The sequence below is a fragment of the Oryzibacter oryziterrae genome (assembly GCF_021864535.1).
In the GTDB taxonomy this organism is placed as follows: Bacteria; Pseudomonadota; Alphaproteobacteria; order Rhizobiales; family Pleomorphomonadaceae; genus Pleomorphomonas; species Pleomorphomonas oryziterrae.
This window is the reverse complement of the sequence record NZ_JAKJIC010000028.1, coordinates 1-43,816: the sequence shown is the minus strand read 5'-3', so window position 1 is coordinate 43,816 and position 43,816 is coordinate 1. Positions and strand designations below refer to the sequence as shown.

Annotated in this window: 39 protein-coding genes; 12 read left to right on the top strand and 27 right to left on the bottom strand. The window is 64.9% G+C overall.

What is annotated here, in order from left to right:
- A partial coding sequence (locus L2I41_RS19970) for a 50S ribosomal protein L11 methyltransferase (RefSeq protein WP_237155373.1) occupies nt 1-302 on the top strand: 302 nt, incomplete at its 5' end.
- A 92-nt stretch (nt 303-394) separates the two neighbouring features.
- Here the strand turns inward: L2I41_RS19970 and L2I41_RS19965 are convergent.
- Nucleotides 395-586, bottom strand: a complete 192-nt coding sequence (locus L2I41_RS19965) for a hypothetical protein (RefSeq protein ID WP_237155371.1) — start codon at nt 584-586, stop codon at nt 395-397.
- Between the two features lie 364 nt (nt 587-950).
- On the opposite strand from L2I41_RS19965, the gene L2I41_RS19960 reads away from it, so the two are divergent.
- The 4 genes from L2I41_RS19960 to recN all read left to right on the top strand — a co-directional run bounded on the left by L2I41_RS19960 (nt 951) and on the right by recN (nt 6,758).
- Nucleotides 951-2,759 carry an aminopeptidase P family protein gene (locus tag L2I41_RS19960; protein WP_237155370.1) on the top strand — a complete coding sequence of 603 codons (1,809 nt, stop codon included), beginning with the start codon at nt 951-953 and terminating at the stop codon, nt 2,757-2,759.
- A 215-nt stretch (nt 2,760-2,974) separates the two neighbouring features.
- Nucleotides 2,975-3,907 (top strand): UDP-3-O-acyl-N-acetylglucosamine deacetylase, encoded by a 933-nt coding sequence (gene lpxC, locus L2I41_RS19955; protein ID WP_237155369.1) that lies wholly within the window; start codon nt 2,975-2,977, stop codon nt 3,905-3,907.
- A gap of 349 nt (nt 3,908-4,256) precedes the next feature.
- Nucleotides 4,257-5,084: an outer membrane protein assembly factor BamD gene (locus L2I41_RS19950; protein WP_237155368.1), complete on the top strand. Its 828-nt coding sequence runs from the start codon at nt 4,257-4,259 to the stop codon at nt 5,082-5,084.
- Between the two features lie 9 nt (nt 5,085-5,093).
- Nucleotides 5,094-6,758, top strand: a complete 1,665-nt coding sequence (recN, locus tag L2I41_RS19945) for a DNA repair protein RecN (protein ID WP_237155367.1) — start codon at nt 5,094-5,096, stop codon at nt 6,756-6,758.
- A gap of 16 nt (nt 6,759-6,774) precedes the next feature.
- On the opposite strand, the gene L2I41_RS19940 is transcribed toward recN, so the two are convergent.
- Nucleotides 6,775-7,839 (bottom strand): ligand-gated ion channel, encoded by a 1,065-nt coding sequence (locus tag L2I41_RS19940; RefSeq protein WP_237155366.1) that lies wholly within the window; start codon nt 7,837-7,839, stop codon nt 6,775-6,777.
- Nucleotides 7,836-8,924: a cache domain-containing protein gene (locus L2I41_RS19935; RefSeq protein WP_237155365.1), complete on the bottom strand. Its 1,089-nt coding sequence runs from the start codon at nt 8,922-8,924 to the stop codon at nt 7,836-7,838. Before L2I41_RS19935 ends, L2I41_RS19940 begins: the two co-directional genes overlap by 4 nt.
- A 256-nt stretch (nt 8,925-9,180) precedes the next feature.
- Here L2I41_RS19935 and pncA point away from each other — a divergent pair, with 256 nt between their 5' ends.
- Nucleotides 9,181-9,786: a bifunctional nicotinamidase/pyrazinamidase gene (gene pncA / locus L2I41_RS19930; protein ID WP_237155364.1), complete on the top strand. Its 606-nt coding sequence runs from the start codon at nt 9,181-9,183 to the stop codon at nt 9,784-9,786.
- 44 nt (nt 9,787-9,830) lie between these two features.
- Here the strand turns inward: pncA and L2I41_RS19925 are convergent, their stop codons facing one another.
- Nucleotides 9,831-11,231 carry a PepSY-associated TM helix domain-containing protein gene (locus L2I41_RS19925; protein ID WP_237155363.1) on the bottom strand — a complete coding sequence of 467 codons (1,401 nt, stop codon included), beginning with the start codon at nt 11,229-11,231 and terminating at the stop codon, nt 9,831-9,833.
- Nucleotides 11,232-11,348: 117 nt separating this feature from the next.
- Nucleotides 11,349-11,732 (bottom strand): hypothetical protein, encoded by a 384-nt coding sequence (locus L2I41_RS19920; protein WP_237155362.1) that lies wholly within the window; start codon nt 11,730-11,732, stop codon nt 11,349-11,351.
- A gap of 132 nt (nt 11,733-11,864) precedes the next feature.
- Between L2I41_RS19920 and L2I41_RS19915 the strand changes: the two genes are divergently transcribed.
- The 3 genes from L2I41_RS19915 to L2I41_RS19905 all read left to right on the top strand — a co-directional run bounded on the left by L2I41_RS19915 (nt 11,865) and on the right by L2I41_RS19905 (nt 13,794).
- A complete protein-coding gene (locus L2I41_RS19915; protein ID WP_237155360.1) occupies nt 11,865-12,587 on the top strand; it encodes an AzlC family ABC transporter permease in 723 nt (240 codons plus the stop codon).
- Nucleotides 12,584-12,886 (top strand): AzlD family protein, encoded by a 303-nt coding sequence (locus L2I41_RS19910; RefSeq protein WP_237155359.1) that lies wholly within the window; start codon nt 12,584-12,586, stop codon nt 12,884-12,886. The genes L2I41_RS19915 and L2I41_RS19910 overlap by 4 nt, the downstream gene beginning before the upstream one ends.
- Nucleotides 12,887-12,963: 77 nt before the next feature.
- A complete protein-coding gene (locus L2I41_RS19905; RefSeq protein WP_237155357.1) occupies nt 12,964-13,794 on the top strand; it encodes an AraC family transcriptional regulator in 831 nt (276 codons plus the stop codon).
- Nucleotides 13,795-13,869: 75 nt separating this feature from the next.
- Here the strand turns inward: L2I41_RS19905 and ftsZ are convergent, their stop codons facing one another.
- The 15 genes from ftsZ to mraZ form a co-directional block, all read right to left on the bottom strand.
- Nucleotides 13,870-15,672: a cell division protein FtsZ gene (ftsZ, locus tag L2I41_RS19900; RefSeq protein ID WP_237155356.1), complete on the bottom strand. Its 1,803-nt coding sequence runs from the start codon at nt 15,670-15,672 to the stop codon at nt 13,870-13,872.
- 115 nt (nt 15,673-15,787) lie between these two features.
- A complete protein-coding gene (ftsA, locus tag L2I41_RS19895; RefSeq protein ID WP_390634529.1) occupies nt 15,788-17,071 on the bottom strand; it encodes a cell division protein FtsA in 1,284 nt (427 codons plus the stop codon).
- A 29-nt stretch (nt 17,072-17,100) separates the two neighbouring features.
- Complete coding sequence (locus L2I41_RS19890) at nt 17,101-18,000, bottom strand: cell division protein FtsQ/DivIB (protein WP_237155352.1); 900 nt, start codon at nt 17,998-18,000, stop codon at nt 17,101-17,103.
- Between the two features lie 8 nt (nt 18,001-18,008).
- Nucleotides 18,009-18,935 (bottom strand): D-alanine--D-alanine ligase, encoded by a 927-nt coding sequence (locus L2I41_RS19885; RefSeq protein WP_237155374.1) that lies wholly within the window; start codon nt 18,933-18,935, stop codon nt 18,009-18,011.
- Nucleotides 18,936-19,035: 100 nt separating this feature from the next.
- Nucleotides 19,036-19,986: a UDP-N-acetylmuramate dehydrogenase gene (murB, locus tag L2I41_RS19880; RefSeq protein WP_237155351.1), complete on the bottom strand. Its 951-nt coding sequence runs from the start codon at nt 19,984-19,986 to the stop codon at nt 19,036-19,038.
- Nucleotides 19,987-20,161: 175 nt separating this feature from the next.
- Nucleotides 20,162-21,577 carry a UDP-N-acetylmuramate--L-alanine ligase gene (gene murC, locus L2I41_RS19875; protein WP_237155349.1) on the bottom strand — a complete coding sequence of 472 codons (1,416 nt, stop codon included), beginning with the start codon at nt 21,575-21,577 and terminating at the stop codon, nt 20,162-20,164.
- Between the two features lie 5 nt (nt 21,578-21,582).
- Nucleotides 21,583-22,698 carry an undecaprenyldiphospho-muramoylpentapeptide beta-N-acetylglucosaminyltransferase gene (gene murG / locus L2I41_RS19870; protein ID WP_237155348.1) on the bottom strand — a complete coding sequence of 372 codons (1,116 nt, stop codon included), beginning with the start codon at nt 22,696-22,698 and terminating at the stop codon, nt 21,583-21,585.
- Between the two features lie 6 nt (nt 22,699-22,704).
- A complete protein-coding gene (ftsW, locus tag L2I41_RS19865) occupies nt 22,705-23,868 on the bottom strand; it encodes a putative lipid II flippase FtsW (RefSeq protein WP_237155347.1) in 1,164 nt (387 codons plus the stop codon).
- On the bottom strand, nt 23,868-25,265 hold the full coding sequence (gene murD, locus L2I41_RS19860) for a UDP-N-acetylmuramoyl-L-alanine--D-glutamate ligase (protein ID WP_237155345.1): 1,398 nt from the start codon (nt 25,263-25,265) through the stop codon (nt 23,868-23,870). Before murD ends, ftsW begins: the two co-directional genes overlap by 1 nt.
- A gap of 13 nt (nt 25,266-25,278) precedes the next feature.
- Nucleotides 25,279-26,382 (bottom strand): phospho-N-acetylmuramoyl-pentapeptide-transferase, encoded by a 1,104-nt coding sequence (gene mraY, locus L2I41_RS19855; protein WP_237155344.1) that lies wholly within the window; start codon nt 26,380-26,382, stop codon nt 25,279-25,281.
- 172 nt (nt 26,383-26,554) lie between these two features.
- The gene (locus L2I41_RS19850) at nt 26,555-29,431 is read right to left on the bottom strand and encodes a UDP-N-acetylmuramoyl-L-alanyl-D-glutamate--2,6-diaminopimelate ligase (RefSeq protein ID WP_237155343.1); all 2,877 of its coding nucleotides are present in this window, start codon (nt 29,429-29,431) and stop codon (nt 26,555-26,557) included.
- A 239-nt stretch (nt 29,432-29,670) separates the two neighbouring features.
- Nucleotides 29,671-31,401, bottom strand: coding sequence for a peptidoglycan D,D-transpeptidase FtsI family protein (locus L2I41_RS19845; protein ID WP_237155342.1), 1,731 nt, complete (start codon nt 31,399-31,401; stop codon nt 29,671-29,673).
- Nucleotides 31,402-31,416: 15 nt separating this feature from the next.
- The gene (gene ftsL, locus L2I41_RS19840; protein WP_237155341.1) at nt 31,417-31,830 is read right to left on the bottom strand and encodes a cell division protein FtsL; all 414 of its coding nucleotides are present in this window, start codon (nt 31,828-31,830) and stop codon (nt 31,417-31,419) included.
- Nucleotides 31,831-31,833: 3 nt separating this feature from the next.
- Entirely contained in the window at nt 31,834-32,835 is a 1,002-nt protein-coding gene (rsmH, locus tag L2I41_RS19835; RefSeq protein ID WP_237155340.1) for a 16S rRNA (cytosine(1402)-N(4))-methyltransferase RsmH, read from the bottom strand.
- The gene (mraZ, locus tag L2I41_RS19830) at nt 32,832-33,311 is read right to left on the bottom strand and encodes a division/cell wall cluster transcriptional repressor MraZ (RefSeq protein ID WP_237155339.1); all 480 of its coding nucleotides are present in this window, start codon (nt 33,309-33,311) and stop codon (nt 32,832-32,834) included. Before mraZ ends, rsmH begins: the two co-directional genes overlap by 4 nt.
- Before the next feature lie 614 nt (nt 33,312-33,925).
- On the opposite strand from mraZ, the gene L2I41_RS19825 reads away from it, so the two are divergent.
- Together L2I41_RS19825 and L2I41_RS19820 are read left to right on the top strand one after the other, a co-directional pair.
- On the top strand, nt 33,926-34,339 hold the full coding sequence (locus L2I41_RS19825; protein WP_237155337.1) for a MaoC/PaaZ C-terminal domain-containing protein: 414 nt from the start codon (nt 33,926-33,928) through the stop codon (nt 34,337-34,339).
- 3 nt (nt 34,340-34,342) lie between these two features.
- Complete coding sequence (locus tag L2I41_RS19820) at nt 34,343-34,783, top strand: MaoC family dehydratase (RefSeq protein WP_237155336.1); 441 nt, start codon at nt 34,343-34,345, stop codon at nt 34,781-34,783.
- 71 nt (nt 34,784-34,854) lie between these two features.
- On the opposite strand, the gene efp is transcribed toward L2I41_RS19820, so the two are convergent.
- Nucleotides 34,855-35,424, bottom strand: coding sequence for an elongation factor P (gene efp, locus L2I41_RS19815; RefSeq protein WP_237155335.1), 570 nt, complete (start codon nt 35,422-35,424; stop codon nt 34,855-34,857).
- Nucleotides 35,425-35,530: 106 nt separating this feature from the next.
- On the opposite strand from efp, the gene epmA reads away from it, so the two are divergent.
- On the top strand, nt 35,531-36,583 hold the full coding sequence (epmA, locus tag L2I41_RS19810) for an EF-P lysine aminoacylase EpmA (RefSeq protein ID WP_237155333.1): 1,053 nt from the start codon (nt 35,531-35,533) through the stop codon (nt 36,581-36,583).
- An 18-nt stretch (nt 36,584-36,601) separates the two neighbouring features.
- Here the strand turns inward: epmA and L2I41_RS19805 are convergent, their stop codons facing one another.
- The 6 genes from L2I41_RS19805 to L2I41_RS19780 all read right to left on the bottom strand — a co-directional run bounded on the left by L2I41_RS19805 (nt 36,602) and on the right by L2I41_RS19780 (nt 43,594).
- A complete protein-coding gene (locus L2I41_RS19805) occupies nt 36,602-37,129 on the bottom strand; it encodes an adenine phosphoribosyltransferase (RefSeq protein WP_237155332.1) in 528 nt (175 codons plus the stop codon).
- 132 nt (nt 37,130-37,261) lie between these two features.
- On the bottom strand, nt 37,262-38,491 hold the full coding sequence (locus L2I41_RS19800) for a hypothetical protein (protein ID WP_237155331.1): 1,230 nt from the start codon (nt 38,489-38,491) through the stop codon (nt 37,262-37,264).
- Nucleotides 38,492-38,659: 168 nt separating this feature from the next.
- Entirely contained in the window at nt 38,660-39,529 is an 870-nt protein-coding gene (locus tag L2I41_RS19795) for a cytochrome c1 (RefSeq protein WP_237155330.1), read from the bottom strand.
- Between the two features lie 24 nt (nt 39,530-39,553).
- Nucleotides 39,554-40,804 (bottom strand): cytochrome b, encoded by a 1,251-nt coding sequence (locus tag L2I41_RS19790; RefSeq protein ID WP_237155329.1) that lies wholly within the window; start codon nt 40,802-40,804, stop codon nt 39,554-39,556.
- 26 nt (nt 40,805-40,830) lie between these two features.
- The gene (petA, locus tag L2I41_RS19785; protein WP_237155328.1) at nt 40,831-41,394 is read right to left on the bottom strand and encodes a ubiquinol-cytochrome c reductase iron-sulfur subunit; all 564 of its coding nucleotides are present in this window, start codon (nt 41,392-41,394) and stop codon (nt 40,831-40,833) included.
- A gap of 274 nt (nt 41,395-41,668) precedes the next feature.
- Nucleotides 41,669-43,594 carry an ABC transporter ATP-binding protein gene (locus tag L2I41_RS19780; RefSeq protein ID WP_237155327.1) on the bottom strand — a complete coding sequence of 642 codons (1,926 nt, stop codon included), beginning with the start codon at nt 43,592-43,594 and terminating at the stop codon, nt 41,669-41,671.
- Nucleotides 43,595-43,816: the final 222 nt, after the last annotated feature.

Here is a 43,816-nt window from a genome sequence, read left to right as displayed (position 1 = left end):
ATGCCGAGATCAACGGCGTCAAGGGCCTGATCGACGCCATCGTCGCGGAAGGTTTCGAGCATGCGGACTTGAAGGCGGCGCCCTTCGACCTGATCGTCGCCAACATCCTCGCCGATCCGTTGAAGATGCTCGCCCCCGATTTCGCCGCCAATACCGAAGCCGGCGCCCGCGTGGTGCTCTCGGGCATCCTGGATACGCAGGCCGACGGCGTCCTGGCAGCCTATGCGGCCGAGAAATTCGCCTGCACCAAGCGCATCCAGAAGGACGGCTGGAGCACGCTGATGCTCGAGCGCCTCGCCTGAGACGGACAAAACGAAACGGGCGAGGATCAGTGACCCTCGCCCGCATCGAAACTCATTGAAGAGGCCGTCCCCGCAGGACCGGCCAAAGTCCGTCAGATCCCCGCGCGGGCAACCCGGCAGGCAGCGTCGCGATTGTAGCTGAGCGACGTCGGCGCATGGGAGTCGAAGGCAAGATGCGACTGACGCAGACCATGGCGGTCGCGCAGGCTGCTATGGATATCGTTCGAACGACGGGCGAAACTTCCCTGGATGGAAGCGGCGGTCGCAGTGGCAAAGCGGTTCATGTCTGCACCCTTATGAAGGCGGTCGGCTTTCGCCGGCTGTTTTCAAAAAGCGCCATGATCTCCAACTGACGCAACGAATCTCCTCTACGGTCTGATTATCGGCGAACTCATACTTTTGGCCTAGGGGGTATGACGCATCAGCGATATGCGCAATCAGCATGGCTGAGCGAGTAATCTTCACAAATTTTACACATTCCGCATATCAAGCCACAGTCTGACCACAGGTATTTCCAACTTGTGAACGGCCTGTTCGCCCATGGGATCTGGCCCGCCTTCTCGCGTCATCGTGACGGCCACCCAAGATGTCCTGCCTTGACGCCTCCGGCCCCGCTTGCCACAACAGCCCATCTGTCCGGAGGCTGACATGTTCCAATCATTTGACGAAATCAACGACCCGAGCCTGGGCAAAAGCCGCATCGCGGCGCTGCGTGCCGAGCTCGCCCGCCGGCAGATCGACGGCTTCCTGGTGCCGCTCGCCGACGAACACCAGGGCGAATACATCCCCGCCTGCGCCGCGCGACTGCGCTGGCTGACCGGCTTCGGTGGCTCGGCAGGGCTGTGCATCGTGCTGAAGGACAAGGCCGCCATCTTCGTGGACGGCCGCTACACGCTGCAGGTGCGCGAACAGGTCGACACCGAGGTGATCGAGCCGCATCACCTCATCGAAGAGCCGCCGCATCTGTGGCTGAAGGGTGAGGTCAAGGCCGGTGCGCGCATCGGCTTCGACCCCTGGCTGACCACGGTGACGGAAGTCGAGCGCTTCAAGAAGCATCTCGCCGACGTGGGCGCCGAGTTCGTGCCGACCACGGGCAATCCCGTCGACGTGCTGTGGACCGACCGCCCGGCCCCGCCGAAGGGCGCGGTCGCCCTGTTCCCTGAAGAGGTCGCCGGCAAGTCGGCAGCCGCCAAGATTGCCGAGGTCAACGCCGCCCTCAAGGCGACCGGCGCCGACCACACGGTGCTGACGCGCCCCGATTCCATTGCCTGGCTGTTCAACATCCGCGGCGCCGACGTGACGCATATCCCGCAGGCGCTGTCCTTCGCCATCCTGTCGGCAGCGGGACGCCCGAATCTGTTCATCGACAGCGCAAAGCTCAGCAACGCCATTCGCGATCATCTGGAACAGGCCCTCGACGTGCGCACGCCCGGTGAGTTCCTCACCACCCTCAGTGCGCTCACCGGCAAGGTGGCGATCGAGAAGTCGGCCGCCGCCTTCGCCATTGCCGAGGCCATCGGCCAGGGCAAGGCGGACCTGGTGGAAGGCGCCGACCCGGTGGTGTTGCCCAAGGCACGCAAGAACCCGGCGGAACTGTCGGCGACCCGCTCCGCACATCTGCGCGACGGTGCCGCCATGGTGCGCTTCCTTGCCTGGTTCGACCGCGAGGCGCCGAAGGGCCAGTTGACCGAGATCGACGCTGCCAAGGCGCTCGAAGGCTTCCGCCAGGAAACCGGAAGCCTCAAGGACATCTCCTTCGACACCATCTCCGGCGCCGGCCCCAATGCGGCCATCCCTCACTATAGGGTCAACACCCAGTCGAACCGGCCGATCCGCATGGACGAGATCTTCCTGATCGATTCGGGCGCCCAATATGAGGACGGCACCACCGACATCACCCGCACGATGATCGTTGGCACCCCGACCGCGGAGATGAAGGATCGCTTCACCCGTGTGCTCAAGGGTCACATCCGCCTGTCGCTGGCCCGCTTCCCCAAGGGAACGACCGGCGCGCATCTCGACATCCTCGCGCGCCAGCCGCTGTGGGAAGCCGGTCTCGACTTCGACCACGGCACAGGCCATGGCGTCGGCGTCTATCTGTCGGTGCATGAGGGCCCGGCCCGCATCGCCAAGACCGGTCACACACCGCTGGAACCGGGCATGCTGCTTTCCAACGAACCCGGCTTCTACAAGGCCGGCGCCTGGGGCATCCGTATCGAGAACCTGGTGATCGTGACCGAGCCGCAGGAGATTGCCGGCGGCGAACGCCCCATGCTCGGCTTCGAAACCGTGACCTGGTGCCCGATCGACCGCCGCCTGATCGACGGGGCGCTGCTGGCCGCCGACGAGCGCGCCTGGCTCAACGCCTATCACGCAGATGTGCGCGCCAAACTGGCGCCGCTGCTCGAAGATTCGAGCGATCTTGCATGGCTTGAGGCTGCGACCGCGGCAATCTAACGCAAATGCGCATGGCGGCGACGGCTCAACCGTCGCCGCAACCCATTGATTTCGCATTACTTTCAAATCATTTCAAATCGTAACAATCAGTAAGAAAGAGTGATTTTCTCTGGTTGCGGCTCTGTGTTTTATGGGATGCGACAAATGTTGTTTCCCTCAATCGGGCGCACGGCGACACGGTTGCCATCGTCCGGTCCGGCCAAAGAAAACCGTCCATGCGTAATATTCTCGGCAAGCAGACCACGATCGCGCGCACCACACGCTATTCCGGCATCGGTGTGCATTCGGGCAAGCCTGCAACGATCGTGCTCCATCCTGCCGAGGCCGATCGCGGGGTCGTCTTCGTGCGCACGCTGGACAACGGCAAGGACATCGAGATCCCCGCTCTGCACACCCATGTGGTCGCTACCGAGCTCTGCACGGTGATCGGCGCCGAGGGACAGTCGGTGGCCACCATCGAGCATCTGATGGCCGCCTTTGCCGCTGTCGGCCTGGACAATGTGGTGGTGGAGATCGACGGCCCGGAAATGCCGATCGCCGACGGCTGCTCGGCCGCCTTCATCGCCATGCTGGCCGATGTGGGCCTGCGCACGCTGTCCGACGCGCGCGAGGTGATCCGCGTCGTCAAGCCCGTGCGCCTCGAAGCCGGTGACGCTCTCCTCGAGTTCCTGCCCTTCGACGGGACGCGCTATGACGTGACCATCGACTTCAAGTCGCCGCTGATCGGCCGCCAGTCCTATGTGCTGGATCTGAGCCCCGACAGCTTCACCAATGACATCGCCCGCGCCCGCACCTTCGGTTTCATGGCCGACGTTGAGAAGCTCTGGAAGATGGGCTTTGCGCTCGGCTCGTCGCTGGACAATTCCGTCGCCATCGGCGAGGACCGCATTCTCAATCCGGAAGGCCTGCGCTGGGCGGACGAGTTCGTGCGCCACAAGACGCTGGATGCCGTGGGCGATCTGTCGCTCCTGGGCAAGCCCTTTATCGGCCACTTCCGCTCCTACAAGGGCGGCCACAAGCTGAACTGGATGGCTGTGAAGGCGCTTCTGGCCGATACGTCGGCTTACGAGATCGTCCGTCAGCCGGCTGCCCGTCGCGGTGCGACCAGCAGCCTGGTGGCGGCGACGATGGCCCCGGTTCGCGACTGATCCTGAACTCAGCGCTTTGGTGAGAATCGCAAAGGCCGCGCCTGTTGAGCGTGGCCTTTTGCTTTGGGGCTGGTCTCATTGAAGAGCCTGGATGCGGAAGCTGTCGTCGTGAGGCGCGTGGCCATAATCTGGCCGAATAGCGCGCTCATCTGGGATTATCGTGACGCGGACGTGGATTCGCCCTTGGCGGCAGTAGCATCGCACAGCGAGTTGAGCTACAAGAACCCGGATCGTTCACGCTATTTGTCCTGCTGATCCGGGGCTTTGCTTCGATCCGGGGCGCCGTATGGTTGCCGCAAGGCGTTTTGAGTTGATTTGCCGGGAGCGGCTTCGCCGCGATGGGGTGTTCATGAGGCAGAGTATCGTTCGTTCCGCCGCCATTCTCGGAGTTCTGGCCGGCGTCGCTATTCTCGGCGGATGTTCGTCCGATGAGCCCCTGGCGCCTTTCGTCGATACACCGGCGGAAGTGAACTACAACGCCGGCATCGCCTATCTGCAGCAGGGCGACTACAAGGGCGCGACCAAGAAATTCGAGGAAGTCGATCAGCAGCACCCCTATTCGGAGTGGGCGCGCAAGTCACTGATCATGACGACCTACACCAACTACACGCGCGGCGACTTCACCAGCGCCATCACCTCGGGCAAGCGCTATCTGGCGCTCTATCCCGGCTCCGAGGATGCTGCCTACGCGCAGTGGATGATCGCCCAGTCCTATTTCAACCAGATCCCGGACGTCACGCGCGACCAGAAGCAGACGCAGCAGGCCCTGGACTCCATGAGCGAGCTGGTTCAGCGCTATCCCGACAGCCCCTATGCGGCCGAGGGCAAGAAGCGCATGGACATCGCCCGCGACCAGCTCGCCGGCAAGGAAATGGAAGTCGGCCGCTACTATCTGAACCGCAACCAGTACATTGGCGCCATCAACCGCTTCAAGACCGTGATCACCCAGTATCAGACCACGCGTCATGTGGAAGAAGCGCTGGAACGCCTGACCGAAGCCTATTTCGCCTTGGGCGTGGTGGACGAAGCGCAGACCGCTGCCGCCGTGCTTGGCCACAATTATCCGGACAGCCGCTGGTACAAGGATGCCTACACGCTCCTGCAGACCAAGGGTCTTGAGCCGCGTGAAAACGGCCAGTCCTGGATTTCCAAGGCCTTCAAGGCGATCGTTCTCTGACGAGGCGACATGCTTGAGACGCTCACGATCCGCGACATCGTCCTGATCGAGCGGCTTGAGATCGGCTTCTCCCGCGGGCTGACCGTACTGACGGGCGAAACCGGTGCCGGCAAATCGATCCTGCTCGACGCCCTGTCGCTCGCCCTTGGCGGGCGCGGCGATGCTGGTCTGGTGCGCCACGGCGCCGACCAGGGTCAGGTGACGGCTGTCTTCAACCTCGGCAGCGGCCACCCGGCCCGCGCGGTTCTCAAGGCCAACGACATCGACGACAGCGGCGACGTGATCGTGCGCCGCGTGCAGACCGCGGACGGACGCACGCGCGCCTTCGTCAACGACCAGGCGGTCAGCGCCAATCTCCTGAAGCAGCTGGGCGTGGCGCTGGTGGAAATCCATGGCCAGCATGACGACCGCGCCCTGATCGACCCGGCGATCCACCGCGGACTGATCGACGCCTTCGGCGGGCTCGACGCCGAGGTCAAGGCCGTGGCCGACGCCCACAAGGCCTGGCGGAGCGCCGAAAGGGCACTCAACGACCTTGAACGCCGCATCGCCGACGCCCGCCGCGAGGGCGACTACCTGCGGTCTGCCGTCGACGAGCTGAGCAAGCTCAATCCGCAGCCGGGCGAGGAAACCACCCTCGCCGAGCGGCGGCAGGTGATGATGCGCGCCGAAAAGGTCGCCGTCGATCTGCGCGAAGCCTATGAGCATCTCAACGGCTCCGCCTCGCCGGTACCGGAGCTGTCGTCGCTGTTGCGGCGCCTCGAACGCAAGGCGGAAGTGGCCGCGCTGGCAACACCCGCGCTGACGGCGCTGTCGACGGCTCTCGACGCGCTGGAAGACGCGCGCGGCACCTTCGAAATCGCCCTGCGCGAGGCCGACTTCGATCCGGCCGAACTGGAGCGCACCGAGGAGCGCCTGTTCGCCATTCGCGGCGCGGCGCGCAAATACTCCGTCACACCCGACGAGCTGGGCGCGCTGGCCGCCCGCATGGCCGCCGATCTGGCCGACCTCGACGCCGGCGAGGATCGCCTGGCCGCGCTCACCAAGCAAGCCGCCGCCACGCGCAACGCCTATGACGCGGCGGCGCGCAAGCTGTCGGCCGCCCGGGAGAAGGCTGCGCGCCTCCTCGAAGAGGCGGTTCTGGTGGAACTGCCGGCGCTGAAGCTGGAACGCGCCCGCTTCATCGTCAACCAGCTGGCCGACCCGGAAACCCGCACCGCCGACGGCATCGACACGCTGGAATTCTGGGTGCAGACCAACCCCGGCACCCGCCCTGGGCCGATGATGAAAGTGGCCTCCGGCGGCGAACTCAGCCGCTTCCTGCTGGCGCTGAAGGTCTGCCTCGCCGAGAAGGGCTCGGCCTCCACGCTGGTATTCGACGAGATAGATACCGGCGTCGGTGGCGCCGTTGCCGAAGCGATCGGCACGCGCCTCGCCCGCCTGTCCGCCAAGGTGCAGGTGCTGTCGGTGACCCACGCACCGCAAGTCGCCGCACGCGCCAACCATCATTTCCTGATCGCCAAGGACGCGGTGGACGGCGGTTCGCGCGTTGCCACCTCCGTCTCGCCGCTGGAGAGCCAGCGCCGCCGCGAGGAAATCGCCCGCATGCTCGCCGGCAGTCGCATCACCGAAGAAGCCCGCGCCGCCGCCGACCGCCTGCTGCGCGGGGAGTGATCCTGACCGCCAGCCGTCACACCAGCATGGCGACGACGGACGACAGGCAGATCACGAAGAAGATGCCCGGCAACGTGTATTTCATGTTGGCGAGGATTTCGTCATCCAGATAGGGATAGCGCGTCTTGCCCGGATAGGGCGCGTATTTGACCGCGAGCTTCAGCACCAGCGTCAGGATCAGGTAGAAATAGCCGATCGAGATCATGAAGGCGATCGGCGAATTGACCGACATGCTGCCGGGATAGCTCGACTCGAAGGTGAAGCTGATGGCAGCCAGCGCCAGGAGTGCCGAATAGGTGATGCCCGCCATGTCGCGCTGCACTTCATCGGGTGCCCACAGCAGAAACAGCGACACCGACACCACCGCAAAGAAGGGCACGAAGATCTGCAGGAGATAGCGCATCCAGATGCGATCGATGGCCGCGGTGGCGATCAGGCGCTGGAAGGGCCGGCTGTTCCAGCCGTAGAAACGCTCGAGGCTGAGCACCATGGAGCGTGGCGTCCATTCGTTGACGGAGAGGTCGTCGGAGAGCGTCGACAGCTGACGGTCGCCGTCGTCGACGATGAAGACGACATCGTCACTGGAATAGCGCGGCGAGACCAGCGCCAGCGACAGATGTTGCCGGTCGAAGGGAAAGGGCGTCAGGTCCACATGCACGCGGAAATCGGCGTCGAGGCGCTGGATGAGGCGCACGCTGCCGTCCGATTCCACCGACAGCGCCACGGACTGGCTGCGCGGGGCGCGGATCTGGTTCTCGATCTGCACCTTGGGGCTCCAGCCGCGATCGAGCTCGGCCGTGGCGGCGTCGGCAACGAAATCCTGCCGGTTGCGGCCGACGGCGCGCGGATCAAACTTGCGCCCCGGATCGGTCCAGCGCAGCACATATTCCACCGATGCCGACATTTCGCCGGCCGTCTCCTTGAGATCGGTGATGTCGAGCACCCGCAGCGACACATGCACGTTGATCGGCAGGTGCACGTCGCTGGGCAGCGGCACTTCTCCCGCAAGCGCGGGCAAGGCGGCAAGGACCGCAAAGAGGAGCAGCAGCAGTCCGTACAGTCGGGAGGCAAGCACGCTCATGCGCCCCCCTGCCCGTTCGTCTCGTCCGACTCTCCGCCGGAGGCATCGCGGATGGCGCCATAGACGGCGAGATATTCACGCGCCGTGCTGGTCGGCGCTCCCAGCTGTTCGCCGCGCGCAAGAGCCTGGACCTTGCCGGCGAGATCGTCGATCGGACGGATCAGCATTGCCCGCGCCGTGATCATGATCAGTGCATGCGCTGCCAGTCCTCCGACAAGGGCAACCGTCGCAAAGATGATGGCGAGCTGCGCCACGCGATCCGCGTCGTCGTTGGCGTTGGCCGCCACCACGATGGTGCCGATCATCCGGCCGCTATAGTCGACGAGCGGCATGCCGAACAGGCTGAGCGTATCGTCGCCGACACGTGCCGTGCCGAAGGTGGCTTCCCGCGACAGGCCGACCCGGCCGTCGGCCGCCAGCGCGTCGAAGAGATCGCCGTTGGTGGCCGCATCCCGCTTGAGTGTGGCGCCACCGCCGTCCTTCACCAGGCTCGCATCGAGGAACAGGCCATAATCGGCGCCGGTGGTGGTCTTGGCGAGATCGAGCAGGCTCTTGAGATCGACACCCACTTCCAGCGTGCCCACAAGGCTGTCGCCCTGCAGCACCGGGGCCGCGGCGCGCAGGCTGAGACCGCTCAAGCCCATTTCCAGCCCCTTCTGCGGCCGCCGATCATGGTTGACCGTCAGCAGCATCGGTCGGGCCTTGGAGAGATCCTGACCGAAGTTTTCGGGGTCCCAGACGCGCAGGAAGGATTTGATGTCGGCGGTATGGAACTGCATCACGTTGACGCCGGCCTCCGCCTTGAGCCGCTTGAAGCCGTCAAGCGTGTGGGCCAGCAGGCCGGTGCGATCCTGCGCCGCCAGCAGCCGGGCGACCTCTGGATCATGCGCCAGCGTATCGGCCTGCGCCGCCGCCAAGGACGCCGCCTGAGCCTCGGCCGTCGTCAACACGAAGGCCATGGTCTCCACTTCCCGCTTCTGGCTGGCCGCGACGCTGTCGCGCGCGCTCTTGCAGACGATCAGGCCACCCGCCCCCAGCACCAGAACAATGATCAAGGCGGTCATCAGCGATAGGCGCGAACTCAAGCTCATCGGTGTCCTGCATGTTCCGGGAGACATGGTCGCCGGGCGACCTCTGCGCTTTTCACACTGCGCAATCGTCATTGTCACCAGGATTTGGCGCTGCAGTGCCGTCAATAATTGGGTGGATCGGGAAGAGGACCGCATATGCCACGCCCCCGAAAGGCAAGGGACTGCCCCATCTTTGACCAGTCCTCGGCTTGTCCGGCCGTCTGCGGCGCGCCATAAAGGCAGGCGTCCACCATTTGCAGCGGAGCTTGCCATGCCGACGCCCTTCACCGCCCTCATCGTCGTCGACGTTCAGAACGACTTCTGCCCCGGCGGTGCGCTGGCCGTGCCGGACGGGGCGGCGGTCGTGCCGGTGATCAACGAGATGGTGCCGCGTTATGCCAACGTGGTGCTGACGCAGGACTGGCACCCGGCGGGTCACGCCTCCTTTGCCTCGGCCCATGCCGGCAAGGCGCCCTTCGAGATGACCACCATGCCCTACGGTCCGCAGGTGCTCTGGCCCGACCATTGCGTGCAGGGAACAGAAGGCGCCGCCCTGCACAAGGACCTGTTCATTCCGCAGGCGCAGCTGATCATCCGCAAGGGCTATCACGTCGGCGTCGACAGCTACTCGGCCTTCCGCGAGGCCGACCGGGTGACCCACACCGGGCTCGCCGGCTACTTGCGGGAACGCGGCATCACCGAGGTGCATGTGGTGGGCCTTGCCACCGACTTCTGCGTCGCCTGGACCGCCATGGACGCGGTGGCCGCCGGATTCAGCGCGTCGGTGATCGAAAGCGCCTGCCGCGGCATCGACCTCGGCGGCTCCATGGCCAGGGCCTGGAGCGATCTCGAAGCGGCGGGCGTGCGGCGGATCTGACCGGAGGAAACGGGCGCCGCAGGCTTGCGACGCCCGAAGGCATGTCAGTTGAGCACGCCGCGCAACGCCGGGATGCGGGCGAGGATCAGCGTATCCAGCACCAGCACGGCGAGCAGCGTCACGCCCGCCAGCGGGAAGGCGAGCGAGATCAGCAGCATCACCGTGACGGCCCCCTTCCAGTGCGGCAGATCGGCCGGCAGGGGCGGTGCGGCAAGACGCAGGGCACCGGAGGGCCGACGCTTCCACCACATCACCAATCCGGACACGCACAGGAACACAACGAGCGCGAGATAGGCGACGTTGAAGACGAAGTTCCAGGTGCCGGCCATGCCCTTGTGCAGGGCAATGCCCCAGGCCATCGCCTTGCCACCCACAGGATAGTCGGCGTAGCGCACATCGGCGAGGATGTTGCCGGTGTAGCGATCGATGTGCACGAAGCGATCCTGCGAGGGATCGACGCTGTCGCCGTTGCGGCTGTCGTAGGCCACCGTGTAGACGCCGGTGTCGCCCCCGGGCAGCGAGACCTTGTACTGACCGGTGAACCCATGGGCGGCGGCCCACATCACCACGCTGTCGAGGGCGACGGGCTGAGTGACGGCGGGCGTGCCGGCCTGCGAACCGGACGCCGGCAGCGGCGCCTTTTCCAGCGTCCACGGCACCTGATGCAGGACGCCCTTGTTCAGCGAGGCATAGGTGACATCCGACAGGGGCACATTGTCCCACTTGTTCGACGGGAAGGTGGACCAGGGCTGCGCGAACTTCTCGCCCCAGATACCGGCCCAGGACAGGCCCGACAGCAGGAACAGCACCAGGAACACCGACATCCAGATGGCCGACGTGGCGTGTAGTTCCTTCCACAACAGGCGCCCCTTGAGATTGAGGCGCGGCACCAGCGCCCGACCGAGGCTCCGGTCGCGCGGCCACCAGAGATAGACGCCGGTAGCAATCAGCACCATGCCCAGCGACGCGGCAATCTCGATCAGACGATCCCCGACCGTACCGATCAGCAGCGTGCCGTGGATCTTCTCGGCGACGTTGCGGACGCTGGACGACATGTCCGTCAGCCGCACCACCTTGGCCGTATAGGGATCGACGGCGACGCCATAGGTGCCGTCGCCGAGGCTCACCTCGAAGAAGGCCGGGCGGTTGTCGGCCTGCGGCGCGATATAGGTCGAGAGCGTGCCGTCCGGCACGGCGGCCAGCGCCGCTTCGGCAAGTGCCGACGGCGGCTGGACGGTGGAACCCACGGCCACATTGTCGACCCAGCCATATTCGTTGCTGGCCTTGGCGTAGATCATCATGACGAGGCCGGTGACGGCCAGCATCAGCAGGAAGGGGATCACATAGAGCCCGGCGTAGAAGTGCCAGCGCCAGGCGGCGAAATAGAGACGATTGGTCTCCCGGCGGCTCGGCACGGCCGCTTCGGTTGCATTGAGTGTGGTCATCATTCACCTGGAAGATCGAAGACGGGCGCAAACGGCGCCCTTGATGCCCGAACCGGCGCCATCCCGGCCTGGATAGGGCACAGGTGGAGCGAAGGGTACGGACGGTCTCGGAATAGCTCAGGCGGTGAGAGGTGGCGCACGCGGCGAGAAGGGCCAATCGCTGGCAGCGCCGACAATGGCGCCGGCAGGAACGGGGGCGAAGCCCGTGGCGTCAGCGACGGCAAGACGGACGGGCAACCGGATGGGATCGCCCTCGCCGCCCACGAAGGCCGAGGCCATGGCGGCGCAAAGCATCAGGCATTGCGGCGAATGACCGTCGGAGCCACCGTTCGGCAGGGTGCCGGAGGCGCTGTCGTGATCGAGACAGAGGACCAGGTCACCAGAGGCATTGCCGGCATCGACGGGCGCAAGCGCGGCCGGCCCAAGGACATGCAGGATCAACGCATAGGTGACAAGCACCGACGCGATCGATCGTCCCAGCCGTGCGATGACTGCCCTCATTGCACTCCTCCGATCCTAGTGGTTAGCACGTAAGAAAAAGAACGCAATGACACCGCCGCGATTTTCGGGTGGACGATGGCAACGGGCCACAGCTAGTGTCGGTGTCTCCAACCGAGCGAGCCTCATTTCTTCATGCAGCCCACAGCTTCAGACGCGTCTTCGACGCCGGCACGCGAGTTCCTTGCCGGCGCCACCGCCATTGCGCCGGCGGTGATTGCCATGGTGCCCTTCGCCCTGATCCTCGGCCAGCAGGCGGCGGCCAAGGGGCTCAGCCCGCTCGAAATGCTGGCCATGTCGTCGATCGTCTTCGCCGGATCGTCGCAGTTCCTCGCCGTCAGCCTGTGGAGCTTCCCAGCGCCTGTGGCGGCGCTGGCGCTGGCGGCCTTGCTCATCAACTTGAGGCATGTGCTGATGGGCGCCTCGCTGGCGGGCAAGGTCGGGCACTTTCCGAAGTGGATGCGCGTCGTCGGGCCTTATTTCATGGCCGACGAAACCTGGGCGGTGGTGGAAAGACGTGCCCTCGCCACCCGACTGACCCCGGCCTATTATTTCGGTGCGGCGCTGACGCTGTTCGGCTGCTGGCAGATTGGCACGGTGCTCGGCACCTTCCTGGGCGCGCTGATCGATGACCCGGTGCGGCTCGGCTTCGACTTCGCCTTCCCCGCCATCTTCATCTCGCTGGCGCTCGGCTTCTGGAAGGGCGCACGCCAGACCGGCCCGGTGATGGTGGCTGCCGCCGTCGTCGCCGTTGCCGTGCACGCGGTGGTACCCGGCGCCTGGTATGTGGTGGCCGGCGCCCTCGCCGGGATTGCGGCGGCCGTCATCACCACCCCGCACGAGGCGGTGACGCCATGACCATCGATCCGTGGAACCTCGCCGCCATCCTCGCCATGGGCGTGCTGACCTATCTGACCCGCATCACCGGCTTCCTGATCGCCGACCGGTTGCCGAAGTCGGGACCGGTGCGCGTGGCACTCAACGCCCTGCCCCCGGCCGTGCTCACCGCCGTGGTGGCGCCGGCAGTGCTCTCCGGCCCGGCCGAAGCGATCACCGCCGCCGTCACGCTGTTCGCCGCCTTCCGCCTGCCGCTGCTGCTGGTGGTGGTGATCGCCGTGGTGCTGGTGGCCACCTTGCGGCAGATCCTCGGCGGCTGAGGGAAAGGCGCGCAATTGCGATCAAGCGGCCCGTGACGCCAGGCGGCAAGACTGCGCTCGCCTTATGGGAGATTGTCATGGATCTGATCGGCAAAGCCGTCTGGTACATCGAAACGCATTCCGAGGGGGAGATCACCCTCGACACCGTGGCCGATGCCGCGGGACTGTCGAAGTTCCAGCTCGTGCGGGCCTTCGGCACGCGTTGCGGCCTGTCCGTGATGCGGTATCTGCGGGCCCGCCGGCTGAGCGAAGCGGCCAAGCGTCTCGCGACGGGCGAGGAGGGCATCCTGAATGTCGCCCTCGCCGCCGGATACAACTCCCACGAGGCTTTCACGCGTGCCTTCAAGGATCAGTTCGGGCTGACGCCGGAGGTGATCCGCAAGGCGCGCTCTCTTGATGGCATCAAGCTCGTGGAACCCCTGAAAATGCAGGAAACACTGTCGTCCCTCCCCGAACCCCGCATCGAGCACGGCGACGCCATGCTCCTTGTCGGCCTGAGAAAGCGCTATAGCCAAGCCACCAGCCCAGAAATCCCCTCGCAGTGGCAAGCCTTCGAACCCCATATCGGTAGCATCGACAAGCAGATCGAGAAGGTCACCTACGGCATCCTGTGCAACAGCGATGACGACGGCACCATCGACTATTGCACCGCCGTCCGGGTCAAGGACTTTGCAGACATCCCCAAGGGCCTCGACGGCCTGCGGGTGTCGCCGCAGACCTATGCGGTGTTCCGCCACGAAGGCCACGTATCGGAGATCCGCCGGACCTGGAAGACCATCTTCGGCCCGTGGATGTCGACCACCCCGCACAAGCTCGTCGACGCACCGCAGTTCGAGCGCTATGGCCCGAGCTTCGATCCGCGCACGGGCTTCGGCGAGATCGAGATCTGGATTCCGGTCGAGGCCTGAGCCCCCGGACCGCCAAAATGAGAAAACCCGCCGGGAGCACCGGCGGGTTTTCGTCGTTCAGTCAGAGACCGGAAATCACTTGCGGCGCAGGAAGGCCGGGATTTCCATCTCGTCGTCCTGGTTGCGCACGGCAGGCTGCGGAGCGACGCGACCCTGCGGGTCGAGGCGACCGGCAGCGCCCTGCTGCGGCTGGGCCATGGGACGCTTGGCGTAATCGCTGGCGGCCGCGGGACGCGGGGCCTGCGGGGCCGGAGCACGAGCGGGCTGCTGGGCTACCGGTTCTTCATTATGCCGGCCAAGACCTACGGCCAAGCGCCGCAGAAGACCGAGCGGCTTCTTCTCTTCCTCGTGCTCATCCGTCACCGGCTGAACCACCGACGAAGCCTGGCGCTGAGCGATCGGGGGAAAGTCTTCGATCCCGGGAACGCGCTGGCGCAGGCCAGCCGCCGGACGTTCGGCCACCGGCGGAACGTAAGGGGCAGGCGCAGGCGCCGGCTCGGACACGCGCATCTGCTGCGGCATCGGCGCGGGCTCACGCACTTCATACTGAGCGGCATGCGGCTGGAAGGGCTCGATGGTAACGCGCGGATCCTGAGCGGTCTGCACGCGCATCGGTTCGGGTTCCATCATCTGCTCGGGCAGAGCCAGAGCTTCCTCGATGGCAGCCAGCGAGGCAGCAGGGGCGGCGGGAGCGTAGGAGGGAACCGGCGCGAGCGTCGGGGCGGGCTGAGCCTGAACGGGCTCACGCACCGCCGCCGGCCGCACGGCCGGTTGCGTAAAAGACTGGCGGACTTCCTGCGCAGCAACAGCCGCGGCGGCAGACGTGTTGACGACCACCGGGCGCTGGGCCTGGGCGGCGCGGGCGGCAAGATCGGCCAGGCTTTGGTCGGCCTTGGCGGCGATCTGCTGCATGTCCTGATCGATGCCGGTGGCGACCACCGACACGCGGATCAGGCCTTCGAGCGAGTCGTCGAAGGTGGCGCCGAGGATGATGTTGGCTTCCTGGTCGACTTCCTCACGGATGCGGGTTGCCGCTTCGTCGACTTCGAACAGGGTGAGATCCTTGCCGCCGGTGATGGAGATGAGGAGACCCTTGGCACCCTTCATCGACACTTCGTCGAGCAGCGGGTTGGCAATGGCAGCCTCGGCAGCCTGGATGGCGCGCTTCTCGCCGGAAGCTTCACCGGTGCCCATCATCGCCTTGCCCATGCCGCGCATGATCGAGCGGACGTCGGCGAAGTCGAGGTTGATCAGGCCTTCCTTGACCATCAGGTCGGTGATGCAGGCAACGCCCGAATAGAGCACCTGATCGGCCATCGCGAAGGCGTCGGCGAAGGTGGTGCGCTCGTTGGCGATGCGGAAGAGATTCTGGTTGGGAATGCAGATCAGGGTATCGACCGAGGCCTGCAGCTCCTTGGTGCCGGCATCGGCGATCTTCATGCGGCGGGCACCTTCGAAGTGGAAGGGCTTGGTGGTGACGCCGACGGTGAGGATGCCATGCTCGCGGGCCGCGCGGGCGATGACCGGAGCGGCACCGGTACCGGTGCCGCCGCCCATGCCGGCGGTGATGAAGACCATGTGGCTGCCGGAGAGATGATCGTTGATCTCGTCGATCACTTCCTCCGCAGCGGCGCGACCGACTTCCGGCTGCGAACCGGCGCCGAGCCCTTCGGTAACCGCGACACCCATCTGGATGATGCGATCAGCGCGGGACGAGGCCAGAGCCTGGGCATCCGTGTTCGCCACGACGAACTCGACGCCCTGCAGGCCGGCCTGGATCATGTTGTTCACAGCGTTGCCGCCAGCACCACCGACACCGAAGACGGTAATGCGGGGCTTCAACTCCGTGAGGTCGGGCATCTTAAGGTTTATCGTCATGGTAGCCTCGTCAAATCTCTTCACTTGCGACTTCTGCCGCTACGCCCTGTCTTTTTTGATCGGCCAACAGATCGGCCGCACGCATTTACGCTTCGCCCTGACCCTCTTCTGAGGCTCAGAAGCTGTCTCGGAACCACGCTCCCATCCGGGAGACGAAACCGCCGTTGGCGACCAGCGCCATACCCTTGCGGCGGGAGGAAAACTGTTCGATCGGCGCCACCTGCGGATAGATCAGCAGGCCGACGGCCGTGGAGAAGGCCGAACCACGCGCCGCTTCCGGCAGGCCGGCAATCCCGACGGGACGGCCAAGGCGCACGTTGCGCCCGAGCACGCGGCGGGCCAGTTCCGGCAGGCCGGTCAACTGGCTGGCACCACCGGTGAGCACGATGCGGCGGCCGACACGGCCGGCAAAGCCGGACGAATGCAGGCGGTCGCGCACCACTTCCAGCGTCTCCTCGACGCGGGGCCGGATCACTTCGACGATCTGCGCGCGCGTCACCTGATGCGGCACGTCATCCTCGCCGACCGGATCGATGGTGACCATGTCGCGCTCGTCGCTGTCGGTGGCAATCACCGAGCCATGCAGCGCCTTGATGCGTTCGGCATCAACCAGCTTGGCCGACAGCGTACGCGCCAGATCCATGGTCACGTGATGACCGCCGAGGGCGACCGCATCCACATGGACGCACTGGCCGTCGGCAAAGACGGAAATCTTGGTGGTGCCGCCGCCGATGTCGACGCAGGCGACGCCCATCTGGGTCTCGTCGTCGACGAGCGTGGCGAGACCCGATGCATAGGGCGTCGCCACCATGGTCTCGACTTCGAGATGGGCGCGGTTGATGCAGATCTCGAGATTGCGCAGCGGCGCAGCATCGGCGGAGACCACATGCGTATCGACCGCGAGCTTCTGGCCGAGCATGCCGCGCGGATCGCGGATGCCGCGGTTGCCGTCGAGCGCATAGCCGATCGGCAGCGCGTGGACGATGGCACGGCCATCCTTGATCTGGAAATTGGCGCCGACTTCCAGCACGCGGCTGATGTCGGAATCAGTGACTTCCTGTCCGGCGAGATCATAGCCCGCCGAGAAGGTCTCGCTGCCGAGGCGGCCGGCGGACACCGAAACGATGAGCGATTCCACCGTCAGGCCGGCCATGCGCTCGGCGGCATCGACCGCCAGGCGGATTGCCTTCTCGGCCTGATCGAGGTCCACCACCGCGCCGGCCTTGATGCCGCGCGAACGCTGGTAGCCGAAGCCGAGCACTTCGATGGAATGGGTGCGACCGGGCAGCACGTCGCCCACCGGGCGCGGCGTCAGACGGGCGATCACGCAGCAGATCTTGGACGTGCCCACATCGAGCACGGAGATGACCACCGGACGCTTGGGCGGCAGGGGCCGCATGCGCTGGACACGGGACTCGGACGAATGGCTCATGCGTCCTGCTCCCTTTTCTTCATGGCCTTGTTGCGGGCGTCGACCAGTTCCTTGCGCGCGGCGGCCGCTTCGTCGGTCAGACGAACCACGAGGCGATCGGGCAGACGCAGGTCGATGACGGTGATGTCGCGATTGAGCAGGCCGGACTTCTGGTCGGTCTCCTGCAACTCGGTGACGGCGCGCACCGGATCGGTTTCCGGCAGCATCACCTGAACACCATTGTCCAGGAACAGATCCCAGCGGCGATGCGACACCAGCATGGACGCCCGTACTTTCTTCTGCAAATCAGGAACTTCGTCGAGGATCGACATGATCTCGGCCACACGCGTCTCCGCGCCGTCGCCGATGACGCGCGGCAGCTTGGCATAGCGTGCCTCGAGGCGACCGGAGATGACCTTGCCCTCACTGTCGATGATCTGGGCTTCGTCGGTGATGGTCTTCTGCCACAGGGCCGTCGGCACGCGCTCTTCGAGGATCACGCGCAGCGTGCCCGGATAGAGCTTCATCACCGAGACGTCCTGCACCCAGGGAATCGTCTCCAGCCGTTCGCGCGCTGCTTCCGCATCGTAGAAGAACAGCGACTGGCCCGAGTGGATCGACAGCGTATCGAGCACGTCCGCCTCGTCGATCTCGCGCTGGCCGGTGATGCGGACGGCGGACACCTTGAAGCCGAGGTCGGCGGTGGTGTCGTTCATCACGTCCACCGTCTTGCCCGAGAGCACCATGCCATAGGCGCCCCAGGCGATCAGATAGGCGGCAGAGGCCACAAGGCCGACACCGCGCGGAATGTTGGCGAGGAACCCCGCCGGACGCCAAACCGGCTTGCGACGAAGGCGCGACACACCCCGGCGACCGGGCAGAAAGCCCAGGCTCCAGTTCGTCGCTGACTTCGTCATCTTGCCAATCATCGTCCGATACTCGCGTCCTCTACAATCCAACTCACCAGGTCGCCGAAGGAGATGCCTTCATGGGCGGCCATTTCCGGCACGAGCGACGTTGCCGTCATGCCCGGCTGGGTATTCACCTCAAGACACACAAGCTGCCCGGTGCCATCGCCCCGATCGTCGAAACGGAAGTCGGCGCGACTGACGCCACGGCAGCCGAGCGCGCGGTGAGCTTCGAGGGCTAATGTTTGAACAACTTGGTAAATATTCGGTGAAAGTGGGGCCGGCAGGATGTGTTTGGAGCCGCCGGGACGGTACTTGGCGTCATAGTCGTAGAAGGTGTCTCCCGTCGGCAACACTTCGATGATGGGCAGAGCGCGATTCCCCATCACGCCACAGGTAAGTTCCCGTCCTGCAACATATTTTTCCACCATGACCAGGTCGCCATAGGGCCAGACCGGCTTGCCGAGCTCCTGCGGCGGACGCGCCGAATCGGCCGGAACGATGAGCACGCCGAAGCTTGAACCTTCCGCCGGCGGCTTGACCACATAAGGTGGTTCGAGCACGTGTTCGTTAACCGCTTCAAAGCGGTTCACAAGCTTGTGTTCGGCCACCGGAATGCCTGCGGCCTTCATCACGGCCTTGGCTTTCGGCTTGTTCATGGCCAGCGCGGAGGCGAGAACGCCGGAGTGAGTGTAGGGAATATCAAGCACTTCCAGGATGCCCTGGATCACGCCGTCCTCGCCGTAGGGGCCGTGCAGCGCGTTGAAGCAGACGTCGGGGCGGATATCCTCCAGCACCTGCGCGATGGACCGGTCGACGTCGATGCGCGAGACGCGATACCCCTTGCTCTCCAGCGCATCGGCGCAGGCCTTGCCCGAATTGAGGCTGACCGGGCGCTCGGAGGACCATCCCCCCATCAAGACTGCTACATGCTTGGCCATCACCATTTCCCGTATTGAGGCCGGCCGCCCGGCTGAATCACTGCAAAAGATACAACAAGGGCGGGCCGATTCGCGCGCCCGCACCGCCTGCGTTGGCCGGCGATCAGACCTGCCCGAGGAAGGGCTCCACTTCGCGCCCGGCTTCGAACAGACCGAGCCGCTTGATTTCCCATTCGAGCTTCACGCCGGACGCCTTGAACACGCGGGCCCGCACCGTCTCGCCGAGAAGCTCGACGTCATGCCCGCTGGCGGCGTCCACATTGATGAGGAAGTTGCAGTGCATCTCCGACACCTGGGCGTCGCCGATGCGCAGGCCGCGACAGCCCGCCTGATCGATCAGCTTCCAGGCCGAGAGACCATTGGGGTTCTTGAAGGTCGACCCGCCGGTGCGCGAGCGGACCGGCTGCGACTTCTCGCGATGCTCGCTCACCGCCTCCATGTTGGCGCGGATCGCTTCTCGATCCTCCGGAATGCCCTCGAGGAGCGCGGAGGTGAAGATCACGTCGCCGGGGGCGGAGGAGTGGCGATAGGAGTAGCCCATGGCCTCGCGCGTGAGGGTGACGATCTCGCCCTTGCGATTGACGCCCCGCACCTCGACCACGCGCTCGGACGTGTCGGTACCATGCGCACCGGCGTTCATGTGCAGCGCGCCGCCGATGCCGCCGGGAATGCCGTGGTAGAAGGCAAAGCCGCTGAGCCCGGCGTCCAGCGCCTTGGCGGCGAGGATCTTGTCGGGCACGCCGGCACCGACGCGCAGGCGCGTCTCCCCCTCCTCAGCCACGCCACCGAAGCCGCGTACCGACAGACGGATCACCACGCCGGGCAGACCGCCGTCGCGGATCAGGAGGTTCGAGCCAAGGCCGATGACCGTGATGGGCACATCTGCCGGGACGAGCGGCAGGAAGGCCTGCAGATCGGCTTCGTCGGCCGGCTGGAACAAAAGCTCGGCCGCGCCGCCGACGCGGAACCAGACGAGTTCCTTGAGCGATTTTTCGGCTTCGATCGGCCCGCGGATGTGGGAGGTATCGCCAAGGCGGGGGAGGAGCGCGGTCATAGGGGGTGTACCCCTCTCTCCAACTCTCCCCCGCAGCGGGGGAGAGGGCTCGTAGAGCTGATCGGCGCTTTCTTTCCAAGGTTCTGAAGGGAACCAAGCGGCACCCTCTCCCCCCTTGCGGGGGAGAGTTGGAGAGAGGGGTAAGCCGTCGCTCCAAAGTAAGTCGTCCGCTCCATTACGCCTTCTCCCCCGCCAAAGCGGCCAGCTGGCCCGGCAGGGCGTAGGCCCATTGGGTGATGTTGCCGGCGCCAAGACAGACGACCATGTCGCCGGGCTTGACGATGGAGGCGATGAGCGGGGCGAGCTCCTGCGGCCCTTCCAGGGCGCGCACGTCGCGATGACCGGCGGCCTTGGCACCGGAGACCAGCGACGCCTTGTCGGCGCCCTCGATCGGTTGTTCGCCAGCGGTATAGACGTCGGCGACGATCACCGTGTCGGCGTCGTTGAAGGCCTTGCAGAAATCGGGGAACAGCGAATGCAGGCGCGTGTAGCGATGCGGCTGCATCACGGCGACCACCTTGCCGCTGGCGCCTTCGCGGGCTGCGCGCAGCACGGCCATGATCTCGACTGGATGGTGGCCGTAATCGTCATAGACGGTGACGCCATTCCATTCGCCGGTGCGGGTGAAGCGGCGCTTGACGCCGCCAAAGCTGCCAAGCCCCTTGCGGATGGCGTCGGCGGAGATGCCGAGCCGATGGGCGACGGCGATGGCCGCCGTGGCATTGGACACATTGTGCCGGCCGGGCATGGGCAGCTCCAGCGCCGGAATGACCTCTTCCTTGCCGGTGATGCGATCGCGCAGCTCGACGGCAAAGCGCGAGCGCCCGCCCTCGATCTTGAGATCGACGAAGCGCGCGTCGGCCTGCGGGTTCTGCCCGTAGGTGATGATGCGCCGATCCTCGATGCGGCTGACCAGCGCCTGCACTTCCGGGTGATCGAGGCACATCACGGCGAAACCGTAGAAAGGCACGTTCTCGATGAACTGCTTGAAGGCAGCGCGCGCGGCGTCGAAGGTGCCGTAATGGTCGAGATGCTCGGGATCGATATTGGTGACGATGGCAATGTCGGCCGGAAGCTTGACGAAGGTGCCGTCGCTCTCGTCGGCCTCGACCACCATCCAGTCGCCCTCGCCCATGCGGGCGTTGGTGCCATAGGCGTTGATGATGCCGCCGTTGATGACAGTAGGATCGAGCCCGCCGGCATCCAGAAGAGCGGCGACCAGCGACGTGGTCGTGGTCTTGCCGTGGGTGCCGCCGATGGCGATCGCCTGCTTGAAGCGCATCAGCTCGGCCAGCATCTCGGCGCGGCGGACGATCGGCAAGTGCCGCTCGCGGGCGGCGATCAGCTCAGGATTGTCGCGCTTGATCGCCGAGGAGACCACCAGCACCTCGGCAAGACCGAGGTTCTCGGCCTTGTGGCCGACGGTGACAGGGATGCCCTTGGCGCGCAGACGCTCCACATTGGCATTCTCGGCCATGTCGGAGCCCTGCACGCGATAGCCGAGATTCTGCAGCACCTCGGCAATACCGCTCATGCCGATGCCGCCGATGCCGACGAAATGTACGGGGCCGATGTCGCGGGGCATTTTCATGGCAGTCAGGTCCTTGAAGTGTCGGCGGGCTTGCCGCCCTTGGCAATGTGTTCGACGAGATCGGCGAGGCGGCGGACGGCATCGGGCCGGCCTTCGGCCTTCGCCGCAGCAGCCATGGCGGTGAGACGCGCGGGATCGTCCGCAAGCTCCGCGATGAGGCCAGCGAGACGGTCGGGCGTCAGTGACGCCTGCTCGGCCATGATTGCGCCACCGGCCTTTTCGAGACCGAGCGCGTTGGTCTTCTGGTCGTTGTCGAGGGCGTGCGGCAGCGGCACCAGGATCGACGGGCGGCCGATCACGGTGAGCTCGGACACCGACGAGGCGCCGGAACGGCAGACCACCAGATGCGCCGCCGCCATGCGTTCGGGCAGATCGGTGAAGAAGGGCGCGATCTCATGGTCGAGGCCGAGACGGCCGTAGACGGCGCCCACCCGGTCCATGTCCTCGGCGCGCACCTGCTGGACGAGGCGCAGGCGATCGAGGATGGACGACGGCAGGCGTTCGAGCGCCGGCGGAACCAAATCGGCAAACACCCGTGCGCCCTGGCTGCCGCCGAAGACAACGAGGCGCAGCTTGCCGCCGGCCTCAGGCGCATCATAGGGCGCGACGGCGGCGAGCACCTTGGGACGGATCGGATTGCCGGTGAACACGGCCTTGGCGCCGGCGTCGCCCAACAGGCCCGTCTCGGAAAAGGAAGTGGCCACGGCCGTCACGCGGGACGCCAGGAAGCGGTTGGCCCGCCCCATCACCGCGTTGGCTTCGTGCACGATGGTCGGCCGCCCGAGAAGGCTCGCGGCGAGCAGCGGCGGCAGCGTGGGATAGCCCCCGAAGCCGATGGCGACCGCGGGCTTCAGGCGTGACACCAGGGCCAGCGACTGGATCTGGCCGCGCACCAGGCGGAAGCCGGACTTCACGAGACCGATCAGAGAGCGATCGCCGAAGGTGGCCGAGGCGATGATATGCGTCGCCGTCGCCGGAAACTCATGGCCGTAGTTGGTGGCGCGATGGTCGGTGGCCAGATGGATGTCGTAACCACGGGCGATCAGTTCATGGGCGAGCGATTCCGCCGGGAACAGATGCCCGCCGGTGCCGCCTGCCGCGATGAGAATGGGTCTTGCCATCGGCCGTCAGCTCCGCGCGCCATAGGAGAGCGGCGTGAACTCGATCGGCGCCACATAGCGGGTCTGCTCGGGGCGACGACGGGTGAGCGCCAGCAGCATGCCCATGGACAGCGCCACCGCCACCAGCGACGAACCGCCGTAGGAGATGAAGGGCAGCGTCATGCCCTTGGCGGGCATGAGATGAAGGTTCACCGCCATGTTGATGCAGGACTGCAGGCCGAACTGCATGACCAGACCGGCGGTCGCCAGGCGCACATAGCCGTCGTTCTCGCGCAGCGCATGGCTGAGGCCGCGCAGCACCACGAAGGCAAAGACCATGGCGAGGCAGATGCAGAGGATGAGGCCGAACTCTTCACCGAGCACGGCGAAGACGAAGTCGGTGTGGCTGTCGGGCAGGATGCGCTTGTAGGTGCCCTCGCCCGGGCCCTGCCCCCACCAGCCGCCGTTGATGAAGGCGTCCTGGGCGGTCTGCACCTGATAGGTATCGCCCGCTTCCGGGTTCATGAAGCGCTCGATACGGCTGCGCACGTGCGGCACGAATGTATAGGCGGCCATGATGCCGCCGGCACCGAGGCCGGCTAGGCCGAGGATCCAGAACCAGGACATGCCGGCGATGAAGAACAACCCGCCCCAAGTGAGACAGATCAGCATGGTCTGACCGAAGTCGGGCTGCGCGACCAGAAGCGACACCACCATGCCCACCAGCAGGATGGTGAAGAGCCGGCCTGGCAGTTCGGGGCGCTTCTGCCCCTCGGCGAGCAGGAAGCCCGCCAGAACGGCGAACATCGGCTTGATGAACTCGGACGGCTGGATGGAGATGCCGACGATGGTGATCCAGCGGCGCGAGCCCTTGACTTCGGGGCCGATCAGCAGCGTGGCGATCAGCAGCACGATGCAGACGATGAAGCCGCCCAGTGCCATGCGCCGGATCTGTCGATGATCGAGGAAGGATACGCCGATCAGCACCAGGATGCCCGGAACCGCGAACATCGCCTGACGCTTGACGAAGTAATAGCTGTCGGCGATGCCGATGCGTTCGGCCACTGCCGGGCTGGCGGCCAGCGACAGCACGATGCCGCCAAAGATCAGGAACAGGAAGGCGACCAGCAGGAGCTTGTCGACCGTGAACCACCAATCGGCGATCTTGCTGCGTTCGGCGCGGGAAACCATCACGATTTCTCCTGAAACGGCTTCACTCGGGGATCGGAAAGCACGAGTTCGCGGAAGTGTTCGCCGCGCACCTCGAAGTTGCGATACTGATCGAAGGAGGCACAGGCGGGCGACAGGAGCACCACGCCGTCCCTGCCGTCGAGGAGCGCGTCGGTGATCGAACGATCAACGGCCCGATCCATGGTCTCGACGATCTCGTAGGGCACGCGGCCCTCGAGCGTGGCGGCAAATTCCTCGGCGGCGACGCCGATCAGATAGGCCTTGGCGATCTTGGGGAAGAAGCTTTCCAGCGAACCGATGCCGCCGGTCTTGGGCTTGCCACCGGCGATCCAGTAGATGCGATCGAAGCTCGCCAGAGCCTTGGCGGCAGCATCCGCATTGGTGGCCTTGGAGTCGTTGACGATGGTGACGCCCTCGGCCTTGCCGATCGGCTCCATGCGATGGACGAGGCCGGGGAAGCTGGCGATGCCCTCGCGCACCTGGTCGAGCGTCAGGCCGACGCGGCGCACCGCGGCGACGGCGGCGGCAACGTTCTGGGCATTGTGCACGCCCTTCAGCACGGGATGACCATGCAGATCGTAGACGACGGTCTGGGTGAGGCCATGCGGCTCGATGATCCGCTGGGAAATGGCCCAGACGCCGGTCTTCACCGACTGCTGGGTGGAGATGCGCAAGGTCTCGAGACCACGCGCCTCACGCCGCTCGGCCATGGCCAGCGACCAGCTGTCATCGGTGCAGACCACGGCCACCTTGGCGCCCTGCACCAGCTTTTCCTTGACCGCGGCATAGCCCTCGATGGTGCCGTGCCGGTCGAGGTGATCCTCGGTGAGATTGAGATGGATGCCGACCGTGGCATCCATCTTGGGAGCAAGATCGATCTGGAAGGACGAGCACTCGACCACATAGTGGCGCTCGGGCACGAGATCGCGCAGCCCCAGCACCGGCGGGCCGAAGTTGCCGCCGATCTCCACGTCGCGACCGGCCGACCGCAGGAGATGGGCGACCAGCGCCGTGGTGGTCGACTTGCCGTTGGTGCCGGTGATGGCGATGAAGGGCGAATCCGGCGAGCGGGCGTCATGCTCGCGCGAGAACAGCCCGACGTCGCCGATGATCTCGACGCCGGCCTCCTGGGCGATCTTCACCGTCCAGTGCGGCTCGGGATGGGTGAGCGGCACGCCGGGCGCCAGCACGAGCGCCGAATAGGCCCCGAACTCCGTACCGCGCCAATCGACGACGGGAATGTCGCGTTCGGCGGCGGCAGCGCGCGAGGCTTCGGAATCGTCCCAGGCGATGACATCCGCGCCCCCGGCGATCAGCGCCTGGGCGGTCACCAGCCCGGAGCCGCCGAGACCGAAGACCGCGACGCGCTTGCCCTTGAGGGATGTAATCGGAATCATCGCCGGGTTTCCTTCAGCGTAGCTTGAGAGAGGACAGCCCGATCAGAGCCAGCACCACGGCAATGATCCAGAAGCGGATCACCACCTGCGGCTCTGTCCAACCCAGATGTTCGAAATGATGGTGGATGGGCGCCATGCGGAACACCCGCTTGCCCGTCAGCTTGAACGAGCCCACCTGGATGATCACCGACGCCGCTTCCAGCACGAACAGGCCGCCGATGATGGCAAGCACGATCTCATGCTTGACGGCAACGGCGATGGTGCCGAGCAGGCCGCCGAGCGCCAGCGATCCGGTGTCGCCCATGAAGATGGCGGCCGGCGGCGCGTTGAACCAGAGGAAGCCGAGACCGGCGCCGACCACGGCCCCGCCGACCACGGCGAGCTCGCCGGTGCCTTCCACATAGTGGATCTGCAGGTAGTTGGCGAACAGCGCGTTGCCGACCAGATAGGCGATCAGCGCGAAGCTGGCGGCGGCGATCATCACCGGCACGATGGCCAGGCCGTCGAGGCCATCGGTGAGGTTCACCGCATTGCCCGCACCGACGATGACGATGGCGCCGAAGGGAATGAAGAACAGGCCGAGGTTCAGCGCGAAGTCCTTGAAGAAGGGTAGCACCATCGAGGTCGCCATGCGCGCCTCTTCCGGCGCCAGATGCGCCTGACCGGCCTTGGTGATCACCAGCGTCGCCAGCGCCGCGATCAGCGCCTCCAGCATCAGCCGCGCCTTGCCCGAGAGCCCCTTGTGCGACTGCTTGGTGACCTTGAGGAAGTCGTCGTAGAAGCCGATGGCCCCGAAAGCCACGGTGACGACGATGACGGTCCAGACATAGGGGCTCTTGAGGTCGGCCCACAGGAGCGTCGCCACCAGGATGCCCGAGAGGATCATCAGGCCGCCCATGGTGGGCGTGCCCTTCTTGGCCAGATGGCTCTGCGGGCCATCGGTACGGATCGGCTGCCCCTTGCCCTGCCGCACGCGCAGCGAGGAAATGATCATCGGCCCGAACAGAAAGACAAACATCAAGGCCGTGATGACGGCCGCACCCGTGCGAAAGGTGATGTACCGAAAGACGTTCAAGACGGAAATTTGCCCGGCCCAATCGGCCAAGTAGACCAGCATTTTACCTCAGTCTCCAAATAACAGTTCAGCGAAATCCGATCGGCTGGTCCATGTTCAACCCCCTGCCCGATATGATCCCACCCCCGATAGTGCCATCCGCATCCGCGTCAATCCTGACATCGAGATCACGAAACCGGACAGCGCTCGATTTCCATCACCTTGGTTTCGGCCCTTATATTTGATTCTCTGCCCCGAATCTCGAAATCAGAGCCTCTACCAACTGCCCCGTACGGCTGCCAAGCGAGCCCTTGACCATGACCACGTCGCCGGCGCGCAGATCGTCCAGAAGCGCGCTTTGCAGACCTGCGGCCTGCTCGGCATAGGCACCACGCATGGGCTTGGGCAGCGACTGCCAGAGATTGTGCATGAGCGGACCGCAGCAGAACACGGTATCGACCTGAGCCTGCTTGAGCGGCTCCACCAGTTCGGCATGGAGGCGCGCCGACTGCGGCCCGAGTTCCAGCATGTCGCCGAGCACTGCCACATGACGGCGGCGGCTGCCCTGGCCGGTCTGGGTGAGCAGCGCAATCGCCGCCCGCATGGAGGTGGGATTGGCGTTGTAGCTCTCGTCGATCAGCAGCGCATTGCCGCCGTAGACGCGCAGGTTATGCCGCTTGCCACGGCCCTTGGGCTGTTCGTGATGCTGAAGCGCCAGCATGGCGCGCGGCAGGTCGCCGCCCACCAGCTTCACCGCCGCCAGCACGGCCAAAGAGTTGTCCACCAGGTGCCGACCAGGCGCACCGATCTTGTAGGTGATGGCCTCGCCCATGAGATCGGCGGTGACGGTCGAGCAATCCTCGTGCAGCACGAACTTGGTCAGCCGTGCATCCGCCTCGGCATGCTCGCCGAAGAAGACCACGTTCACGCCCTGCTCCCGCGCGATCGAGGCCAGGAGCGGCCCCCATTCGTTGTCGCGATTGATGACGGCGGTGCCGCCGGGCTCGATCCCCTCGAACACCTCGGCCTTGGCACGGGCAATGGCTTCGACGGAGGGGAAATATTCCATGTGCACGGCGGCGACCGTGGTGATGATCGCCACATGCGGCCGCACCAGCCTGGTCAGCGGCGTGATCTCGCCGGCATGGTTCATGCCGATCTCGAACACGCCGAACTTGGTGCTGCGCGGCAGGCGGGCCAGCGTCAGCGGCACGCCCCAGTGATTGTTGAACGAGGCGGCGGACGCATGCACCGAACCCGACGGCTCCAGCACATGGCGCAGCGCTTCCTTGGTCGACGTCTTGCCGACCGAGCCGGTCACCGCGATGATCTTGGCCGCCGAACGAGCCCGGGCGCGCGCGGCAAGGCGGCGCATGCCGTCGAGCACATCGTCGACCACCACAAGCGGGCCGGTGCCTTCCGGCAGCGTCGGCAGGCGCGCTTCCGACACCACCGCCACGCCGGCGCCCCGACGCAGGGCATCGGGCACGAAGTCGTGACCGTCGAAGCGATCGCCGAGAATGGCGAAGAAGGCGTCGCCCGGCTCGACCGAACGGCTGTCGATGGACACGCCGTTGAGGGACGGCACCCAGCCGACCTCGGTGCCGCCGAGCGCCTTGAGAAACTCCTCGCTCTGCCACAGCGACCCTTCGGCCGACTGCACACCGGGCAAGGCGTCCATGATGGCCTCATGGTCGGAGAAGGGATGCACGACGCCGGCAATGGTCTGCCCGGTTTCGTGGCCCTTGCCGGCGACGAGGAAGATGTCGCCGTCGCCGAGCAGCGAAATGCCGTGGCGAATGGCCTCAGCGCGATCGCCGATTTCCAGCGCGCCCGGCGCGGCTTCGAGAACGGCGGCGCGAATATCGGCGGGATCTTCCGAACGCGGGTTGTCGTCGGTGACGATGGCGACATCGGCCAGGCGCTCGCAAACGGCGCCCATCTCGGGCCGCTTGCCGCGATCGCGGTCGCCACCAGCACCGAAAGCCACCACCAGCTTGCCCTGCACATAGGGACGCAGCGTTTCGAGCGCCACTTCCAGCGCCGCCGGCGTATGGGCGTAGTCGACGAAGATCGGCGCACCGGTGGGCGAATAGGCGACGAGTTCCAGCCGGCCACGGGCGCCCTTGATGTCTGACAGCGCGTCGAGCGCATCCTCGATGCGCACCGAACCGTCGGCTGCGGCAAGGGCTGCGGCCACCAGAGCGTTGGAGACCTGGAAGTTGCCGACCAGCGGCACGCGCAGGCTGCGCTGGCCCGAGCCGACTTCCACGGTCACCTTCTGGGCAAAGCCATCGCGCTCCACATCGATGATGCGGATACCCGTGCCCTGGGCACCAACGGTGATCAGGTTGAGCCCGGAAATGCGGGCAGCCGAGGCGAAAGCCTCGCCATACTTGTCGTCGAGATTGATGACGGCAGCGGCGCCGGGCTCCAGCACCGTATCGAACAGGCGCATCTTGGCCGCCATGTAGGCTTCCATGGTGCCGTGATAGTCGAGATGGTCGCGCGACAGGTTGGTGAAGGCACCGGCGGCAATGGTCAGGCCGTCGAGACGGCGCTGCATGATGCCATGCGAGGACGCCTCCATCGCCACATGATCGATGCCCTTGGCGGTGAGGTCCTGCAACGTGCGGTGCAGCGTCACCGGGTCCGGCGTCGTCATGTTGCCATAGGAGGTTTCGGTCCGCGTGGTGACGCCGATAGTGCCGAGCGAAGCGGCCTCATGGCCGAGTGCCAGCCAGATCTGACGCACGAAGGAGGCGACCGACGTCTTGCCGTTGGTGCCGGTCACCGCCACCACGGACTTGGGCTGCGGCGCGTAGAAGCGCGCGACCAGACGGGCGAAGCGGCGCTGCGGATCGCTGTCGCGCAGCACGGGAACGGCGAGGCCGTCGGGAATGGGATCGTTGGCGCCGGCGAGAATGATGGCCGCGCCGTTGGCAACCGCCTGCGGAATGAACTCGACGCCTTGCACCTTGGTCCCGGGCAGGGCTGCAAACAGGGTTCCCGGTTGCACGGCACGGCTGTCAGCCGTGACACCCGCAATGTCGATCCGGCGCAACGCCGGGTCGGACGTGAGAATGTCGGGAGCAAGTTCGGCGAGCTTCATCGTTACGTTCCTGAATTTCAACGATCGCAATAGGCGCGGCACCCTGCCCCCGATTTGCGATCGAAATGAGGACGCCAACAAAAAACGAACGCAACGCTTGTACTCTGCGCCTTGAGCATCCGCCGATCAGGGTGCATCAACCTGATCGAAAAGAGGCTGCTCAGGCCTTTCAAACTGGAGCATTTCCAACCCGATCAGACGTTTCCGCTCGATCGGGAAATGCTCTGGAAACGCGACGCTCAATAAGCTGCCAGAAGCGGCATGTCCACGTCATCGAAGCGTGGTTCCACATTCAGCATGGGGGCTATGCGCCCGATGACGTTCGCCGCCGTCGGTGCAGCGTTCATGCCGGCGGTGGCCGGCAAGCCGGGCTTTTCCGGATTGGGCTCGTCGAGGGTGATCAGCACCAGATACTGCGGATCGTCAATCGGGAAAGACGCGAGGAAGGCGTTGAAGCGCTTGTTGGCGGAATAGCGGCCGTTGACGACCTTTTCGGCCGTACCGGTCTTGCCGCCGACGCGATAGCCCGGAATATCCGCCCGCTTGCCCGAACCGCCGGGATTGACCACGTTGAGGCGCATCAGATAGCGCATCTGGTCGGATGTGGACTGCTTCATCACCCGCTTGCCCAGCAGCTTGGCCTGGTCTTCGGTGCGCGGGAAGAAGGTGGGCGGAATGAGCGTGCCGCCGTTCATCACGGCGCAGGCCGACATGGCCGTGGCCAGCGGCGACACCGAAATGCCATGGCCGAAGGACACGGTGACCGTGACCAGATCCGACCAGCGCTTGGGCAGGATCGGCCGGGCGACTTCCGGCAACTCGGTTGGCACCTTGTCCATCAGGCCGATGCGTTTGAGGAACTCCTGCTGGCCGGCGGAGCCAACGCGCAGGGCCTCGCGACCGGTGCCGATGTTCGAGGAGTAGATGAAGATCTCGGGAACGGTGAGGACGCGCCCCTTGGCATGGAAGTCGTGAATGGTGAAGCCGCCGATGTTCAGCGACGACGACGCGTCGAAACTGTCGGTCAGATGCACCTTGCCCGAATCGAGCGCCATGGAGGTGGCGAACAGCTTGAAGGTGGAGCCCATCTCGTAGACGGCTGAGGAGGCGCGGTTCATGCGGTCCGGATCGAGCGCTTCGACCGGATTGTTCGGGTCATAGTCGGGCATGGAGGACATGCCGATGACTTCGCCCGTCTTGACGTTCATCACCACCGCGGCGGCAGACTTGGCGGTATAGCGCTGCATGGCAGCCGACATCTCGTCATGCAGCACCTGCTGCACGCGGAGATCGACGGAGAGACGGATCGGCTGCAGCGAATTGTCGTCGGCCATGCCGAGTTTCTGCAACTGCCCCAGCCACTGGTCATCGATGTATTTCTCGATGCCGGCGATGCCCTGGTTGTCGACATTCACATGCCCGACCACGAAGCCGACCGTCCGGCCCGAGGGGTAGAAGCGTTTGTTCTCGGTGAGGAAGCCGATGCCGGGGATGCCGAGCTTGTGGATGGCTTCCTGCTGCGGCGGCGTGATCTCGCGCTTCAACCACACGAAGCCCTGCTTGGAAGCGAGCTTCTGGCGCACTGCATCCGAGCCGAGATCGGGGAAGACGGTCGAAAGCAGCTCCGTCGCCTCGTCCGGATCGATGATCCGGCGCGGTTCGGCATAAAGCGAGGCGAACTTGATGTCGGTGGCGAGGATCTCGCCATTGCGGTCGAGAATGTCAGGCCGGGAAGCCGACACCGCCCGCTGGGCATTGCCGAGCGCCGCCGTATCTTCCAGCTGGGAAAAACCCATCTGCACGAGGCGGGTACTGATGGCACCATAGACGCAGACGAACAGGGCCGCCGTGAGGAACAGGCGCGAGCGCATCATGTCGCCCCGTCCGCGCACCGGCGGCAAGGCCATGGGCTCGGCGGCGGCAACCGGCGCCTTGCGGAAGAGATGCGGCAATGCAAAGCGGACTTTCATCGTTCCGGTCTCTTCTCAGTGGATCAGGCCGTCATCCTCGGATGACGTGTCGTCGGGGGTGGTATCGGTCGGCTTTGGGTTTTGGATCGAGGCCTGGGCTTGCACCTTCGCGTCGGTGTCCTTGGCATCGGGCGGCGGCGCCACAGGCTTGTCGGGAACATCGGCCAGGGTCCCGATATGGTCGGAACTCATGGGCACGAGGTTCAGGATGTTCTGGTGCCGGTTGAGGAGTTCCTGCATGCGGGCCGGACGCGTGAGCAGCGCCCATTCCGCCTTCAGCAGGCTGATGTCCTCGCGGGTCTGCGACACGCGCGCTTCCTGCTTGCGGATGTTTTCCGAGGCAAGCTCAGCTTCGTATTTCATGTCGTAGACGGCCGCTGCCGACAGCACCATCAGGAACACCAGAAGGAAGTTGATGTATCGGGTCATGGCTTATCTCGTCCCCCCGACAACAAAGCGCGGAACGCCAAGTGCGTCCCGATCGGCATCACGGGCCGGCGCGTCCGTGCGGATGCCGAAGCGAAGCTTGGCGGAGCGGGCGCGCGGATTGGCACCCAGTTCGGCTTCACCCGCATCGATCGGTTGACGCCCCTCGACGCGGAATGTCGGCGGCGGCACCGCAAGATCGGGCTGATGGCGCGAGCCCTGGGCCCGTTCGCGCGACCGATCGGCGAAGAAGCGCTTGACGATGCGGTCTTCCAGCGAATGGAAGGTGACCACCGACAACCGACCGCCGGGCTTCAGCGCCTTTTCGGCGGCAACAAGAGCGGCAATCAGCTCATCCAGTTCGCCGTTCACGAAGATGCGCAGCGCCTGGAAGGAGCGGGTTGCCGGGTGCATTTCGCCGAAGCGCTTGGCCCCGAGCACGCTTTCGATGGTCGAGGCCAGCTCAAGGGTCCGCGTGAACGACTGCGTCTCGCGCCGTGCAGCAATGGCCCGGGCGATGCGGTTCGACTGCTTTTCCTCGCCATAGACCCAGAGCAGGCGCGCCAGATCGCGCGGTTCGAAGGTATTGACCACATCGGCGGCCGACAGGCCGTCGAGCCCCATGCGCATGTCGAGCGGGCCATCGGCGCGGAAGGAGAAGCCACGCTCGGCGCGGTCGAGCTGCATGGAAGAGACACCGATGTCGAGCACCACGCCATCGACGGGTGCGCCGGCCGTATCGGCAGAGATGGCGTCGAGCTCGGAGAAGCGGCCATGCACCAGGCTGAGCCGCCCGTCATAGGCTGCCACCACCTCCTGGCCGGCCGAAATCGCCGTCGGATCGCGATCGATGGCGATGACGCGACCGGCGCCACCATCGAGAATGGCGCGCGTATAGCCGCCGGCGCCAAAGGTGCCATCAACGAAGACGCCACCCTCGAGCGGCTTCAGCGACGCAAGAACTTCCGCCAACAGAACAGGGATATGAGGAGCCGCAAGCGTGGTCATGCCGAGCCCTCCCCGACGACGGAGGCCACACCGGGGCGCAAGCCCCCCTTGCGCAGCGCCATCACGCGCCGACGCGCCTCGGCCTCGTGTTCGAGATAGCGAGACGGCTCCCAGATCTGGAACTTGTAGCCCTGCCCGACGAAGGTCACCTCCTCGGCGATCCCCGCATATTCGATCAGCGCCGGGGTCAGGCTGATGCGGCCTTCCGCGTCCATGGTCAGCCGGTCCGACAGGCCGTAGAAAGCCGTCGAGAGATAGTCGTGATCTTCGGTGAAGGGTTCGAAATGCGAGAGCCGCTTCTCGATCTCGCTGAGCAGCGCATTGCCGCCAGCGTCCACGGCCATCATGTCGATCGAGGGATAGCAGTAGAGACCTTCGAAGCCATCGCGCGACAACACCTGACGGAAAGCCGCAGGGACGGAAACCCGCCCCTTGCGATCGATCCTGTTGGTGGTGCGCGATACGAACCCGTTCATCTACCCTCGCAGCCCGGACATGCCGCGGCTCACCCACTGCCACCACGAAATGGCGAGAGCTGACTGCCCGCCACCCGATCCCTTGATTCGCCCTTCGACCAGCGTCCCGGCCGCGACGGTGTTCATTGCATTCTGCGAGAGGCAAACCGGCAAAATCTGCCAATTCGGACCGCCGAATGCGTCTCCCACAGGCGCCCGCAAACACATCCGCCAACCTGCAATCTTGGGATAATTTGGGATAACATGGGATCATATGGGCGTCAACGAAAGGACAAATGAGCCGTTCACTTGCCAACAGCAATTCTCATTTATCGACCGTTAGGCTTAACAACTGGTTCACGCCGAGTGCCGCCCCGGGACGGAAGAGCGCCAAAGCGCGCGAAACCAAGGGATTTCAAGACCTCCAGCCGACGCAACCACAACACGCGACAGGCGGAAGAGAGGAAGCCGCAGGGCGAATGGCGATCTTCGGCGGCGTCCCATGCCATCCCATCCTGCAGCCGATCCGGCTGCTCTGCCCGAAGGTCGGCTGGCGCAAGGCCGCCGCCCATGGCATCTAGATCGGCAAACATCGGATAAAGCGGACAACCATGGAACCATCGGGATTTGAAGCCATGACGGCCGGCGAGCAAGGTTCGCTCGGCAGCATCACCGTGGAGCGGCAGGCGGCGCTGGCCTTTGCCGCCGCCTATGACCCGCAGCCCTTCCACCTCAACGACGAAGCCGGCAAGGCCTCGCCGCTCGGGGCACTCGCCGCGTCGGGCTGGCACACGGCAAGCCTTGCCATGCGCCTGATCGCCGACAACTTCCTCGCCCGCTACAAGTCCATGGGTTCACCGGGCGTGCGCGATCTCAAGTGGATCAAGCCGGTGCTGATCGGCGATCAGCTGGAGACGCGCTATGCGATCTTGGGCATTCGCCCCTCTTCGCGCGGCGATCGCGGCTATGCCGAGGTGCATTTCTCGGCCCGCAACCAGACGGGCGACGAGGTCTTCTCCATGACCGCCACCCTGATCATCGGACGCTGACCCATGCGCTATGACGAGATCCTCATCGACGTACCGCTGGATATCGGCAACCACCGTTTCAGCGAGCAGGAAATCCTCGCCTTTGCGAGAGACTTCGATCCGCAGCCCTTCCACATCGACCATTCCGCCGCGCGCGACAGCCATTTCGGCGGCATCATCGCCTCGGGCTGGCATGTCTGCGCCGTGTGGATGCGACTGACCGTCGATCACTGGCAAGCCCAGGGCTCCGTCGCGGGCATTTCGCCGGGCATGGAACATATCCGCTGGCTGAAGCCGGTGCGCCCCGGCGATCACCTAACGTTTCAAACCCACGTCTCGCACAAGCGCCGCCTGAAGAGCCGCCCCGGCTGGGCGGTGATCACCTGTCACTCGGAAGCGGTGAACCAGAACGGCGAGATCGCCTTCGAGATGAAGGGCAACGTGCTGTTTCCGATCGACGACTGACCGCAAATGCAAAAAGCCCCGGACCGTTGCCGATCCGGGGCTTTCGATGGTCTCGGCGCTGATCGAACCGATCAGTCCTTGGCGCGCTCGACGTAGGAGGCGTCTTCGGTCATGACCACGATGCGGGTGCCGATGGTCACGAAGGGCGGCACCATGGTGCGCACGCCGTTCGACAGCACGGCCGGCTTGTAGGACGACGCAGCCGTCTGGCCCTTCACAGCCGGCTCGGTCTCGGTCACTTCCAGGGTCATGCGGGCGGGCAGCTCGATGGAGATCGGCAGGTCGTTATAGACGCCCACATGGCATTCCATGTTCTCGGCAAGGAAAGGCGCACGATCGCCGACGACTTCCTTCGGCACGGAAATCTGCTCGTAGGTTTCCATCTGCATGAAGGCAAAGCCATGCTCTTCTTCATAGAGGAACGTATAGGGACGCTCGTCGATCAGCGCCTTTTCGACCTGCTCGGTCGTCTTGTAGCGCACAGACACCTTCACACCGTCGTTGATGCGGCGCATATCGATCTGCGTGGTGGGCGTGCCCTTGCCCGGATGGAAGCTTTCAGCCAGAAGAACGACATGCAGCTTGTCGTCGAGCTCGACAACATTGCCCTTGCGGATTTGGCTAGCGATGACCTTGACCATGATGTCTCACGTTTTTAAAAATAGCGGTACGCGCCCGTCGAGACGCGAGCCCCGGCGCAGTTCGCGTCTCTCCTGACATTTTTGCGCGAGAAAAGGAAGAGGCGAGATGCATTCTGGCCCAGAAGAGTCGCCTTGGTGGTCAACGGAACGCCATTTGGCGCGCCGCCCGTTCCTTGAAGCCCGTGGCCGGATCAAGACGGCGGTGCGCCGCTGGTTCGAGGACCGCGGCTTCACCGAGGTGGAATGTCCGGCGCTGCAGGTTTCGCCCGGCAATGAAGCACATCTGCACGCCTTCCGAACCGAGAAGATCGGCTCCGACGGCCTGCCCGTGACGCGCTATCTGCACACCTCGCCCGAGTTCACCGCCAAGAAGCTGCTGGCGGCCGGCGAGACCGCCATCTTCGACTTCGCCCGCGTCTGGCGCAACCGCGAGGGCGGGCCGTTGCATTCCAACGAGTTCACCCTGCTGGAATGGTATCGCGCCGGTGCGCCCTATGAGCAGTTGATGGACGACGCGACCGAACTGATGCGTCTTGCCGCTCAAACGCTCGGACGCAAGGAGTTCACCTGGAAGGGCCGCACGGCCGATCCCTTCGCCGAGCCGGAACGGCTGTCGGTCTGCGCGGCCTTCGAGCGTTACGCCGGCATCGATCTCCTGACGACGCTGAACCCCGATCCCGCCGGCGCGCCGGATCGCGACGGCCTCGCGGCCCAGGCGATCGCTCGCGGCTATCGCGTCGTCGAGGACGACAGCTGGACCGACATCTACTCACGCATTCTCGTGCAATCGGTGGAACCGAACCTCGGCATGGGCAGGCCGACCATTTTCCATGAATATCCCACCTGCGAAGCCGCCCTCTCCCGCCCGGTCGCGCGCGACAGCCGCCTCGCCGAACGCTTCGAACTCTATGCCTGCGGTGTCGAGCTGGCCAATGCCTTCGGCGAGCTCACCGACCCGGCCGAGCAACGCCGGCGCTTCGAAGAGGAAATGGCGATCAAGCAGGCGATCTACGGCGAGACCTATCCGATCGACGAGGATTTCCTCGCCGCCCTCGCTCATATGCCCCAGGCATCCGGCATCGCGCTCGGCTTCGAACGGCTGGTGATCGTGGCGAGCGGCGCCCGCTCGATCAAGGACGTGATGTGGGGCGAGGTGTGAGGCTCGCCCCTTTCAGCCTCAGTGCCCCTCGAACTCCACCAGCGAGCGGACGTTGACATCCATGGCGCGCAGCTTGTCGGCGCCGCCGAGTTCCGGCAGATCGACGATGAAGCAGGCGGCCTCGATGACGCCGCCGATCTGGCGGATCAGGGCCGAGGCGGCGCAGGCGGTGCCGCCGGTGGCGATCAGGTCGTCGACAAGCAGCACGCGCTCACCCGGAAGAATGGCGTCGGTGTGCATCTCCATCTGGTCGATGCCATACTCGAGGCTGTAGGCGATCGAGACGGTCTCGTGCGGCAGCTTGCCCTTCTTGCGGATCGGCACGAAACCGGCGCTCAGCTGATGGGCGACGGCGCCGCCGAGAATGAAGCCGCGCGCCTCCATCCCGGCCACCTTGTCGATCTTGCCGCCGGCCCAGGGCTGCACCAGCTCGTCAACGGCGCGGCGGAACGCGCGGGCATTGCCGAGCAGCGTGGTTATGTCGCGGAAAATGATCCCCGGCTTGGGATAGTCGGGGATGGCGCGGATCGTATCGGCAAGGTTCATGAAGGGGGACTCGTCTGAGCGGTGACTTACCCCTCCTTGTAGTCAAGCCACCGCGACGGTTCAACCAGCCTGTGAGCCGGACACAGGGGGGCCTCAGCCAAGCACAGGGGTGCTCGCGAGGTCACGAGGTGCTCAGGGCGCCGTCAGGAACCCTTGCAATGTCGTGGTCGATGAGCCAGCAGCGCCGATCACGACCACCTTGGATCCGGCGGCCACAAGCTCCGACGCCTGGCTGTTCGTGCTGCGAGGGCCGGTGAACACCACCTTCGGGGCAGCCGCAGGCGTCCCGCTCGCACCGAATTTCCGCAGAACATAGGAGCGAGGCCGCCCCTGTGCCGGCAAGCCATTGTTGGTCCAGGACAGGGCAAAGCCCGCGCCCGGCAAGACGGCGATGTCGGGCGACAGTTGGGACTCGGCAAGACTGGCTGTGGCGCTCAACTCACCGCTGACCGCAGCCCCGGAAGGCTTGAGGATTCGATAGCTGATATCAAAGGCATCGTCGTCCACCGTGCTGCCGATGCGGGTCCAGACGATCGCCACATTGCCATTTGCCAGGCGCGCGCCCTCAACCTCGAACTCCACCTGTTGTCCGGCAACACCCAGCGGCGAGGACTTCTGGTTGACTTTGACGGCACGCGTGCCGGGAGTGCCGGCCGCATCGACCGTCACCGCATAGATCGCCCCGTCGAGACGATTGCGGTAGGCCACAAGGGCGCCGCCGCCCGAAAGCGGAACGGCTGTGAAATCGGAAGCCCCGGTCGCCACATAGCTTGCCTTCGGCCCCGGCACGAAGCTGCCCTTCTTCAGAACCTTGAGATCCGGGCCGATGAGTGTGACCGCAACCCGCTTGGCAAGAGGCGACGCAGACTTGTCATACTTGTAGGTCAACGCGAGAAAGTTGCCGTTCGTCAACCGGATGACATCGGCATTCACCTCGGCAATCAGATCGGCGGCGCTGGAGAGAACTGTCTTCTCGGCGCCGAGCACGCCCGTGGCCGTGTCCCCGAGGCGGGCAACCAGCCCCGTCGCTGGCTTGAGCCAGAAGGCGGCAACCTTGCTGCCGCTCACCGGCAAGACGACCGGGTCTGCCAGCATGGAAGGCTGCTTGTCGAACACAAGTTCCTTGCCGACGGCCGCACCGGTGGACGAGAACTGCCGCGCCCGCACGGACAGCTCAAAGGCCGGCGACAGCTTGGTGCGCACCCAGCCCATCACAAAGCCCGCTGCGTCGGCTGAAACCTCACCCGGAGCGTCCTGAGACTGGCCATCGGCCTTGGTCAAGGCAAGCGGTGCGGCCACAGCGGCGGAGAGCGGTGCCGCAAGCATCGCCGCAGCCAACGTCAGACACTGAAAAAATCGCATAAAATCCTCCCGAAACAATCCAGAAATAATCCACAGTGCAAAATGTCTTTGCAAGAGGATTGGCGCATAAAAAGCGCGGGCATCAAAAAGCGTAGAACGAGCGTTGCCCCCTAAACGCAAAAAGGGGCCCTTGCGGGCCCCTCGAGCACTTTGCATCAACCGCACTGATCAGTGCGGCGTGTTGAGCCAGATCTTGCGCTTCAGCAGCGCCAGAACACCCGCGAAGGTGATCAGGAACAGCATGACCTTGAGGCCGAGCTGCTTGCGCTCGTTGAGGTGCGGCTCGGCGGCCCACATCAGGAAGGCAGACACGTCCTTGGAATACTGCTCCACCGTCTGCGGCGTACCGTCGGTATACTCAACCTGCCCGTCCGACAGCGGCTTCGGCATGCCAATGGCGAAGTTGCTGAGGAAATAGGGGTTGTAGTTGAGGCCGTCCGGCACCTTCACATCGGCCGGCGCATCCTGGTAGCCGTTCATGAGGGCGACGATATAGTCCGGACCCTGCTCCTGATAGGGGATGATCATATCCACCAGGAACCACGGGAAGCCGGAATGCACCGCACGCGCCTTGGCGAGCAGCGACATGTCAGGCGGCAGGGCGCCGCCGTTGGCCGCGCGCGCCGCCTTGTCGTTGGCGAACGGCGAGGGGAACGGATCCTTCGGCAGACGCGGGCGATCGAACATCTCGCCATTGTCGTCCGGACCGTCCTGGATGGTGTATTCGGCGGCAAGCGCCTTCACCTGCTCTTCGCTGAAATGCGGGCCACCCTCGTCGGCAAGGTTGCGGAACTTCAGCAGTCGCATGGAGTGACAAGCCGAGCAGACTTCCTTGTAGACCTTGTAGCCGCGCTGCAACTGGGCCTGATCATACTGGCCGAAGATGCCGCCAAAGGACCAGCTCTGGTGAACCGGCTTCTTCAGCGGAAATTCGGGAGCAGCCCCCGCTTCCTGGGCGGTCGCCGCAGCGACCGAACCCACCGCAAGGCCGAGGCCGATAACGGCCGTCGACGCCCAACGGATCATGGAATTCTTCATGATGACATCCTTTCCGTCAGGCAATCAGTGCTTCGACTTCGCAAGCACGTCTTCGATGATCGAGTTCGGCAGGGCCTTGGGCTTCTCGATGAAGCCGAGCACCGGCAGGATGATCAGGAAGAAGGCGAAGTAGTAGGCCGTGCAGACCTGCGCATAGAGCACCGCATTGCCGTCAGCCGGCTGCGAGCCGAGGTAGCCGAGGAACAGCACCGCCGCCACGAACAGCCAGAAGGCGATCCTGAACAGCGGGCGGAACCGACCCGAGCGAACCTTCGACGTATCGAGCCACGGCAGGAAGGCCGTCACGGCAATCGAACCGAACATGGCGAGCACGCCGCCGAGCTTGGAGTCGATCGGGCCGATGTTGAAGGTGATGGCGCGCAGGATGGCGTAGAACGGCAGGTAGTACCATTCGGGCACGATATGCGCCGGCGTCACCAGCGGGTTGGCCGGCGTGTAGTTGTCCGGGTGGCCGAGATAGTTCGGCTGGTAGAACACGAACCAGGCGTAGAACACCAGGAACAGCACCATGAACAGCCCGTCCTTCGACGTCGCATAGGGCGTGAAGGGAACGGTGTCCTTCTCGCTCTTGACGTCGATGCCGAGCGGGTTGTTCTGACCGACCACATGCAGCGCCCAGATATGCAGCACGACGACGCCGGCGATGATGAACGGCACCAGATAATGCAGCGAGAAGAAGCGGTTCAGCGTGGCATTGTCCACCGCAAAGCCGCCGATCAGCAGCGTCTGGATCGGCTGGCCGATCACCGGAATGGCGGTGAAGAAGTTGGTGATCACGGTGGCGCCCCAGAAGGACATCTGGCCCCAGGGCAGCACATAGCCCATGAAGCCGGCGGCCATCATGAGCAGGTAGATGATCACGCCCAGCACCCACAACAGCTCGCGCGGTTCCTTGTAGGAACCGTAGTAGAGGCCGCGCAGGATGTGGATGTAGACGGCGATGAAGAACATCGACGCGCCGTTGGCATGGATGTAGCGGATCAGCCAGCCCCAGTTCACGTCGCGCATGATGCCTTCGACGCTGTCGAAAGCGAGCGCGCTGTTGGACGCATAGTGCATGGCCAGCACGATGCCTGACACGATCTGGATCACCAGCATCATGGCGAGAATGCCGCCGAAGGTCCACAGCGGGTTCAGGTTGCGCGGCGTCGGATAGGAGACACCAGCGTCGTGCAGCAGACGAACGATCGGAAGGCGCTTCTCAAGCCACTTCTCGATGCCCGACTTGGGTTCGTAGGTCGAATGACCGGACATGGATTACCTCGCGTGAGAGCAGCGGATCAGCCGATGCGGATCTTGGTGTCGGAAGTGAAGGCGTAGACCGGAACCGGCAGGTTCTCCGGCGCCGGCCCCTTGCGGATGCGGCCGGCCGTGTCGTACTGCGAGCCATGGCAGGGGCAGAACCAGCCGCCGAACTCACCCGACTCATCGAGCGGAATGCAGCCCAGATGGGTGCAGACCTTGACCATGACGAGGATGTTTTCCTTGTCCTTGGCGGAGCGGTTTGCGTCCGTGGCGTCGGCCGACGGATCCACATTGGCATTGCGGGCGATCGGGTCCTTCAGCTCTTCGAGCTTGACCGCCTTGCCTTCCTCGATCTCCTTGTCGGTGCGGTTGCGCACGACGACCGGCTTGCCGCGCCACAGCACGGTGATCGACTGGCCCGACTGCAGGGCGGAGATGTCGACCTCGATCGAAGCGAGCGCTCGCGTGGACGCATCAGGATTCATCTGGTCGATGAAGGGCCACGCCACCGATGCCACGCCAACAGCGCCAAATGCGCCGGCGGTGAGCAGCAGGAAGTCGCGGCGAGTAGGTTCAGCCGTGGTATCGCTGTGAGCCAAGGTCTCTTCCTTTCGCGCGGATTGACCACCGTCGTCGGCTTGCGAACCGCCGGCAGCCAATTGTCATGTGCCGCAAGTTTGCGCCCCGCCCCCGACAGCGGCCGCCCGAACACGCGGTAAAATCCGTCCATTTAGTACAGATACCATCAGCATGACACCAATTGGCCATGCTACGGACATCCGATCGGCGTTCTTTTTGCACCAACGCCGGGGAAAGTCCAGTTGTCGCAGCTGCGAAATTGGTCGGATACCCCCTTGATTCCAATCAACCGGACTACGTTGCAACACTGATGGCGCTCGCATCAGCCTCGCCGACCGGTTCCACCCCCATGAAACCGCCGCTCTGGCGCGCCCAAAGGCGGGCATAGAGCCCCCCCGCGCCGATCAGTTGGGCATGCGTTCCCTCTTCGACGATTCGCCCCTGATCCATCACGATCAACCGGTCCATGCGCGCGATCGTCGACAGGCGATGGGCGACGGCAATGACCGTCTTGCCCGCCATCAGATCGTCGAGGCTCTCCTGGATCGCCGCCTCGATGTCGCTGTCGAGCGCACTTGTCGCCTCGTCCAGCACCAGGATCGGCGCGTTTTTCAGCAGCACGCGGGCGATGGCGATACGCTGGCGCTGCCCACCGGACAGCTTCACCCCGCGCTCGCCGACAAAGGCCTCATAGCCCCGCCGCCCTCGCTGATCCTGCAGGTCATCGATGAAACCGTCCGCATGTGCCTGCTGCGCAGCGGCGATCATGTCGGCATCGCTGGCGTCGGGGCGACCGTATTTGATGTTGTCACGCAGGGAGCGATGCAGCAGTGAGGTGTCCTGCGTCACCACGCCGACAGCGCTGCGCAGGCTGTCCTGGGTGACGGAAGCGATGTCCTGCCCATCGATGGAAATGCGCCCGCCTTCCAGATTGTAGAGCCGCAGCAACAGGTTGACGAGCGTCGACTTGCCAGCGCCCGACGGGCCTACCAGACCGATCCGCTCGCCCGGACGAATGGTCAGCGAGATGCCGTCGATGGCGCGCGCGCCGGCAGGCCGCCCGCGGCCGTAATCGAACAGCACCTTGTCCAGCGCGATCTCGCCGCCGGCCATGCGCAGCGGCTGGGCCGCGGGCACATCGATCACCGTCTGCGGTTTGGAAAGCGAGCGGACGGAATCCTCGAGCGTGCCGATGCTCTCGAAGAGGTCGGAGAGGTTCATGGTGGTGACGCGCGACATCTGCTGCACCTGCAGCATCAATGCGATCACACCGGCCACCTCGCCCGGCGTTGCCAGCCGGTGCTGCCACAGCAGGAGACCGACCACGCCGCCGGAGGCGAGCAGCGCACCGTTGAGAAGCGTCAGGAAGGTCGTCATGCCCGTGAGCATGCGCTGCTGCGCGCCGGACGCGGCGACACCGTCTTCCAGCGCGTCGCGCACGAAGGCATCCTCGCGGCCGAGACCGGTGAACAGGCGCACGATCAGATAGTTGGAATAGCCGTCGACGAGACGGCCGGAGAAGATCGACCCGGTCTCCGCCACCTGGCGGGCAATGGCCCGGCTACGCGGAATATAGTGCCACATCACCGCGCCGTAGATCACAACCCAGCCAATCAGGGGCAGCGCAAACAGCGGATGCTGGAACAGGAGATAGAGGACGGTGCCGGCGAGATAGACCGTCACATAGAGGAGCTGGTCGGTGAACAGGCGGATCAGCGAGCGGATCGCCTGCCCCGTCTGCGTCACCTTGGTGGCGATGCGGCCGACGAAGTCGCCCTGGAAAAAGGCTATGTCGGCCTTGGCCACATATTCATGGGTGCGCCAGCGGACCAGCGTGCCGACATTGCGCGAGAGCGTCTGATTGCGCACCAGCGAGGCGAGAAGCCCGAAGGCCGGCCGCACCACCAGAAGCAGCAGCACGAACACCGCATAGTCGAGCACATGCACTTCGCGCACCGCGTCGGCGTCATGCTGCGTGGCGGTATCGATCAGCTTGCCGATACTGACGGGGACGGCGATCTCGATCAGCGTCGTCACCGCGGTGAGGCCGACCATCAGCAACAGCGGCCAACCGGTTTCACCCAGGAAAAAGCGGAGCATTTTCCAATTGGTGGTCGGCGGCGTCAGCGGGTGCTGCCCCTGCGTCGGCTTGAACGGGTCGATGCGGCTTTCAAAGAAGGAGAACAGGGCGCCGAAGGCTGAGCGGATCACGGTAAGCATGGCCTGACTGTGCCCATTCCGCAGAAGGCGGCAAGCGAAAAGGCAGAAGCAGGCCCCTCGATCTCCGGAATTTGATCGGGAGAACTGGTCCCAATCCCCAGAACGTACAAACGCCCCGTGTCATTTCTGGCACGGGGCGTTTGTGTTTTTGTGTGTGATTGTATTTGTGATGAGCTTTTATCGTGTGGTTTGTGTTCTTGCGTTTTGCAGGCCTGGCGGCGA

What these genes read in the sequence shown, in the direction of transcription:
- L2I41_RS19965 (WP_237155371.1), bottom strand. Translation starts at nt 586, where the DNA reads ATGAACCGCTTTGCCACTGCGACCGCCGCTTCCATCCAGGGAAGTTTC.
- L2I41_RS19960 (WP_237155370.1), top strand. Translation starts at nt 951, where the DNA reads ATGTTCCAATCATTTGACGAAATCAACGACCCGAGCCTGGGCAAAAGC.
- lpxC (WP_237155369.1), top strand. Translation starts at nt 2,975, where the DNA reads ATGCGTAATATTCTCGGCAAGCAGACCACGATCGCGCGCACCACACGC.
- L2I41_RS19950 (WP_237155368.1), top strand. Translation starts at nt 4,257, where the DNA reads ATGAGGCAGAGTATCGTTCGTTCCGCCGCCATTCTCGGAGTTCTGGCC.
- recN (WP_237155367.1), top strand. Translation starts at nt 5,094, where the DNA reads ATGCTTGAGACGCTCACGATCCGCGACATCGTCCTGATCGAGCGGCTT.
- L2I41_RS19940 (WP_237155366.1), bottom strand. Translation starts at nt 7,839, where the DNA reads ATGAGCGTGCTTGCCTCCCGACTGTACGGACTGCTGCTGCTCCTCTTT.
- pncA (WP_237155364.1), top strand. Translation starts at nt 9,181, where the DNA reads ATGCCGACGCCCTTCACCGCCCTCATCGTCGTCGACGTTCAGAACGAC.
- L2I41_RS19925 (WP_237155363.1), bottom strand. Translation starts at nt 11,231, where the DNA reads ATGACCACACTCAATGCAACCGAAGCGGCCGTGCCGAGCCGCCGGGAG.
- L2I41_RS19920 (WP_237155362.1), bottom strand. Translation starts at nt 11,732, where the DNA reads ATGAGGGCAGTCATCGCACGGCTGGGACGATCGATCGCGTCGGTGCTT.
- L2I41_RS19915 (WP_237155360.1), top strand. Translation starts at nt 11,865, where the DNA reads ATGCAGCCCACAGCTTCAGACGCGTCTTCGACGCCGGCACGCGAGTTC.
- L2I41_RS19910 (WP_237155359.1), top strand. Translation starts at nt 12,584, where the DNA reads ATGACCATCGATCCGTGGAACCTCGCCGCCATCCTCGCCATGGGCGTG.
- L2I41_RS19905 (WP_237155357.1), top strand. Translation starts at nt 12,964, where the DNA reads ATGGATCTGATCGGCAAAGCCGTCTGGTACATCGAAACGCATTCCGAG.
- ftsZ (WP_237155356.1), bottom strand. Translation starts at nt 15,672, where the DNA reads ATGACGATAAACCTTAAGATGCCCGACCTCACGGAGTTGAAGCCCCGC.
- ftsA (WP_390634529.1), bottom strand. Translation starts at nt 17,071, where the DNA reads ATGCGGCCCCTGCCGCCCAAGCGTCCGGTGGTCATCTCCGTGCTCGAT.
- L2I41_RS19890 (WP_237155352.1), bottom strand. Translation starts at nt 18,000, where the DNA reads ATGACGAAGTCAGCGACGAACTGGAGCCTGGGCTTTCTGCCCGGTCGC.
- murB (WP_237155351.1), bottom strand. Translation starts at nt 19,986, where the DNA reads ATGACCGCGCTCCTCCCCCGCCTTGGCGATACCTCCCACATCCGCGGG.
- murC (WP_237155349.1), bottom strand. Translation starts at nt 21,577, where the DNA reads ATGAAAATGCCCCGCGACATCGGCCCCGTACATTTCGTCGGCATCGGC.
- murG (WP_237155348.1), bottom strand. Translation starts at nt 22,698, where the DNA reads ATGGCAAGACCCATTCTCATCGCGGCAGGCGGCACCGGCGGGCATCTG.
- ftsW (WP_237155347.1), bottom strand. Translation starts at nt 23,868, where the DNA reads ATGGTTTCCCGCGCCGAACGCAGCAAGATCGCCGATTGGTGGTTCACG.
- murD (WP_237155345.1), bottom strand. Translation starts at nt 25,265, where the DNA reads ATGATTCCGATTACATCCCTCAAGGGCAAGCGCGTCGCGGTCTTCGGT.
- mraY (WP_237155344.1), bottom strand. Translation starts at nt 26,382, where the DNA reads ATGCTGGTCTACTTGGCCGATTGGGCCGGGCAAATTTCCGTCTTGAAC.
- L2I41_RS19850 (WP_237155343.1), bottom strand. Translation starts at nt 29,431, where the DNA reads ATGAAGCTCGCCGAACTTGCTCCCGACATTCTCACGTCCGACCCGGCG.
- L2I41_RS19845 (WP_237155342.1), bottom strand. Translation starts at nt 31,401, where the DNA reads ATGAAAGTCCGCTTTGCATTGCCGCATCTCTTCCGCAAGGCGCCGGTT.
- ftsL (WP_237155341.1), bottom strand. Translation starts at nt 31,830, where the DNA reads ATGACCCGATACATCAACTTCCTTCTGGTGTTCCTGATGGTGCTGTCG.
- rsmH (WP_237155340.1), bottom strand. Translation starts at nt 32,835, where the DNA reads ATGACCACGCTTGCGGCTCCTCATATCCCTGTTCTGTTGGCGGAAGTT.
- mraZ (WP_237155339.1), bottom strand. Translation starts at nt 33,311, where the DNA reads ATGAACGGGTTCGTATCGCGCACCACCAACAGGATCGATCGCAAGGGG.
- L2I41_RS19825 (WP_237155337.1), top strand. Translation starts at nt 33,926, where the DNA reads ATGACGGCCGGCGAGCAAGGTTCGCTCGGCAGCATCACCGTGGAGCGG.
- L2I41_RS19820 (WP_237155336.1), top strand. Translation starts at nt 34,343, where the DNA reads ATGCGCTATGACGAGATCCTCATCGACGTACCGCTGGATATCGGCAAC.
- efp (WP_237155335.1), bottom strand. Translation starts at nt 35,424, where the DNA reads ATGGTCAAGGTCATCGCTAGCCAAATCCGCAAGGGCAATGTTGTCGAG.
- epmA (WP_237155333.1), top strand. Translation starts at nt 35,531, where the DNA reads ATGCATTCTGGCCCAGAAGAGTCGCCTTGGTGGTCAACGGAACGCCAT.
- L2I41_RS19805 (WP_237155332.1), bottom strand. Translation starts at nt 37,129, where the DNA reads ATGAACCTTGCCGATACGATCCGCGCCATCCCCGACTATCCCAAGCCG.
- L2I41_RS19800 (WP_237155331.1), bottom strand. Translation starts at nt 38,491, where the DNA reads ATGCGATTTTTTCAGTGTCTGACGTTGGCTGCGGCGATGCTTGCGGCA.
- L2I41_RS19795 (WP_237155330.1), bottom strand. Translation starts at nt 39,529, where the DNA reads ATGAAGAATTCCATGATCCGTTGGGCGTCGACGGCCGTTATCGGCCTC.
- L2I41_RS19790 (WP_237155329.1), bottom strand. Translation starts at nt 40,804, where the DNA reads ATGTCCGGTCATTCGACCTACGAACCCAAGTCGGGCATCGAGAAGTGG.
- L2I41_RS19780 (WP_237155327.1), bottom strand. Translation starts at nt 43,594, where the DNA reads ATGCTTACCGTGATCCGCTCAGCCTTCGGCGCCCTGTTCTCCTTCTTT.